Source organism: Providencia vermicola, assembly GCF_010748935.1.
GTDB lineage: Bacteria > Pseudomonadota > Gammaproteobacteria > Enterobacterales > Enterobacteriaceae > Providencia > Providencia zhejiangensis.
This window is the reverse complement of the sequence record NZ_CP048796.1, coordinates 1,449,116-1,503,367: the sequence shown is the minus strand read 5'-3', so window position 1 is coordinate 1,503,367 and position 54,252 is coordinate 1,449,116. Positions and strand designations below refer to the sequence as shown.

At 41.2% G+C, this 54,252-nt stretch carries 71 protein-coding genes and 2 pseudogenes (1 of these 73 running past the window's edge); 27 read left to right on the top strand and 46 right to left on the bottom strand.

Going from position 1 to position 54,252, the window contains the following annotated elements; translation table 11 throughout:
* The 30 genes and pseudogenes from G3341_RS06560 to G3341_RS06415 all read right to left on the bottom strand — a co-directional run.
* Positions 1–104, bottom strand: the beginning of a protein-coding gene (locus tag G3341_RS06560; RefSeq protein WP_163863509.1) for an Ig-like domain-containing protein. Its footprint begins 184 nt before the window's first position; only the first 104 of its 288 coding nucleotides appear in the window; its start codon is at positions 102–104; the stop codon falls past the left edge of the window.
* A gap of 2 nt (positions 105–106) precedes the next feature.
* Entirely contained in the window at positions 107–1,060 is a 954-nt protein-coding gene (locus G3341_RS06555; RefSeq protein WP_163860960.1) for a major capsid protein, read from the bottom strand.
* Positions 1,061–1,073: 13 nt separating this feature from the next.
* The gene (locus G3341_RS06550) at positions 1,074–1,838 is read right to left on the bottom strand and encodes a hypothetical protein (protein WP_163860959.1); all 765 of its coding nucleotides are present in this window, start codon (positions 1,836–1,838) and stop codon (positions 1,074–1,076) included.
* A 111-nt stretch (positions 1,839–1,949) separates the two neighbouring features.
* Positions 1,950–3,071, bottom strand: coding sequence for a phage minor head protein (locus G3341_RS06545; RefSeq protein ID WP_163860958.1), 1,122 nt, complete (start codon positions 3,069–3,071; stop codon positions 1,950–1,952).
* Positions 3,068–4,438 carry a DUF4055 domain-containing protein gene (locus tag G3341_RS06540; RefSeq protein WP_163860957.1) on the bottom strand — a complete coding sequence of 457 codons (1,371 nt, stop codon included), beginning with the start codon at positions 4,436–4,438 and terminating at the stop codon, positions 3,068–3,070. The genes G3341_RS06545 and G3341_RS06540 overlap by 4 nt, the downstream gene beginning before the upstream one ends.
* The gene (locus G3341_RS06535; protein ID WP_163860956.1) at positions 4,438–5,925 is read right to left on the bottom strand and encodes a terminase; all 1,488 of its coding nucleotides are present in this window, start codon (positions 5,923–5,925) and stop codon (positions 4,438–4,440) included. The genes G3341_RS06540 and G3341_RS06535 overlap by 1 nt, the downstream gene beginning before the upstream one ends.
* Positions 5,926–5,927: 2 nt before the next feature.
* On the bottom strand, positions 5,928–6,530 hold the full coding sequence (locus G3341_RS06530) for a hypothetical protein (RefSeq protein WP_163860955.1): 603 nt from the start codon (positions 6,528–6,530) through the stop codon (positions 5,928–5,930).
* 56 nt (positions 6,531–6,586) lie between these two features.
* Positions 6,587–6,790, bottom strand: a pseudogene (locus G3341_RS20855) (DUF2560 family protein); the annotation flags it as partial.
* Positions 6,791–6,899: 109 nt separating this feature from the next.
* On the bottom strand, positions 6,900–7,388 hold the full coding sequence (locus G3341_RS06520; protein ID WP_163860954.1) for a hypothetical protein: 489 nt from the start codon (positions 7,386–7,388) through the stop codon (positions 6,900–6,902).
* A 122-nt stretch (positions 7,389–7,510) separates the two neighbouring features.
* Entirely contained in the window at positions 7,511–7,936 is a 426-nt protein-coding gene (locus G3341_RS06515; RefSeq protein WP_163860953.1) for a hypothetical protein, read from the bottom strand.
* A 690-nt stretch (positions 7,937–8,626) separates the two neighbouring features.
* Positions 8,627–9,076: a lysis protein gene (locus G3341_RS06510; protein WP_163860952.1), complete on the bottom strand. Its 450-nt coding sequence runs from the start codon at positions 9,074–9,076 to the stop codon at positions 8,627–8,629.
* Positions 9,073–9,465, bottom strand: coding sequence for a M15 family metallopeptidase (locus tag G3341_RS06505; RefSeq protein WP_163860951.1), 393 nt, complete (start codon positions 9,463–9,465; stop codon positions 9,073–9,075). Before G3341_RS06505 ends, G3341_RS06510 begins: the two co-directional genes overlap by 4 nt.
* Positions 9,458–9,772 (bottom strand): phage holin family protein, encoded by a 315-nt coding sequence (locus tag G3341_RS06500; protein WP_226619035.1) that lies wholly within the window; start codon positions 9,770–9,772, stop codon positions 9,458–9,460. Before G3341_RS06500 ends, G3341_RS06505 begins: the two co-directional genes overlap by 8 nt.
* Before the next feature lie 335 nt (positions 9,773–10,107).
* Positions 10,108–10,947 (bottom strand): antitermination protein, encoded by an 840-nt coding sequence (locus tag G3341_RS06495; RefSeq protein WP_163860950.1) that lies wholly within the window; start codon positions 10,945–10,947, stop codon positions 10,108–10,110.
* Positions 10,947–11,081, bottom strand: coding sequence for a phage NinH family protein (locus G3341_RS06490; protein ID WP_244316506.1), 135 nt, complete (start codon positions 11,079–11,081; stop codon positions 10,947–10,949). Before G3341_RS06490 ends, G3341_RS06495 begins: the two co-directional genes overlap by 1 nt.
* 43 nt (positions 11,082–11,124) lie before the next feature.
* The gene (locus G3341_RS06485; protein WP_163860949.1) at positions 11,125–11,490 is read right to left on the bottom strand and encodes a RusA family crossover junction endodeoxyribonuclease; all 366 of its coding nucleotides are present in this window, start codon (positions 11,488–11,490) and stop codon (positions 11,125–11,127) included.
* Entirely contained in the window at positions 11,487–11,771 is a 285-nt protein-coding gene (locus G3341_RS06480; protein WP_163860948.1) for a DUF1364 domain-containing protein, read from the bottom strand. The genes G3341_RS06485 and G3341_RS06480 overlap by 4 nt, the downstream gene beginning before the upstream one ends.
* Positions 11,768–11,980: a hypothetical protein gene (locus G3341_RS06475; protein ID WP_163860947.1), complete on the bottom strand. Its 213-nt coding sequence runs from the start codon at positions 11,978–11,980 to the stop codon at positions 11,768–11,770. Before G3341_RS06475 ends, G3341_RS06480 begins: the two co-directional genes overlap by 4 nt.
* Positions 11,977–12,360, bottom strand: coding sequence for a hypothetical protein (locus G3341_RS06470; RefSeq protein WP_163860946.1), 384 nt, complete (start codon positions 12,358–12,360; stop codon positions 11,977–11,979). Before G3341_RS06470 ends, G3341_RS06475 begins: the two co-directional genes overlap by 4 nt.
* 297 nt (positions 12,361–12,657) lie before the next feature.
* Complete coding sequence (locus G3341_RS06465) at positions 12,658–13,101, bottom strand: recombination protein NinB (protein ID WP_163860945.1); 444 nt, start codon at positions 13,099–13,101, stop codon at positions 12,658–12,660.
* 167 nt (positions 13,102–13,268) lie between these two features.
* Positions 13,269–13,589 (bottom strand): phage protein NinX family protein, encoded by a 321-nt coding sequence (locus G3341_RS06460; RefSeq protein WP_163860944.1) that lies wholly within the window; start codon positions 13,587–13,589, stop codon positions 13,269–13,271.
* Positions 13,590–13,591: 2 nt separating this feature from the next.
* Positions 13,592–14,056 carry a DUF2591 family protein gene (locus G3341_RS06455; protein ID WP_163860943.1) on the bottom strand — a complete coding sequence of 155 codons (465 nt, stop codon included), beginning with the start codon at positions 14,054–14,056 and terminating at the stop codon, positions 13,592–13,594.
* A complete protein-coding gene (locus tag G3341_RS06450; protein WP_163860942.1) occupies positions 14,053–14,259 on the bottom strand; it encodes a DUF551 domain-containing protein in 207 nt (68 codons plus the stop codon). The genes G3341_RS06455 and G3341_RS06450 overlap by 4 nt, the downstream gene beginning before the upstream one ends.
* A 177-nt stretch (positions 14,260–14,436) precedes the next feature.
* Positions 14,437–14,643: a hypothetical protein gene (locus G3341_RS06445; RefSeq protein WP_163860941.1), complete on the bottom strand. Its 207-nt coding sequence runs from the start codon at positions 14,641–14,643 to the stop codon at positions 14,437–14,439.
* Positions 14,644–14,658: 15 nt separating this feature from the next.
* A complete protein-coding gene (locus tag G3341_RS06440) occupies positions 14,659–14,907 on the bottom strand; it encodes a hypothetical protein (protein ID WP_163860940.1) in 249 nt (82 codons plus the stop codon).
* 25 nt (positions 14,908–14,932) lie between these two features.
* Positions 14,933–16,819 carry a toprim domain-containing protein gene (locus G3341_RS06435; RefSeq protein WP_163860939.1) on the bottom strand — a complete coding sequence of 629 codons (1,887 nt, stop codon included), beginning with the start codon at positions 16,817–16,819 and terminating at the stop codon, positions 14,933–14,935.
* Positions 16,820–16,933: 114 nt separating this feature from the next.
* Positions 16,934–17,794: a replication protein gene (locus G3341_RS06430; protein WP_163860938.1), complete on the bottom strand. Its 861-nt coding sequence runs from the start codon at positions 17,792–17,794 to the stop codon at positions 16,934–16,936.
* Positions 17,787–17,966: a hypothetical protein gene (locus G3341_RS06425; RefSeq protein WP_163860937.1), complete on the bottom strand. Its 180-nt coding sequence runs from the start codon at positions 17,964–17,966 to the stop codon at positions 17,787–17,789. Before G3341_RS06425 ends, G3341_RS06430 begins: the two co-directional genes overlap by 8 nt.
* Positions 17,967–18,057: 91 nt before the next feature.
* On the bottom strand, positions 18,058–18,438 hold the full coding sequence (locus G3341_RS06420) for a hypothetical protein (RefSeq protein ID WP_163860936.1): 381 nt from the start codon (positions 18,436–18,438) through the stop codon (positions 18,058–18,060).
* Positions 18,439–18,617: 179 nt separating this feature from the next.
* A complete protein-coding gene (locus tag G3341_RS06415; RefSeq protein ID WP_071548404.1) occupies positions 18,618–18,845 on the bottom strand; it encodes a transcriptional regulator in 228 nt (75 codons plus the stop codon).
* Between the two features lie 108 nt (positions 18,846–18,953).
* On the opposite strand from G3341_RS06415, the gene G3341_RS06410 reads away from it, so the two are divergent.
* From G3341_RS06410 to G3341_RS06400, 3 genes are all read left to right on the top strand, one after another.
* A complete protein-coding gene (locus G3341_RS06410; protein ID WP_163860935.1) occupies positions 18,954–19,646 on the top strand; it encodes an XRE family transcriptional regulator in 693 nt (230 codons plus the stop codon).
* 134 nt (positions 19,647–19,780) lie between these two features.
* Positions 19,781–20,041 (top strand): hypothetical protein, encoded by a 261-nt coding sequence (locus tag G3341_RS06405; RefSeq protein ID WP_163860934.1) that lies wholly within the window; start codon positions 19,781–19,783, stop codon positions 20,039–20,041.
* Entirely contained in the window at positions 20,038–20,526 is a 489-nt protein-coding gene (locus G3341_RS06400) for a hypothetical protein (RefSeq protein ID WP_060554528.1), read from the top strand. Before G3341_RS06405 ends, G3341_RS06400 begins: the two co-directional genes overlap by 4 nt.
* A 545-nt stretch (positions 20,527–21,071) precedes the next feature.
* Here G3341_RS06400 and G3341_RS06395 read toward each other — a convergent pair.
* On the bottom strand, positions 21,072–21,518 hold the full coding sequence (locus tag G3341_RS06395) for a hypothetical protein (protein WP_163860933.1): 447 nt from the start codon (positions 21,516–21,518) through the stop codon (positions 21,072–21,074).
* Positions 21,519–21,810: 292 nt separating this feature from the next.
* Between G3341_RS06395 and G3341_RS06390 the strand changes: the two genes are divergently transcribed.
* The 21 genes and pseudogenes from G3341_RS06390 to G3341_RS06300 all read left to right on the top strand — a co-directional run.
* The gene (locus G3341_RS06390; RefSeq protein WP_163860932.1) at positions 21,811–22,011 is read left to right on the top strand and encodes a hypothetical protein; all 201 of its coding nucleotides are present in this window, start codon (positions 21,811–21,813) and stop codon (positions 22,009–22,011) included.
* A 29-nt stretch (positions 22,012–22,040) separates the two neighbouring features.
* Complete coding sequence (locus G3341_RS06385; RefSeq protein WP_163860931.1) at positions 22,041–22,271, top strand: hypothetical protein; 231 nt, start codon at positions 22,041–22,043, stop codon at positions 22,269–22,271.
* Complete coding sequence (locus G3341_RS06380; RefSeq protein ID WP_163860436.1) at positions 22,261–22,491, top strand: hypothetical protein; 231 nt, start codon at positions 22,261–22,263, stop codon at positions 22,489–22,491. The genes G3341_RS06385 and G3341_RS06380 overlap by 11 nt, the downstream gene beginning before the upstream one ends.
* Position 22,492: 1 nt before the next feature.
* Positions 22,493–22,741, top strand: a complete 249-nt coding sequence (locus G3341_RS06375; protein ID WP_163860435.1) for a hypothetical protein — start codon at positions 22,493–22,495, stop codon at positions 22,739–22,741.
* Positions 22,742–22,834: 93 nt separating this feature from the next.
* Positions 22,835–22,999 (top strand): hypothetical protein, encoded by a 165-nt coding sequence (locus G3341_RS20445; RefSeq protein WP_167520914.1) that lies wholly within the window; start codon positions 22,835–22,837, stop codon positions 22,997–22,999.
* Between the two features lie 64 nt (positions 23,000–23,063).
* Positions 23,064–23,213, top strand: coding sequence for a hypothetical protein (locus G3341_RS06370; RefSeq protein ID WP_163860930.1), 150 nt, complete (start codon positions 23,064–23,066; stop codon positions 23,211–23,213).
* A gap of 200 nt (positions 23,214–23,413) precedes the next feature.
* Positions 23,414–23,887 carry a class I SAM-dependent methyltransferase gene (locus G3341_RS06365; protein WP_163860929.1) on the top strand — a complete coding sequence of 158 codons (474 nt, stop codon included), beginning with the start codon at positions 23,414–23,416 and terminating at the stop codon, positions 23,885–23,887.
* Complete coding sequence (locus G3341_RS06360) at positions 23,884–24,090, top strand: hypothetical protein (protein ID WP_163860928.1); 207 nt, start codon at positions 23,884–23,886, stop codon at positions 24,088–24,090. Before G3341_RS06365 ends, G3341_RS06360 begins: the two co-directional genes overlap by 4 nt.
* Positions 24,087–24,971 (top strand): RecT family recombinase, encoded by an 885-nt coding sequence (locus tag G3341_RS06355; protein WP_163860927.1) that lies wholly within the window; start codon positions 24,087–24,089, stop codon positions 24,969–24,971. Before G3341_RS06360 ends, G3341_RS06355 begins: the two co-directional genes overlap by 4 nt.
* The gene (locus G3341_RS06350) at positions 24,968–25,663 is read left to right on the top strand and encodes a lambda exonuclease family protein (protein WP_163860926.1); all 696 of its coding nucleotides are present in this window, start codon (positions 24,968–24,970) and stop codon (positions 25,661–25,663) included. The genes G3341_RS06355 and G3341_RS06350 overlap by 4 nt, the downstream gene beginning before the upstream one ends.
* Positions 25,657–26,112, top strand: coding sequence for a single-stranded DNA-binding protein (gene ssb, locus G3341_RS06345; RefSeq protein WP_163860925.1), 456 nt, complete (start codon positions 25,657–25,659; stop codon positions 26,110–26,112). The genes G3341_RS06350 and ssb overlap by 7 nt, the downstream gene beginning before the upstream one ends.
* 38 nt (positions 26,113–26,150) lie before the next feature.
* Positions 26,151–26,504, top strand: a complete 354-nt coding sequence (locus G3341_RS06340; protein ID WP_163860924.1) for a hypothetical protein — start codon at positions 26,151–26,153, stop codon at positions 26,502–26,504.
* 40 nt (positions 26,505–26,544) lie between these two features.
* Positions 26,545–26,706 (top strand): hypothetical protein, encoded by a 162-nt coding sequence (locus tag G3341_RS20440; RefSeq protein ID WP_167520913.1) that lies wholly within the window; start codon positions 26,545–26,547, stop codon positions 26,704–26,706.
* Positions 26,707–26,826: 120 nt separating this feature from the next.
* Positions 26,827–27,528 carry a hypothetical protein gene (locus G3341_RS06335; protein ID WP_163860923.1) on the top strand — a complete coding sequence of 234 codons (702 nt, stop codon included), beginning with the start codon at positions 26,827–26,829 and terminating at the stop codon, positions 27,526–27,528.
* 206 nt (positions 27,529–27,734) lie between these two features.
* On the top strand, positions 27,735–27,971 hold the full coding sequence (locus G3341_RS06330; RefSeq protein WP_163860922.1) for a hypothetical protein: 237 nt from the start codon (positions 27,735–27,737) through the stop codon (positions 27,969–27,971).
* Positions 27,964–28,287, top strand: a complete 324-nt coding sequence (locus G3341_RS06325) for a phage protein NinX family protein (protein WP_163860921.1) — start codon at positions 27,964–27,966, stop codon at positions 28,285–28,287. The genes G3341_RS06330 and G3341_RS06325 overlap by 8 nt, the downstream gene beginning before the upstream one ends.
* A 2-nt stretch (positions 28,288–28,289) precedes the next feature.
* Positions 28,290–28,541 (top strand): hypothetical protein, encoded by a 252-nt coding sequence (locus G3341_RS06320; RefSeq protein WP_163860920.1) that lies wholly within the window; start codon positions 28,290–28,292, stop codon positions 28,539–28,541.
* Positions 28,542–28,562: 21 nt separating this feature from the next.
* Positions 28,563–28,754 carry a hypothetical protein gene (locus tag G3341_RS06315; protein WP_163860919.1) on the top strand — a complete coding sequence of 64 codons (192 nt, stop codon included), beginning with the start codon at positions 28,563–28,565 and terminating at the stop codon, positions 28,752–28,754.
* A 16-nt stretch (positions 28,755–28,770) separates the two neighbouring features.
* The gene (locus tag G3341_RS06310; RefSeq protein ID WP_163860918.1) at positions 28,771–28,977 is read left to right on the top strand and encodes a DUF4060 family protein; all 207 of its coding nucleotides are present in this window, start codon (positions 28,771–28,773) and stop codon (positions 28,975–28,977) included.
* Between the two features lie 421 nt (positions 28,978–29,398).
* Complete coding sequence (locus G3341_RS06305; RefSeq protein ID WP_163860917.1) at positions 29,399–30,445, top strand: tyrosine-type recombinase/integrase; 1,047 nt, start codon at positions 29,399–29,401, stop codon at positions 30,443–30,445.
* Positions 30,446–30,496: 51 nt separating this feature from the next.
* Positions 30,497–31,102: pseudogene (locus G3341_RS06300) on the top strand (helix-turn-helix transcriptional regulator); the annotation flags it as partial.
* A 274-nt stretch (positions 31,103–31,376) separates the two neighbouring features.
* Here the strand turns inward: G3341_RS06300 and G3341_RS20645 are convergent.
* The 7 genes from G3341_RS20645 to xerD all read right to left on the bottom strand — a co-directional run bounded on the left by G3341_RS20645 (position 31,377) and on the right by xerD (position 41,909).
* On the bottom strand, positions 31,377–34,565 hold the full coding sequence (locus G3341_RS20645; RefSeq protein ID WP_244316484.1) for a hypothetical protein: 3,189 nt from the start codon (positions 34,563–34,565) through the stop codon (positions 31,377–31,379).
* A 26-nt stretch (positions 34,566–34,591) separates the two neighbouring features.
* Positions 34,592–35,128, bottom strand: coding sequence for a hypothetical protein (locus tag G3341_RS06290; RefSeq protein ID WP_154625090.1), 537 nt, complete (start codon positions 35,126–35,128; stop codon positions 34,592–34,594).
* A gap of 629 nt (positions 35,129–35,757) precedes the next feature.
* Positions 35,758–37,275, bottom strand: coding sequence for a lysine--tRNA ligase (lysS, locus tag G3341_RS06285; protein ID WP_154624309.1), 1,518 nt, complete (start codon positions 37,273–37,275; stop codon positions 35,758–35,760).
* Between the two features lie 7 nt (positions 37,276–37,282).
* Positions 37,283–38,384 (bottom strand): peptide chain release factor 2 gene (gene prfB / locus G3341_RS06280; RefSeq protein ID WP_154624310.1). Its coding sequence is split into 2 segments (ribosomal slippage): positions 37,283–38,305 and positions 38,307–38,384, totalling 1,101 coding nucleotides; the frame shifts between segments, so codons are not numbered across the junction.
* 137 nt (positions 38,385–38,521) lie between these two features.
* A complete protein-coding gene (recJ, locus tag G3341_RS06275; protein ID WP_163860916.1) occupies positions 38,522–40,255 on the bottom strand; it encodes a single-stranded-DNA-specific exonuclease RecJ in 1,734 nt (577 codons plus the stop codon).
* A gap of 9 nt (positions 40,256–40,264) precedes the next feature.
* Positions 40,265–40,966, bottom strand: a complete 702-nt coding sequence (gene dsbC, locus G3341_RS06270; RefSeq protein ID WP_154624311.1) for a bifunctional protein-disulfide isomerase/oxidoreductase DsbC — start codon at positions 40,964–40,966, stop codon at positions 40,265–40,267.
* A gap of 19 nt (positions 40,967–40,985) precedes the next feature.
* On the bottom strand, positions 40,986–41,909 hold the full coding sequence (gene xerD, locus G3341_RS06265; RefSeq protein ID WP_154624329.1) for a site-specific tyrosine recombinase XerD: 924 nt from the start codon (positions 41,907–41,909) through the stop codon (positions 40,986–40,988).
* Between the two features lie 84 nt (positions 41,910–41,993).
* Between xerD and fldB the strand changes: the two genes are divergently transcribed.
* Complete coding sequence (gene fldB / locus G3341_RS06260; protein WP_154624312.1) at positions 41,994–42,512, top strand: flavodoxin FldB; 519 nt, start codon at positions 41,994–41,996, stop codon at positions 42,510–42,512.
* Positions 42,513–42,556: 44 nt separating this feature from the next.
* Here fldB and G3341_RS06255 read toward each other — a convergent pair whose 3' ends face one another.
* Positions 42,557–42,967, bottom strand: a complete 411-nt coding sequence (locus G3341_RS06255) for a protein YgfX (protein WP_163860914.1) — start codon at positions 42,965–42,967, stop codon at positions 42,557–42,559.
* Positions 42,948–43,214, bottom strand: a complete 267-nt coding sequence (sdhE, locus tag G3341_RS06250) for an FAD assembly factor SdhE (protein WP_154624313.1) — start codon at positions 43,212–43,214, stop codon at positions 42,948–42,950. Before sdhE ends, G3341_RS06255 begins: the two co-directional genes overlap by 20 nt.
* A gap of 253 nt (positions 43,215–43,467) precedes the next feature.
* Here sdhE and ygfZ point away from each other — a divergent pair, with 253 nt between their 5' ends.
* Positions 43,468–44,457 carry a tRNA-modifying protein YgfZ gene (gene ygfZ, locus G3341_RS06245; RefSeq protein WP_154624314.1) on the top strand — a complete coding sequence of 330 codons (990 nt, stop codon included), beginning with the start codon at positions 43,468–43,470 and terminating at the stop codon, positions 44,455–44,457.
* Between the two features lie 11 nt (positions 44,458–44,468).
* Complete coding sequence (locus G3341_RS06240; protein WP_154624315.1) at positions 44,469–45,089, top strand: HD domain-containing protein; 621 nt, start codon at positions 44,469–44,471, stop codon at positions 45,087–45,089.
* Positions 45,090–45,185: 96 nt separating this feature from the next.
* On the opposite strand, the gene gcvP is transcribed toward G3341_RS06240, so the two are convergent.
* The 6 genes from gcvP to pepP all read right to left on the bottom strand — a co-directional run bounded on the left by gcvP (position 45,186) and on the right by pepP (position 53,979).
* The gene (gene gcvP, locus G3341_RS06235) at positions 45,186–48,062 is read right to left on the bottom strand and encodes an aminomethyl-transferring glycine dehydrogenase (protein WP_163860913.1); all 2,877 of its coding nucleotides are present in this window, start codon (positions 48,060–48,062) and stop codon (positions 45,186–45,188) included.
* 91 nt (positions 48,063–48,153) lie between these two features.
* Positions 48,154–48,546 carry a glycine cleavage system protein GcvH gene (gcvH, locus tag G3341_RS06230; RefSeq protein ID WP_154624331.1) on the bottom strand — a complete coding sequence of 131 codons (393 nt, stop codon included), beginning with the start codon at positions 48,544–48,546 and terminating at the stop codon, positions 48,154–48,156.
* 54 nt (positions 48,547–48,600) lie between these two features.
* Positions 48,601–49,695 carry a glycine cleavage system aminomethyltransferase GcvT gene (gcvT, locus tag G3341_RS06225; RefSeq protein WP_154624317.1) on the bottom strand — a complete coding sequence of 365 codons (1,095 nt, stop codon included), beginning with the start codon at positions 49,693–49,695 and terminating at the stop codon, positions 48,601–48,603.
* A 504-nt stretch (positions 49,696–50,199) separates the two neighbouring features.
* A complete protein-coding gene (ubiI, locus tag G3341_RS06220; protein ID WP_154624318.1) occupies positions 50,200–51,429 on the bottom strand; it encodes an FAD-dependent 2-octaprenylphenol hydroxylase in 1,230 nt (409 codons plus the stop codon).
* Positions 51,430–51,454: 25 nt separating this feature from the next.
* Entirely contained in the window at positions 51,455–52,633 is a 1,179-nt protein-coding gene (gene ubiH / locus G3341_RS06215; RefSeq protein ID WP_154624319.1) for a 2-octaprenyl-6-methoxyphenyl hydroxylase, read from the bottom strand.
* A 29-nt stretch (positions 52,634–52,662) separates the two neighbouring features.
* On the bottom strand, positions 52,663–53,979 hold the full coding sequence (gene pepP / locus G3341_RS06210) for a Xaa-Pro aminopeptidase (protein WP_154624320.1): 1,317 nt from the start codon (positions 53,977–53,979) through the stop codon (positions 52,663–52,665).
* Between the last annotated feature and the right edge of the window lie 273 nt (positions 53,980–54,252).

Below are 54,252 nucleotides of genomic sequence, written 5' to 3'. Positions count from 1 at the left end.
TCGACTGTCGCTCCCTCAACGGGAGAACCGCCTTTGGTATAATTGAGTGATGCTGTGACCGCATCTGTACTGTCAGCGGTATCGGACGTTTTATCCGCTGACAGTGTTACTTTCCCGCTTCAGCGGTCAGCTTGATCATGACGCCAGCGGTTAACTTATCGCTAGTGAAATGCTTCTTCCAGTTACCTGCTGTACCTAATTGAGTTAAGTTAGGGTTTTTACCTTTCGCTTCGTCCCAGCTATAACCAAGAACGCCAACGTTAACCACACCTTCACCACGATAACCAACTTCCAAGTTCTCCTTGTCATTGATTTCATAAGAGCGGAAAGTTGGCTCTTGAGATTCAGTGATAGTTACAGCACCAGGCACTAAACCAAAAATGGCATCCACTGGTGCTGTATCTGTTACCAGTACTGGTTTACCTAATGTGCCCGGCCGACCACCATAGATAACCACACCAGCCTCCTCATACACCTTGTTTTCCATTGCCTGATCAACAATATCGAAGTAGGTTGTGGAGTGCATAACAAACAGATTTACACGGTTAAATTTATCGCCGTATTTGCGTAGGCCCTTAGTAAGAGTTTTCTTGCCATCTGTCGCAATATCCGCAGTCACCACCATTTCTTTGTTATTACCAATCGCAGCACCTAAAGCAGCTAAAGAGTATTTGATATAACCCTCTAGAGAAGCATCTGCCGCGTCAGTTCCCACCAGCTCAGAGAACTCCGATACATCACGGCCACGGCGTTTAAATGCTTCTTCTGTAGTTGCATAAGGACCATATTTCCAAGGTGCTTTTACATCAACAGATTCGCCCGCGCCGATTTTTTTGTTCTCTACGCCCGCTGTGGAGTTTACATCACGATGCTCAATCGAACCGCCGATCTGATAAAATGCACTCTTACGGAAGTCCCCCTCAATAAAAAGGTTATCCAGCACAATTGCGCCGTTTGATGCCTGATTAAATACTGCTAAATTATCTTGACGGCGTTCTAAAAACGCTGTTTGTGCCAAGTCGTTATAAATTACTAAATCGTTATTAGTTGTCGTAGCCATTGCTTATATTTCCTTACTCTTTTGGAAGTTTTAAATATGCGTCACGCCCGTATCGGCGAATATAATCAGCTTTATCACTTGCGGACATTTGAGAACGTTTAAGATGTGCACCACCTTGTTTGTGTTTCCCTGCATCTGTACCTGAAGCAGCGGGGAATAAGTGAGGAGCACCTTCTTTTAGGGATTCAATCCACTCAATAGGTGATAATGGAGTACGACCATCTTTACCCATAATTGGATTGCCATCGTCATCAACGGCTACGGCCTGACCTTCATCGTTGATCTGAAAAATGCCTTTGGCACGTAAAATTAAATCTTCTTGAGCGCTGGTTAATGCACCCGCTTTCCCTGCTGCGGAACGAATTTCATCGCCCAGCACACGTGCGCGGAATTTATTTGCAAAGGCTTCCGCTTTTTCCACGCGGGTATTAGCCTCTTTTAATTGCTTATCAACATCACCCCGCATACGCTCGGTACGCTTATTAATGACTTCATCAATCTTGCCATCGGCAATGAGTTTGGCTTCTTCGTCATTTTCAAAGCGTTTAAGCATCCCTTTCACTGTGTCAGGATCAATACCGTCAAAGCGCTTTAGGTTATCGCCTTGCTCTTTGAGCTTGCCTAGCAACTCACTGTTTTTAGCCTTTAGCCCTGAAACCTGCTGGTCGATAATAGCTTGAACTTCTGGAGTGATTTCTAGTGTGCCACCACCACTGCCGCCTTTATCTTCGCCATCCGCCTGTGAGTAGTATTTGCGTTCGATATTCATAAATAACATGTGATTCCCCTTGGGATTTAATGCGCCTAGCGCGTTGTAATAACTCAGCCCTAAGCTGAATTTAGGTAATAAAAAAGGTCACCGAAGTGACCTTGTTGAATGATTTATTGATTAGCTGTATCTAGCTTCTCTAAATGCCTGCTCGTCTATCTCTCTAAGTCTCTCTAGCGAGATGAACTCACCTTTATCTGTGTAAAACTCAGAGGGACGCATCCCCCCCTCTTTCATTAATCTAAATCGCGTTTCTCCAAATACCTGTCGTTGTCGCCATTCAGGTTGCCTCTGTATCCAATCAAAAAAATTAGTATCTGCTGGAACTTGCCCATTCATTGAGGCCCTTGTTCTTGCGTCCATCTCATCTGAATCAATACCTAGCTCACGCCATGATTTTGTGACCAGTGTTTCAGTAGAACGACAATTGAAATGAATTTTACCCGGACCTTGTAGATAGGGAACTTTGTGCCCAATAGGTTTACCTTCCAGCGTGTACTTCAACCTATCCCTAATAATGCAATCGTGAGATGTTTTATTATCGAGGGTAGATAACCATTGCTTACAATCAAGGATGTCTTTATTGGCATCAGCGAACTGATCTCGCGCAGTCGCTTGTAAATGACTAATGGCCGTTTTAGCTATTGTCGTCGCATTAGCTCGACTTAGTTGCAATACACCATCTTTATAACCTTGGTTTGCATGTCCTCTGATTTTACGACCGATTTCCACCGCACTATCACCATTCAAATAACCATTACGAACAGCGTTATTTATGCGTGTCATGCGATCTGACTCTAACCCATTAGCCCATTCAGAAAGCAATTTCCCTTGAAAAGGGCGAGACATTACAGAAGAAAATAGCATTTCTTCTGTAATGCTCATTAGTGGATATTTGCGTAGGACAACGTCAGGTAATAATGCGTCAAACAGTGATGGATAGTAACCAACCTTATATAATGCGTGCGCTCTCATTTCCTCTGTCAGTAATGAAAAAGCACTATCAACGGCTCGCTTATTAATACTTCTGACGCTGGATAGCAACGACTCCAATCGCCTAGCAGTGAAACTATTAACATCAATGGTGGCATCATCCAACGCCACAATAAGTGAAGCCGTTAATTCAGCATCAAACTCATTGAGCGCCTTTATCATGCGCCGTGCAACACCAGTAGAATAACGACCAGAAAACAGAGAGTGAGCAATCAATTCATCCATTAACCGCTCATTCACTGATTTCATGTTTCACCTACCATTGTCGGCTCTTGATTATTAAGCTCATCCACCACCACATCCACATCATCAGCGGGATTGATAACATCATATTTTTGCAAGCTTCTCACTAAATCAGATTTACGTGTTGCGCCTGATTGCCATGCCGCAACAATTTCGCGGATCATCGCACTATCTGCAATGTGATTAACAAGGTCTTTATTAATTTCAAAAGAAATATCTTTAGTATCTAAACCAAGGTATTCAGCGCACCACATTAGCGCTTTACTGAATGCATCAGAAACGTTAGAGCAACAGATACTCAGAATAGATGTTTGCGCGTTCTGCTCACCGACAGACTGAATAACCGTTTTAACTTTACTGTCAGCGGAAACCAATTGAGCGCCCAGTGCCACCATATAATCACGCTTACTGTCCATTGCCTCTTTTGCTAGCATATTAGGCTGGGCTTGCTCGTAACCAAAGAATCCCTCTTTAGGTAGCATTAAAGGTGAACGAGACCCGACCATAATACCTGTTTTTTCTAAGTGGTCTCTCCACTCTATATCTAACCCGCCTAGATATGGCTGAACTTGCCCACAGAAAAACACGGAATCTTCATAATCAGCAGAATTTCGGTAATGCCCTAGATTGATTTTTGCCAAACCTAACAATGGAGCCTCATCAATGGTGTGGTCATTGTTTTGAGCACCAATAAACGCAAATGGAATCTCATTCCAAGCCCCTTTACCTGCACGCTCTGGAATATATTCAGAATCAATCTGAAACACACCACTCCCGCTTGGCTTGCGATAGACCCGACAAATAAACTTGCCATCTTCTATCACGAGTACGCGGTATTGAATGGCATCTTTAAATCCAAAACCATCCGCCTCTTCGACCGTCTCTCGCAATACCACCAGCGTTAGCATCGTTCTGCCATTAATACGATCAGTGCGCCAGTTAATAATATCTTCAGCTTGATATTGAAATATGTATGGGAGTTTAGAGCCGCTGTTGTAATCAACATATAATCCGTGTCGCCCTACTTCCAATACCGATTCGAGAGAGGATTGGGCTAATTGGTAAATACTTGAACCTGCGCCATCTGCATCATCTTTTAAACAAGACAGCTTTTCAGAAACAGCAACCAATGGATCTTTCTTGAACGCCATTCCTATCATACCGTTACGAGTGTTACCTGTTATTGGGTAAAACACCGCACGGTCTTGATAGTCTTTATTACGCTTTTTCTTACGTTCACTTTCCTTTTCTTCCAACTCAGGAAGATAACTTTTTACTTCCTCGCCACCTCGACATACTGAGCGTACCAACTCCCACTGAGGTGCCGCTGTCTTGTATTCAGGGCGAGTAAAATCTACATTTGCTATGCTCATTAGAAAGTTGTTCCTAAATTAATATCAAAGGCTGGACGTTTAGCATTCCTACGGCGAACCGCAAAATATCTAAATCCATCGGCGTCATGAGATGTATAGTCGTGAAGTGGCTTATCTTTCCAACATCCGAGTTTATCGTTCCACTCTTTACGGTATGCTTCAAGATGAGCGATGCCTTCACCACATTTATACTCATCGAAAACACAACGGGGGAGAATTTCACGCACAGCCTCAATACCTTCATCAATAGAAAGCTTTGGCACTACGTCAAATCGAATTGAGTAAACCTGTCCGTCAATTTCATACCCTTCACGCGCTAATTCTTTCCGTGATTTAGCATCAGAGCCAAATTCCCTATTCTCAATATCGTGTGGTCCATTGTGACTCTCGTAGGTATAACCTTTATCTTTCAGCACTTTCATATAGTGCCTTAGACCTTCACCACTGTTTGAGTAATGGTCGATAACGTGGAACTCCTCGCCCACTTCACGGATGAACCAGATTGACGTTGAGTCACCTACACCAATATCCCAATACGTATGGACGGGTAAATGTGAATTATCAGGTAAGGTGCCAATGCGTTTATTTTCGTACAGGAATCGGAATTGTTTAGCGTAATAAGCACCTTCAACCGATTGCTGAAATGCCTCAGACGGTATTGACGGGTATTCCCGCTTCATATCGTCGCCAAGAGTTTTCTCTTTAGCGTAATACCATGCTTTCTGGCGATCATTTAATTGAACGCCGTGCTTACTGGCTATCTCATCGAAGTAATCGACTAACCGTTGCGGTAATTGCTCGACAGGATCAATGGAGTATTCGGGGTTCTTCCACCACGAGAAGAAAAAGAATTTCCAATCTAAGTTAGAGAGAGTCTTACTCTGAATTTGCGCTTTCTCAGCAGACTGGCAGTAATCATAGAAATAACCTGCTCGACCTTCCGCTGTACTTTCAATCGTCGTGAAACAATCGCTTGATACTGCCTCAAACGCACCAGTAACAATCTCACGAGCCTTTTCTGGATACTTGGCACATATCTTGCCGAACTCAGATACATGTAAATATCGGAGTGTGCCGCCACGAAATGACGTGCTGATATAAAGCGACCCACCTTTACTAAAAACCAATTCACCAGCCGCATCATTGCTCGCTGGATTTGCTGCCTTAATTTCATCAGGTAGTTTTTCATAGGCATACTTTATCTTTTCCCTGAATAGCCGCTTAGCATCATTTAGCGTATGAGCTATCAATGCACATTTAGCCGCCTCAAATAACGCCGCGTCTAATTGGATGATGCAGACCTCAGTCGTGAAGCCAAGTTGCCTAGCCTTTAAGATAATGTTTCGCGTGTGCATCCCTTCAAAGTATTCAAGCTGCTCAGGCGTCATTTTAAATCGAACTGGCTTACCTTCTTTGTTGGTGATCCAGTAAAGATGATTCAATCGCCAGAGCTTATCTCTCAATAATGCAAGATGTTCTGGCTTCATGATTATTCCTTAGATAAGTCGTCCATTAGTTCTGATAGCTGGCTAGCTGTCTTATTCGGTTGTACGTCATCTAGCCCATAAGCTTGACGCTCAAGGCCAACTAGATTTTTAAGCGTTTCGCTTAATGCTTTGACTGACTTAACGCGTTCAGGGAGAGAAATGATTGAGTTGTAAATTTCATTTAGCTTATCGCGCCCGTTATCATCAGGACTAAACATTAGCTCGCCCAATTTACTTAAAGCTGGCACATCAGCACATTCAGCCGATAGTTCATCAAATAAGTTATTGGTTAACTCTCTAGCCCTACGAATATCGCCTCTATGCTCCATACGAACATTGGCAATAACCTCAGCATTAGCCTCAATCAGTTGCCGCTCAGAAATAGCCTTTTCGCTGGAAACCTGCTTGGAAACCTCACGTTTGGAAACCAAGGAATCAGCCTTGGATTTTATTTTAGCGTTAAGGTCTCTTTCCCATCCCTCTACACTCGCTTTCTTCCTTATTGCCGTATGCGATACGCCATGCTGTGAAGCTATTTCTCGTAGTGACATCACGCCAGCTCGGTAAGCCGACTCGATAGCCTCCCAATCTGGTCTTTTAGCCATATATTCATATCCTCATAACAAATTAAAAAACTCACCGTAGTGAGCTTTGTGATTGGTTATTCTGCTACTTCATCGTTGAATAACGTTTTCTTTGTTTCCTGCACTCGCTGATAGACGGAATCGACTTTCGTTAGCGTGTCTACGCTGCCATTATCAAAGTTTCCGTTGTTAACAGACCACAGTTGCACGAATAGCTCATATTCAAGCTGGTCATCTTTGATAAGCTTAATGGCCTTTGATGTAGCTGCGGTGTTATTGCCCGTTAGCTTAGCGGATTTTCTCTTTTGCTGTTAGTTCAGTAGTCATAAATTGCCTTTCTTTAGGTAATAAAAAACCACCCTAAGGCGGCTTGGTGTATCCGTATTTCATTTAAACAATTTCATGTCTTGTGCAAACAAAGTGATATTCGTATCTAATAGAGCCCACGCTATCAAAGATGACCTTTAATTCGTATGTGTGAGCATCTCTTTTTTTAAGTTTCTCACCATTGCACTCATCTATTTCTATTTCCATATCATCCTGAAGTATGCAATGCCTTGATGGATAGCCGCTCTTTGGATCAATTTCTATCGTATGCTTACCGCCATCAAAAGGACCGCCAATAAGAGGAACGATTAAATTTTTATAGTTCGTCACGCTAGCCCATAAAGGAGGATTATGAAGAATTCCAGGTATTTCATCATCAGGATACGCATTAGCGATAGAAATTATCTCTAAATATCTGCGCTCTAGTGGACCTACCCTGAACATCAGATCATCAATCTCTACATGATCATCAATAGATATTGATGTTTCAATTAATTCCTCTAAGGTGCCTTTTATTTCTTTTCCTGTCCATTTGAATTCATTATTTATCACAATAACCTCGTCTAGTTATTCGTCATTGAAACACTGGCAGTGTGGTGACGATACCACTTTTCGAGAGCGACTCTAGCCAGTAGTTATACTTTCGCATTAAAAGGCAGCGAAGTGACATTCCATTACTGATTGCTTAGCCTTTTCTTCAATGCTTTAGCATTTTCCAAAAATACCTTAGCACTGCTTAATTCACTAATAGCATTTTTAATTATTCTACTTTCTTTGTTCGGGTTATTTCCCCTGTAATCCCAATTGGGATCAGTAACCTTTTCAACTCGTTGCTGTGCGAGCTGTAGTCGCCTCTCCGCTGCTTCAATATCGCTTGCAGAAAGCAACCATGTATCATAATAATTCTTAGCTTCTTCCGTATTTTTTAAAAATTCTACAACATCATTTTTTTTAACCGTCACGGAAGGCAAATAATATGGGCACCACTCTTTAGCATCTTTAGGCTTGAAATACCACTCTCGAACCCACCTACCACCAAAACTGTTTAGGTTATGAGTAAAAATAAAGCCGTTCAAACTGTGCTCTCTTTGTAAAGCCATACCGCCCCCCATTATCTAAAAAAATAATTATAAACTATTTCCAAGACTCTGATGAGCGGATCTATATACATAGTATTTAGTTATTCGCAACCATCATCACGTATCACTACGTTAATCAGGTCGCTTCTAGTCTGTTCCTAGCAGTCAAGATAGTTTGGTTCACCTCTTTATCGGTTTAACAAATTATCTAACCTTGTCGGGGTTATGCATTAAAAAGCCCCGCTATTGCGATGTATTTGATGTTTATTTTGGGTTTCTTTTGAATATAATATTTAATCTCAATTTAACTTAATGATCAGGAGGGTTGTGTGTACAAAATAATCTATGAACTAAAGACAAAAGATAATTCAAATACGTATGAATTTACTGTTGACAAGGACAGCATAATCGACGAACAAGAGAAAATTGAGCTAGCTCGAACTGATTCAGCCAAATATCACAAGTCAGGGATGGCATCAATCAAGATCATTAATACAGAGAAGATTAAATAGACGCATGGCGAGATGTTCTCGCCATTTATATAATTAAACTGCTTCTATTAATTCAAATAAGCCTCATCAATATAAAATTATTTATTCGATTTCTTATCAAATTGCCTAATAAACTCTTCTGTATGTAGCTTTATTTTAAAAGCACACATTACGTATTTCTTATTAAGACTAAGGTCATTACATGTAACTAGGTATATCTTCACCGTATACACTCCGCATAGTAATAATCTCTTAAACCAAGATATTGCTTTTCGAGTGTTTCAAGCTGTTTAAGGAGATCGAAATAATCTTGTTCAGCGTCTCTCGCCAAGGAGGGGGATCCGCTAGCATCCACGCTGGAGGTGGAACTGTTTTCGGCGTTTGGACACTCAGCGTTGATGTACACCCGCTTGCGACCAGAGCGAACATCATCGCGAAGCTTATCAATTTCAGCTTTTGCATTTGTGAGTTCCGTTGTGTGTTTGGTGTCGAGTTCGTGAAGTGAGGTGATGCGCTTTTCGTAGTCTGCGGTGATAGCTACTTGCTCGCTGAATTTATCCTTCAGTGTCGAGTAATCACCTTTCAGGTCACCATAACTACCCATTACCCACCAAAGCCAGAAAGCAAGGATAGCGCAAGCACTAGTCAAGACTTTAGTTAGCGTTGTCATGCTGGAATCTCAACATGTGGCGCATCAATGAACTTAGTTTCGATTGGTAGTGATGGGTCGTTCTTCCAGTTGATACCGAAGCGCAATTTAACGCCTAACTCATCAGCGGCTTGCTTAACTGCTTTCAGTAGCGGTTTAAACTCATCAATCTGCCATTTGGTATTCACAGGGATGATGTCTACTGCATGGCCTGTTAAGTGGCGGCTGTGCATAGTTTGTGATTTCTTTTCTGCAACCAGTTGCTTTTGTCGCTCTTGAGTTCGCAGACCTTCAATGACAATAAAATCGACAGATGTTATTTCCAGAGTGCGACGAATAACTTTCACTAAATCAGGATTGACGCCCTTGAGATTGTTTTCGCTTCTCTGGCTGAATTTGAAATTACTCATCACCTAGTTTCCTTTTAAATTTACGCTCAATTGTTTTTACGAACTCCGCACCAGACCAGCCAGCAATGCCAGCTATACCGCCTGCATATTCAGGAGCCCATTGAAAATATGACGCAGCAAGAAAAACGAATGATCCAGCAAATACAGATACCAAAGCCTGAGCAATGAACATCCAGAGGCTAAACTTTTCACCATTGATGATTTTGTATGCATAGCTGGCAATAGAGCCTAGTAGCGTCATGATTACGATTAATAACTCTCTCGCCCAGCTATAACTGAAGGGGTCTTTATAAGGCATTTTCTTCATACCTCCCCCTTAGCTTGGGGCTGATTAAAGTTAATAGATAGCCGCGCACAGCTCTTGTGTTAATTGATAACGAGGGTGATTGATTCTGTGGCGGCGTATACGAAAAAAGGCCGCACTAGGCGACCTCTTGAAATATTGTTCTGTTGGGACTATTGTCCAGCGATATTTTCAACTACCAAATATCTTTTGGTTGTTGGAGTTTATCCAATAAAAAAGCCCCACCGAAGTGAGGCTCTATTTTCTTTCGCTTGGGATAATGAAATGCAAAATTCCCATCATTAGAATCATGATAGTCCACTATCGCCATTTTTTCAATTAACTTTTCTAATTAAATGTCAATTTATAGAAATATTTTCTCTTTTTGTGACAATTGATAGTTGCTTTTCTGCGTTTCCCTGCTCCTTAAAGCACTCCTGAATAAGCATTTCATATAACGGCTTAATGTTTCTACGCCATGACGTTTCTGGTAAATCAAATACTTTTTCGCAGATATCACGCCTTACATCTTCAGCTGGTAATCGTGAATATCCACGCCCTGAGCACTTGCAGCATGTTTTATAAACTGGAATACCTTGTTTCTCGGTTTCCTTTTTGTCCATCACCTCGCCACGCCCATTGCATCTGCACGAATGACTAACCTCACCTTTGCCATTACAGGTTTTACAAACTACGCGCTTAACCTCTCTAGCCTCCCTGTAGTGTACGTGCTCATAAGGCTTTACCTTGACGCCTAGCTTTCTGTTGAAATTAAGTATTTCTTTTGCCGCAAAATGCATGCTTTGCTTAGTTGTGAACACCTCAGCCTCAATGAATCCTCCATCACAATCAGGGCAGGTCTTTTTACTGGCTGCACTTCTCGCATAATCCTGAAATGCATAATTTGCGAGTATTTGCAGAACTGATGCCCTATCATCTTCATCAAGCTTTTGGATAGCGCTGTATTTATACGCCTGAGTTAGTGCATATTGATAGAGACTTTCCACCGCTTCATCTGGCTTATTGATACCGTGTTTCGCCAAAAACAATTCAATCCCCATTCTCGCTTTCGAGGTCGCCAAACCAAGCGAGGCCATTACATCGGTGATTGTTAGGTTATCTGAAGCTGTAGCGGCTGGAGAGTCACTTATCATTGTGCTTTTAGGTGAGAAGTATTTTGGTAAATCTTCGAGTCTCATTATTCCACCTTAACCCTATTTCTAGCTGTCATCAGCCTGCCGTTGACAATAATGTGATTGTGCATATCAAAATCTCTCGCATGACGCCTTACTGTGTACCAGTGGACACCAAGCTCTCTTGATACCGCTTCCATGTTCCCGTAGTGCTTTACTAGGAGCTCAGGTATTGATGTAATTTCAGCTTGCATCATCTATCTCCCATATCGTGATATCTAAGGATCCACCTTTAACCTTTTCACCAAAATCAATACTCATGCTTCGGAACATACTGTCGTCAGCAATAACGCCGCTTTGGGTGAGTGCGTCTAATGGTGCTTTTAAGAGGTTGTCTAGGTCGCGCTTTCTTAGGTCTGGAGGGTTGGCTACTATCTTGATTTTTAGCTTGCCGGATAAATTGAATTGCTGATTTGCTTTGGTGATTTGATTTATAACTGCTTCGGTAAATATCCTGCCTTTCTTGCTCTTTATTTTCCTGCCATTGACTACTGAAAATAACGTGTTATTTGTGGGTGGCCACGGTAATTTAAGATGATATTGTTTCATGACGGTTCAACTAATCCCCCTCTGGTTAGCTCCCTGAGTGTTAAAACTATCGCCCTATCCATTAGTTGACGCCTTTCAATTCGACTTAACTTGTTGCCGTTATCAATTTCATGGTGGCAGTGCTGGCATAACGCCGCCGTGAGGCTATCGTCAACCTTAAGCCCCATCCCCTTGTCTTCGTTTCTATGTGCTACCTGAGTGCCATAGCGACCACACAAGACACAACATTCGATTTGAGCTACGGCTTTGAGCCATTTTTTTGATCGGTAGATACTTGTCATTTCTCTAGCTCCCACTCTGCAAGCGCAATAACCAACATCGGATTACTACTGCTTTCAATCTTCCGCATTGCCTCATACGCTAAGTGCTCTTTAAATTTACGCTTTAATATCCCTGCACACTTACTGACAGTCTCGTTAGACTTATGAAAAGCCCAACATAGTTTTAGTGTTGTTAATGCGCTCATAAACGTTTCCGCTTCGTTTTTCATGCTCTAACCCCAGCTAGTAGTCGATCTAACCGCTTTAAGTACAAGCACCCCATGCCAGCGACGTTAGCTTTTTCGACAACTCTCATTTCGCACTTAAAATCTTGAATTGAATTATCCTTAGCTAAAGTGACCTGTGGTTCATTAAATTTCTCATCGATAATTTCTAGAGCGTTTTTAGACACCTTGTATTCGTTCACGCCACACCTTTTCCCAACGACTGAAATTGCGCCCACTTTATTCATCTTCTTAACAAGTGTGATCACCATCGATTGATTCACACTTGATAAAGCAGCCGCCCTTTTGGTTGTGAAACTGGATAAGTGGGACACTGCACTAATAATTTCAGCTGATCTTATTGCTTCAAATGTTCTTGTGATCATGATTTTTTCACTCTGTTTAGATTGTGACGATTTATTAACTCCCTGCGGCACTCATTTAGATAAATGACTAGCTTATGCACTTCATCTAAACGTTCATCCAGTTGCTTTAGCTTTTCTTCTGGTGTCATTTTCTCGTCCTCGCTGTCCGTATATATCGATTTTCAGTAATAGCCTTCATCGGGTCGAAAGTAATATTACTTGGCGGGCGCTTGGGTTTATCTTTATGCTGAACTATGAATATTGATTTGGATTCGACTGACACTAATAGATTTTTCATCTCTCTTGCTGCTCCTTGAGTTATTCCCTGTGGCCGTAGTAGTTATATTCATAACGAGTTGTACGCAGCTTCACGCCGCTTTCTACCGCCCAAGCTGTCGAGTATTCAATTAAGCTACTCATGCGCTTCTTGCCCATCTGAGACGTGCTCTCGCGAATGTTTAATAGCTCGCCTTCAATGCCACGAATTAGTGGTGATTCTTTCGCTCCCGTAGTAACCATCCAGTGACCAGACACAAATACATTCTTCCACTGCCATAATTTCAGTGGCTCATTGTTGAGTGTCATTTGCTTTGACACATCACCACATAGCGCATGGAACATATCGTTCTGCGGTAGTGTTCGGCTGGATTCTGATATTTTTACTTCTAGGGGGAATTCTTCGTTGATAGGGAGGTTATCTAGCACTGCCTTAAGATTTTTTAGTATCTGTGTATTCCTGAGTAGGAATGTTTGCTTCTGCATTATCCATCCTGTACTTAATGTTATATCTCCATAGGGTCATGCCGCATTGAAGGCAAAAGAAAAATGAGCCGTTATTCCAGCAGTTTTCTTGCTTCTCGAACTTATGACCAGTGAAAAAACATCTAAGCGTTGTGATAGCTGAAATGCTCATGTCTCATCACTCACTGTTAGCTCTCCTGAGTTGACTTTGGGACTTGAACTTTATCTCCAAGCTTTGCATAGACAACTGCTCTGCATATAGCTTCAAGCCTTGTTCTTCCGGTTTGCATGTGCGCTGCTGTATGTGGTGAAGCGCTAGCAGAAAACACATATCCATCCCTTGAGAGAGAAATGTCGTACTTTTCTATCAGACCTACTGCTAACCACCAATCTGACGTAGGCCTATAGGAATTAACCTCATCCTTTTTTACCCACTCGCCCATCTCAGCTTTAGCAACAGCCCAGTCTAGGGCTATGCCCGTTAACTCACTTGTTTTAACTGTTATCACTGTTAGCTCTCCTGTAATGATTTAGGAACTTGAACCTCATCACCAATTGATACAATTACAAATGCTCTCAAAAACGCTTCTTTGATATCTTTCCCTGAAGCGATATTGCAAAAATCGACATCGCTAATTTTTCTCCTTGCAAACGCCCTGTAAACGGGTTCTTTCTTGAGGTGAAATACACACCCCATTGATCTTAAATGCTCATCCATCAACATTCCGCACTGACTCCAGTTGCTAGTCGGTGAGTAGACTTCTGAGCGCCCTTTGAATTCAATGCATAATGTATTATCGAGGCCTAGCGTGATTAACGGTTGTTTACTGCTAATCTCGCACGACTGATAATTTCCAACCCACGCATACTCACCGTTAATATAATCGCAGTGAGTTATTTTCATGCCGGAGGCTTTTGCAGCAGCCCAGTCTAACGCCTTACCTCTTAGCTCTCTCGTTATTACTGTTATCATCATTCACCCTCTGGCATTGGCGGGAGTGGCATCCAGTGCGTTATTTCGTCTGCAATGATTTCTCTGCCGTAACTCCACTCATCAGGGTAAAATTGACCTTCATGGTCAACGTCTGCTATCCAGATATATCCTTTAGAAAAAACCAGTACCGTAGTTTCATCGTTAGGTAATCTCTCGCTCACCTTAACCCAATTAGTTCCCTGCATTAGATGCCTCCCGTTAAACTCTGAAAGTCAAGACGTAGCAACTTTTTCAATACTTTTTCACTGCGATAGTTACTGTTAAATTTGCGGTTATAATCTTTGCATTGCCTAAGATATTTTCTCTTGCGATTTCTAGACTCATTTACATAAGCCCACATCAATGTTTTATAGTCAGTTCCTTTAGTCATAAAAATCAGCCTGTTTACATAAAGTTAATAATCGAATGAATGTCTTACCACGTGGGATTAACTTCTTTTTGTTGATTGCTAGCTCGCAAAAGAATATGTCGTACCCGCTCCAGTTAGCTGCACTGTATGTTCTCTGAGCTAATGTCATCGCTTGATTTTCGTATGCATCATTCAACTCCGTTAACGTTGCTCTTTTCATCACTCAACACCTCGATTAATTGCCGATATCTACACTATGTAATTTGCCACCACAAAACGGACAGAAGTTTAAATGTGTTCGCTTTCCGTTCCCTTCATCGTAATAAACGGCTTCACCAAGGCTATCTCCTGTCCATGTATCGACGGCTGAATATTTAAACATCCCTCTGGTCTTTCCGTGTGGTGATTTTATCTTTACTGCTTTTCGCATGAAGTCACACAGATAGCTTGCGTATTTTGTTTCGTTTGATTCGCATTTTTTCATCTAGAAGTCCTTATGATTTGGTGTGTTAATGCTCGGTGACGTGTTCGCTTTGCCATACTTGGTCATATTCTGAGTTAGGCATGTTAGCGATGTAATTGTATGGTGAGCCGCCTTCCATGATTAAAAACTGGTGCGAACGCTCTTCAAGGTATAACGGGATCTTCCCCTCCCATCCTTCACCGTTTCGTTGCTTCTCCAAGCACAATACGGATGCTGGCTCCACGGTGTGATTCTGTTCTTCTGGCGTTAATTGCTGCCCTGCTTGTAGCTTCTGTAAAGCCCTCTCGCGGCGTTTGTTTCGCCAGATGATAAACAGGTTATCTGTCAGGTCAGTGATTGAACCTGAGCCTTTCACGTCCATTTTGCCAGTGGGTTTATCTTCGCTATCAGACTTGCGGCTATGAGTGACTAAAATGACATGGCTATTGGTTTTATTTTTGAAGTCGCATATTGCATCTAAAAATTCCTTTTGCCCGTTGTAGTCATCATCGTCAATCCCGCATTTCATCAAGCTATCGATAACAAAAAGATTTATTCCATAACGTCGGTTTGCATACTGGAATATCTCCAATAGCTTTTTGGCTTTCGCTGTTCCTGTCAGCGCAAACAACCAAAGGCGATCATCGTAAAATCCAAAGGCTGATTCAATCTCCATGTTTGTAGGTAATTTGTTGCAGGTTGCTTGGCGTGTTAGGCGTTTAAGAAATATCGCTGGTTTAAGCTCGAATGATGCCACGCAAGCCCTAGCGCCTTGTCTCATTGCCTCGCAAAGCATATGGCCTAGAATTTCGCTTTTACCGTGACCGTTCACCCCATTGAGAATGGTTAATTCCGACTCTCTAAAGCTGAATTGGTGATTTAATGTTTCCCACGGGCTTCTGAAAAGATATTGCTCTTTGCCGTAGAATGCTTGGATGGTGTCCTGCATAAACTCACGAGCGCTACATAACTCATCAGGGTCAAAGTAGGTTGCGGTTTCTAGGTACTTAATGATTTCTTCTTGGGTAATTCCAGCCTGTAGGCATTCGTTGATATCTTTTTTCGGCAGTGAAACAAGGCGACAACGATATTCACCAAGTCGATTTGCAATCTCTTTTGCTGCTTCTCGCCCTACTTCGTCAGCATCCAGTGACAGCCAAATCTCGGTAAAACGGTCTAGGTTGTGATACTCAAACTCAATCCATTGTTGTTTAGCTCCTTTTCCCCCTCCGAATGGCACAGATAACGCGGCTAACCCATATTCGTGATAGCTCATGCAATCAATTTCGCCTTCACAAATAATTATTGCTCTTGCGTCTTTCGGTATCTGATCCCAACCGTATAAGCATGGTTCGCAGTCAGCTTCAACTGAAATGGCTTTTTTACCATTTGGTCGTTCGGTGCTAATTCGCTTTACCTGCAATAATTCACCGTCTCGCTTGTACGGGAAGGCAATAGCAGGTAATTCACGGTTAACATCATGAGACCAGACTACAGCGTCACAGACCTTGAATTCTTCAGCTGTTTTTCTGCTGATCCCGCGACCTTCTAGGTAGGTGAAACAATTTTCTGTTTTGCGAATGTTTTTCTTGAGTGATTCGTTTTTGGGTCGGCTAAATTTTTTCTGGCTCTTCGCTGAAAAATGATGGTCATCGTCATGAATGCCAAGATACTGCTTCGCTTCAGTCATGGCTTGATGCAAGCTGCAATCCCTAACCTCAACCCACAAATCGAGCAAGTCACCACCGATCCCCTCCGCGAAATCAGACCAAACTCGCTTGCCTGAAAGGTTTATTTTCAAGCTCTTGCCTGATTCACCATTTACTGAACCAGCTACCCACTCGTTATGCTCTTTTTTGCCGTTAGGCAATAAATACTTCGCCACTCGGTCAACGTCATCCCAAAGGCGATCTGACAGTTCCGTGATTGTCATCAGGCTTCCCTCAAGTTTAATTTCCTGAACCAGTACCGAACGAAATCAGCACTTAGCCATCCGTGGCAATAACCACGAATTAACACTGATTTGATAGTTGATTTCATTTTCGCCTCAGTAGAATACGAGACCGTTTTTTGATACCGTGATGGATGATTGCTGCATTGTTGGTTGTGGTAATTCTGGTTTCTCGTCAGTCCAGCGGCTGCCGTTTAGGTAGGTTGTTGGGTGCATCTTGTCAAAACCGAATTGCTGAATACGTAACCTGCACTGAATATCATCAGCAAGGAACTTGGCAAACTCATCGATTGAACCGCCAGTTTCTTTCCGCCACTCTTTGAATTTCGATTTAAACGCTGTCTTGCATTTGTCCTTCCCAACCTTCCGCATACCTGCAATCCAAAATATCTTTTCGAATGGCTCGATAAAGGGATCTTGTTTTGTAGGCTCAGAATTCGATTTTTCATCCATCGAGCGAACCTCTTCGCTCATAGTGTTTTTATTTTCTTTCTTTTCTTTTGTAATAGTTTCTTTTGTGTGTCCCCGTTTTGGTGACAGTGTTGTCACGCTTTTGGTGACACTTTTTGTCACTGCTTTGGTGACAATGACACCGTTTTGGTGACAATCAGGAATTTCCCACTCAGTTAGATTTTTATTGGGACCTATCGATACGCCAATTTTCACTATAACTTTCATAGCGATAAGCTCATTTTTTGCCTTGTTAACTTTCTGTCTTGGTAGATTAGTTAACTCTGCCAACTGACTGTCTGATATGCGGTCTGCTTTCTTATTAAACCCATAAGTTTTTCTGCAAATAGCATGAGCAACTTTTGCCTGATTCCTTGTTAGGTTTGCGCCAATTAATTCTTCGTAAAGTTCGTTAGCTAATTTTGTGTATCCATTATCAAGATCTGCCACGGTAGGCCTCTCTTGCCGTCGTTGGTTGCTAAAATCTGCATATGCAACATTACTCATGCTGTTTCCCTCCTAATAATTCTTCCCTGTGAGCATTTCTCAGTTTCGCATCGTCAAATGCTTTCCTGAGTTTCTTTATGCCCTGCTCAGTGACCGAGCGGTTAGTCCGATCACGCATGATGTTTTTATGCACAGCATGATAATTAAAGTCATGATTTCGTTTATTTTTCATGATATAATTCTCTTATTCAGTTGCTGTATCAAAAAAGGGAAACCATAAATTTCCCTTGTCACCATTACTGGTTATTGATACAGTATATTTGTTAATTAAACAGACCTAATTGTTCTTCTCTAAAGGCCTCAGTTGTTCCAGCAATTGAGGCTTTTTCATATGCATGAACTTGAAGTTTTAACCTCGATAGTTCAGCCATATTTTCAAGATACAATCTATAATCTGATTCCCTGATAACCTTCTCACCCTCCCTCACAAAGCCAATTACACGACGCGTAGCTAGCATTTCGCATACTCCATCAATGGATTTGATTCTTCTTGAGATAGTCGAGTCTGAGCGTGATGTGGCATGTGCAATTTCTCGCTGATCAACATCACGTAATATTTGAAGTGCGCTACTTACTAAGTGGCGTGTTCTGAATTCAATAGCTCGTTTGTCACGAACTGTTTTGCATGCGTTTCCGTATTTCATCTGTTAAATTCCTTTTGACGTAGTTAGTCCGTTGCTCACGATCCTGTGAGTGTGTTGATAAATATTGTCGAGCTAGTGTCTCTTTCGCTCTCATTCGACTTTTAGCCATCCAATTTGGCAGATCCTCGAGGCCGACAATATACTGTGCCGTTCAGTTGACTCTTTGTTTTTAATCTTTATTACGCTGCCAGTTCAGGCCAGTTCTTTTCCCAGTCATCTGGATATAGGTCTTTTCTGGTTACTTTTGAATTACTGTTAACTTCGATTGCCACACACAAAGCGGCACCTAGTTTTGAGCCCTTTGTTAAAGCTTTTCTGAGGTAACCAATTGAAGTTCCGCATTTTTTAGCGAACTTCTCTTGCTCAGAAACAGAAAGGGAATTTAGGAATATCCGTAATTGTTCCATTTGTTGTCCTTGTTTACCTAAACATGAAATAAATATACCCGTAGGTAAATTAAATATCAATACCTACAGGCAATTTACCAGCAGGTATTTTTGATAGATGATTTACTTATGAACGCAGAAACTGAATTATTTGAAAAAAGACGCCAAAAACTGGCTGAGCTTGTTGCTCGTTATGAGACGCAAGAGGAATTTGCACGCGCCATTGGTAAAGACAAATCCTATGTATCCAGAATGCTCTACCCGCCTAGCAAATCTGGATATAAGCGAATAGGTGACAAGATGGTTTTAGCTATTCAGGATGCTTTAGGGCTGCCTGCTGGGTGGATGGACGGTATTGTTGAATCAGAAATTCCGCAGCCATCCAGATCATATAAGGTTGAAGTTCTTGATGTTGAGGCTAGTGCAGGGGCTGGTGTTGTCGTACTTGATGAGTTTATAGAAACAATAACGGCAATTGAATATTCAGACGAAGAAGCCAAGCGTTTATTTGGTGGTAGACCAGCTCACACAATCAAGATGATCACTGTTCGCGGTGATTCGATGGCAGAGACATTTGAGCCACGGGATCAAATATTTGTTGATATGACCGTGAATCACTTTGATGGTGATGGGATTTATGTATTTATCCTGAATAACCAGCTTTATATAAAACGCCTTCAAATGCAATACAAGCGCCTTGCTGTGATTTCTGATAATCCTAAGTATGAAACTTGGTATCTGGAAGAAAACAATATTGACGGTATGTTTATTCACGCCAAAGTGCTAGTTAGCCAATCAATCAAATACAAATATCACGGTTAGCCAGTGGCCTGACGACACGTTTTAGGGTGTGTAATATTTAAACTTGACTAGATTCTCTTATCAATCTAGTTTAAATTGAATTAGCAGCTTTTTAGTGATAGATTTTTAGCCCCTTTGTTTTATAGGTTCAATATATGGAAGTGCTACCTGAGACTTTAGGGTTACCTTTAGGAGGTCATATGAGAATCAATCAAAAAAGAAAAGATTTTTACAAAAAAGTATTTGAACCAGTTAAAGCTAAAAAGGTATCTCCAACTGAATATCTAGAAATAGTTCAGAATCATACTGATAATATTGAAAGAGTTGAGTATTTAGCGCCGAAGATTGGTGATGACAACTTTGGTTCATTTAAAGTTACTTATAGAATACCAGTACTTTGTGAAGTTAATATATGAGTGCAAATGAATCCCCAAACCTGCCATCAACAGTAGCGGATGAGCCAGATAAAAACCAGCAGCAAACCAAAAAAGATAAGCCAAATCCAATAGCAGCTATCGAGAAGTTTGTTGAGGTTCAATCTAAAGAGATTGAATTAAAATCTAAAGAGATTGATTTTAAAACGCAAGAGCTAGAGATAAGACGACAAGAGATTGAAAGCAATAGAGAGATAGCTCTTAAGTCTATCGATGCTCAAAAGGAAGACAGAGAAACACAAACTCGTTTTTTTAGCGGGCTAGAAACTAAAAAGGTTTACTTTAAATGCTTGGTTGCAGTGTGCGTTGTACTTGTTGTTATAGTTTCAATGTATACTGGTAATGCTCAATATGCGATTGAATTAGCTAAAATAGGTGGTGGGGTGCTAGCTGGATACCTTGCTGGAGTATACAAAGGAAAGTCAGATCAGCTAGAGCGAACCTCAACGCAAAAAAATGAAGATTAACTAATGACATCTTTAGAAGCCCTCCCCGCGAGGGCTTTTTTGTGCCCGAAATTCCCCGCCAGTGTGATTTTTCTCGCAAGATAAATAATTTTTGAAAATAAATTACCTGAAAAATCAATTAGGTAAACTTTTCACGTCAAATTGTTTACCTTTGGGTATTTACTTTTAAATTACCTCTAGGTATATTTTAATCATCGAAGGGCAACCAGAGATAAAAGATAGTCGAACGGCGCGACTTTAAACCCTGCGTCGGGCACTCGGCGGGTTCAGGTACGAACGGCAATGAGATGCACTACAGATTACTTATGAAATAACAATATTTGCATAAGTCATTTGATAGGAGCAGCGCATGAAAACGAAAGTTACCTGTCCGTTGTGTCTAAGGACATTTGACCCACGATTGCCAGTTATGCACATAAGCAGGTATCACAAAGATGCCACTGATACGCAGCTAGCAAAGATTAGAAACGTCCGCAGAAATGCGGCACACGCAAGCCGATTATGAGTGATGGAAGTGTTACAGCGAGATAAAGCCCACGGATGGGCTAGCCACTAAGAACTCTAAGTAACTTAGTTTTCCAATTAAGCTTTTCTAGATATCTATCTTCAACACCCATTGCTATTTGAGCTTTAAGTGTTGCTATCGGAATGAGCGACGACCAAGGAGTTGAATCAGTAGCCTCTAGTTCAAGCATACGATCCATTAAATCAGCGTCATCATATTTGGATTTAATAGTAAATAATTTCTGGTAATCAAATGACTTTCTTTTTGATTCTCCAGACTTTTTACCAAATTGATATGTTGATTGTATGCCTGTCAAAATTACAACCAACACACCAAAAATATAAGGATTGGCCTGTAAAACAATGGCCGAGCCGAAAATGAAAATGAATATTGAGATTAATTTATCCAGCCTGCTTAAAGCGGTTGAATACAATTGCTCAAGGTAATGAGAATAAATAATTCTATCTATAACTTCTTCTCGACTCATATTAATTCCTTATTTTTTACCTCCGTTACTTGGTGTGGATGGCGGTGGAGGTGTTGGTCTAATTGGTTTCGGGTTTAAGTGATTTGGAATCATATCACCCTGCGATGCGTAATTAATTTTAAGCATTTCAAGTCCTTTCTTTGCATTGGGGTGATTGAATTATACACAGATTTCTTGCGTTGGGGAATGTAAGGAACCACCTCGCCTGACGTGGTTAAAAGCAGGCACAGTTAACTAATTACAGTCCATTGTGGTGGCATTTACTAGTTGATTAATAGATAGGAGATAGAGAGTGAAAACATTCAAAAATGTACCTTGGGTTAACTGCTGTACTAAATGTGATGCGGAGCAGGCAACGGTACAGACAGAAAAAGGCAATGAAGACTGGTTTTATGATGGTGACAAAGTTACTTGTGAAAACTGCGGACATACTGGAGTTATTGAAGCAGATGGTGAGTGCGCTTGGTGTATATGGGATGAGGTTAAAGACTAGCATCGTGTTTAGTTAATAACGGAGGGAGTATGACAGATAAGTATTTGTGCTTTTCCTGCAACAAAGAATTAGGCGAACAAGATAAAGCATTCATTTTTGATGTTGATTATAGCGAGAACCCATGCGCTGAAAATTCAGGTCATTGCAGTGAAGAGTGCTTTTATCACTCAACAGGCAGGATTGATGAGTATCAGGAGTTGCTGGATAGAAGAGAGTTTATTAATAATTCTACTATGACAGAGGTAACGCATGACAGATAAAACAGGTGGAGCGGCTTTTCCAGTTCCAGCAACAGAATTGCATGGCACTGATACTGGCATGAGTTTACGTGATTACCTAGCGGCTAAGGCTATGCAGGGTGATTGGGCAAATCAAAGCTCAGAAGTTGGTTACTTTGCAGATTGCAACGACGAACAGCTATTTAACAATGCGAAGATCTACTACCGCATGGCAGATGCAATGTTAAAGGCTAGGGAGTGATATGGGGAAAATGACATTCGTAGTTGAGTATGAGGACGGCAAGGAGCCGCCTATAAGCTTCAGCATGGAAATATTTGGCGGCAAGGTAATAGAAGCTGGCTTTCGTGATTATGACGACGACATGCTAACCGATGAAGAAATTGAAGCGCTGATGGAATGCCTCAACATTAATGAATTAGAAAATACTTCTGCTAGTGTCGATGTGGATATTCTTCTGAAAAAACTAGGAATTACATTAGTCAGGCAGTAGCAATCGCAAAAGCCCTCGGTCAGCAGTAACCCACCACTTAATCATTCATATCGCTATTAATAGTGAGGAATACGCACATAAGGAACATAGGAAATGGCAATATTCAAAGTGACTTGCAAATGGAATGGCGAGCCTTGGTCAAAAGATATTGAAGCAGAAGATGAAGGTGATTGCGCAGAACACATGTACTTATGGGCTGTAATTGGAGCAAAAGCCAATATCACGGAATTAGATATTAAAGAAATACCTCAGCAATAACCCACCGCACCAACACCAGAACCTAAATAACAATCGCTATCAATCGATAAGTGAGGGATTTCTTATGCCAAAAATTAACGAATTAAAACGTCAGGAACTCAGCTATCGACTGAATAGCGAGAGCTTCAAGGATGAAGTTAAAAGAAAAATTAAGTGGGATTGGATAGCTGTTGTTATCGCCCTACTCATTATTTTAACGCTGATATCGAGGTGACTCATGCAAACACTAACGATTGAAGGTAAAGGAATTTACATATCTTCATCGCCAGCAGCGCACCAAGGACAGCGCATATCACTAGAATTTGATTTACACACAGGGATAGAAACCAACGCCACGGAATGGCTGATATTGAGTTTAAATCCGACAAAGGAACTGTTGGAGAAGATACTCAGGGAACGGTATGAGGACGCAGCATGAAACAGATACTAGATATGTGCTGTGGCAGTCGTATGTTTTGGTTTGATAGGCAAGACAACAGAGCAATTTACAGTGATATAAGGGTAGAAAAACACATTCTATGTGATGGCAGGAAGCTAAATATAACACCAGATATTATCGCTGATTTTAAAAAACTACCCTTTCCTGATAACTCATTCCATCAAGTTCTATTCGACCCGCCTCATTTAATTCGTGCTGGCCACAACGGTTGGATGTTTAAAAAGTACGGGCGATTGAATAAAGAATCTTGGAAAGAGGATTTAGCGAAAGGATTTAGTGAGGCATTTCGAGTGCTGCGCCCAAACGGAACATTGGCTTTCAAGTGGAATGAAACTCAAATCCCTACAAAACAAGTATTAGCCCTTACTGACCAGAAGCCAACGATAGTTCAGCGCGTCGGCAAGAACGATAAGACTCACTGGATATTATTCATTAAGGACGCAGCATGAGAATTTCAGAGTATGAAAATTTCGTCACCATTCCAGACCGTGATCACCTAGCAAATCAGGATGATGAGCTAACTAATGAAATGGCTCAGCGGTTTTATGATGCCCTTCCCTCATCGGTCATACGGAAAATGACCACTCAAGAATCGGATGAAGCATGGAATGCTTTTTTTGAAGCTGCAAAAAGCGAAAGGAGGATGTTTTGAGCACATCAATAATAGAGTTTGTAAAACAGCAGGAGAAATTATTTTGCAGTGCAGTTACAGACCAATCAATAACATGGACTAAGGAAAGTCAGTTCGCAATACAAGCATTTCAGCGGAATAACGAACTGGCATCTGTAGCTATGAGTAACCCGTCAAGCGCGCAGAATGCAATTATCAATGTTGCTGCTATTGGAATCACATTAAACCCAGCAAGCAAACTGGCTTATCTAGTGCCAAGGAAAGGCATTGTTTGTTTGGATATCAGTTACATGGGGCTATTGCATTTAGCTCAAGCAACGAAAGCAATTGAATGGGGTCAATGCAAGCTAGTTCATGAAAATGATACTTACGAATCTAACGGATTAGATACCCCTCCAACACACAAATACAACGCATTCGGCGATAGAGGCGCGATTGTTGGTGGCTATTGCACTGTCAAAACTCCAAGCGGTGATTATCTCACGGAAGAAATGAGTTTAGCTGAAATAAAAACTGTGCAAGCTGCGAGCAAATCAGCTAATGGACCATGGAAAACTTGGTGGGATGAAATGGCGCGTAAAACAATAGTTAAGCGCGCTAGTAAATACTGGCCGCGCAGGGAGCGACTAGACCAAGCTATTGACTACGTTAACACCGAAGCTGGAGAAGGAATCGACTTCAAAAATGAACAGTCGCAGGCTCGTGATGTAACACCTGCCAGCGAGCAGCAGATGGACGATATCACCGGATTGATGATGAAAGTTGATGGTGAATGGAGCGATACATTCATGGCATTCATTAGCAAACGATTTAAGCGACAAATATCACATCCGACTGAGATAACCGCTTTTGAGGCTAATGACATTATCGACATGCTAAGGAAAAAGGCAGAAGGAAAATGATTAGCAATGACATCATTCTAAGCAAAACAGGCATCGATTTAACCAAAGTAGAGCAAGGAAGCGAAGAGTGGTTGTCAGTCAGGCTCGGTGTTGTAACCGCCTCTGAGGCATGGAAAGTCATCTCTAAACCAAGGTCTGGCACTAAATGGTCAGACACAAAGAAAACATATTTAAACACCCTTATTGGTGAAGTTTGTACGGGAGTTTACAAGGAAGTATCAGCAAGGACGCTGGAATGGGGTAAAAACTACGAATTAGAAGCAAGGATGACATTCGAGTTTTACACGGGGTTAACGGCAAAGGAAGTGCCAATAATATTCAAAGACGAGCAACTACGGATAGCCTGCTCACCAGACGGTATTTGCAGTGATGGATCAGGATTAGAGCTTAAATGCCCGAATAACACGGACGTATTTATCGACTTAGCATTGAACGGAATCGATGCAATGAAAAAGGAATATGTGGCTCAAGTTCAATATTCCATGTGGGTTACAGGTAAGGATATCTGGCACTTTGCAAATTTTGACCCACGAATGCCAGCAGGAAAAGAAATCGCATATTTCCCTGTTGAACGTGACGAAAACATGATGAAAGAGTTTGACGAATTAGTGCCCGAATTCATTGAAGTAATGGATCAGGGTTTAAATAAATTAGGCATTCAATTTGGCAATCAGTGGGGTAAGCCATGCTAAACGAAGTAAATATTATTGGTCATCTTGGTAATGATCCTGAAATTAGATATCAACCTAGCGGTGACGCCATAGCAACTATGTCTATCGGATGCTCTGAGCGTTGGAGAGATAAAAAAACGGGCGAGCAAAAAGAAAAAACTGAATGGATACGTGTTGTTGTGTTTGGAAAACTAGCCGAGAACGTTGGTGAGTATCTTAAAAAAGGTTCGCTAGTTTTTGTAAAAGGAAAATTCAGAACTAGAAAATGGCAAGACCAGTCAGGACAAGATAGATATTCGACTGAGGTCACTGTTGGAATGGATGGAATCGTGAAGTTTCTAGACAAGAAACCACAGTCACAATCCACACAACAACAAGGTGGATGGGGACAGCCGCAACAACCAAAACAATCACCACAGGCGCAACCACCTGAGCCTCCGATGGACTTTGACGACGACATTCCGTTCTAGTCACCCTTCCCTATGTGATTTAACCAAAGGATATAACCATGCAACCTAAATTAGTTTATTCACCTTTGAGCGTGGATGGGATTCGCTTTAGCCTTTATAGCAATGGCGACATATTTTTAGAAACTAAAATTCACGAAAAAAGAAAGGTTGATACTTTAATTTTCGCTGACTCTGGGAAACCCTGGATGCCAAAACATAAGAACTTTAATAGCTTATGCAAACAAATGGTTCGTGAAGGTGATTTTATCGAAATTGAAAAGGAATTAGAGAAGCACAGGAAATTAAAGTCATCAGTCAAAGCAAGATCATTTGATGTTTACAACGCAGTTATCTCTGGTGATATGCAATTAGCAACGGAAATTTGCCAGAAGATTCAAAAGCAAAACAAATAATCACGGACTCAGTGCAAGGATGCAAACAGGAGATAGATATATGAATAATGAAAATTGTAGTTTTGAAGAATGGCACGATTTATTAATGCAGGTAGCAGCAGACCACGGCGGTAGCGCAGCAGATGCAGACGCATGGCGTGATGATTACGAAGTAGGAAAAACACCACTTGAAGCGTGGGTTGATGAATGGGGTGAGGATTAATCAGGGAAAGGAATGATTTATGCAATGAAAGTAGCGCCACATATGTATTGATTCAGTCTCTTAGGTGTGGATTAGTCACATGGATGTGAGTATGATTCCTGCTTTAAATAAGGAGGGGTTATGAAACGGAATATTGATGATTTCGACGGAATGAAAGATTTTATTATTAGCATTGTTGGTGCTGTCGCTTGGTTTCTAGTAGTAGCAATCATAACAATTGGTTACTTCACTATAGATACAAAAGGTGAAAGCATAATGTTAAGCTACACATCAACAATATTTACTATAATTTCATCTATTAGTATTTTAGTGACTATTCTAACATATCACGGAAGTAAGAAGCATAATGAAACCATAGAAATAAAAAGAAATGAACTTAACGCAAAAAAATCAATTCATTTTATAAAGCAAGAAACTATTTTCTTAAAAAAACTACTCGAAGATAATATATCCGCATTTGAACTTTTAATGAAAATTGAATATGAAAAATTAACCATATTTCAAAACAATAACACCATAGCAATATATATTTTCCTTAAAGAAGATGACCCGTTATATACTACATCGGTGGTAATACATAGATTAAATGGGATATTAAACAATGGATATATCGAAAAGCTATTTGGAATAAAACAGTACGAGCGCCAGATAAATAACATTGAGAGTCTTATCTTATCAATAAGGCAAAATGATATCCATTACGATAGACTACCATCATCAATAACAAATAACATAAAACAAGCAAAATATGAGTTTCAACAAAATATAATGTTTAGTAAATCAATAATAAATAACTTTGATAGTGTTATAAATATAATCTAGCTTCCAACCCTGCACTAGCAGGGTTTTTTATACCTAAAATTCAGAGTAAAAATTAATGCAAATAATCGGATATGTATTACTCATGCTAATACAGGGTTCTGCTGTGCCTGTATCTGAGAAAATATACACACAGCAAGAATGCGAGAGCCGTGCTATGCAGATAATGCAGGTGCGGGATGTTGAGATTAAGTGCGGAGAGGTATGGAATGAAAGTTAAATTATTAAATGATGGCGGTTATAGCGGTCATGAAGGATTCGCTTTTACTAAAAAGTTTCCCATTATCGCTAATCTAATGAGAATAGATGGAGGGATAAGTGATGGCCTTGCATACGTATCTGGCGAGGAGATGATTAACATTGGATGCGTGTGTAACCGTAAAGAAGTTTTTAATTCGCCATTTTCTTTTTATATAGGTTACGAATGCGAGATTATTAATGAATAAATACACCGAACTATCTGACTTCGAGATTAATAAAAAAGTTGCAGAATATATAATTCCTGCTGGTGATTGGTATGTTATTAATAAAAAAACCGGAAATGCTGTTGGGTGCTTTGGGACTGGTAGGTTCGACCCGTGCAATAAATACAATGATGCAATGCCGATTATTATTGGTTTCAAAATAAGCATGTACTTTGTTAATGATAATATCGGATGGGCTGCTCGTGATAGCAATACAGATTACGGCGAACTTGAGTGTACTGATAAAAATTACTGTCGTGCTGCTATGATTTTATTCTTGTTAATGAAGGATATTTAGACATGAAAGAGAAAGGAATTTATCGTAAATTAATGCTTTTAAATGATGGTGGACATAGCGAATTAAAAGATATCAAATTCCCTCTTGAAGTTGATGGTGAACTTGATAGCAAGTTTTTAGCAGTAGTTGATAAGTCTGAGTTTTATTTTGATGACGATGAATTAAACAACAGTCGTGATTATTTTATTTTTGTAATTGGTAGGGAGTGTGAATTAATTGATGATATTCCTGTCGATTGTCATTCAATGCTTTAATTTAGATGAAGGATTCGGAGAATGAATAACATAAACATAGGCGATAAAGTAACTCTTATTGATGATGGTCATTCTGATTACTGTGGATATATTGATGGTGATATTTTGACAGTAATCGAAATAAATACACTTGATTATTTTAAATATGTTTGTGGAGATGGAATAAATCATAACTGCCGATTTAAAGAATCTGAAATAGAAAAATACAATTAAATAGCATAGGTGAATTATGAAATTAATAATTCGCGGCGAAGTCACGCCCACAGAAAGGATTGCTATTAATGCGGCACTGGAAGCCAATAAAAAGAATCACAACCGAACAGGAATAATCGTTAATCACAAAATAAAGATAGGAAAGAATATCTACCCTGTTGAAATAGAAAACTACCGTAAATCATATATGGTAACAATGAGAAATAAAAGGCAGAGAATATGAATGAGCAGATATTAGAAAACGGACGTCGAAAGATGCAAGGGGATGCAGAGACAAATTAAAGCAACTCAAAAAGCTCAGCGATAAACAAAGCACAGCAATACTTAAAGACTACCTACCAAAGTTTCAATTAACACTCAGCGAAAAACACAAGAAATTCCCACCTATTATGTGGTTGACTTGGTACGTCAACTCTATCGATAAGGAGATTAATAGTGGATGACTCATATTACACAGTAGAAGAATATTCGAAGCTATTGAACCTATCAAAAAGCACTATATACAGAAAGCCATCAAAATATTACATGTTTAAAGTTGGCGGATCATGGCGCGCAAACAAGGAAAGCCTGAAAAAGTTTGAACAGGCACAGTTTAACGATAATAATGTCTATCGGCTGGCTGTAGTCGGTAGTGGGAGGAAAACATGCCGATCTACAAAAGAGGTAAGAAATACTGGGTTGACGTTACAGCACCAAGCGGAGAAAGAATTAGAAAACCTGCTGGCACGGAGGATAAAGTCAAAGCCCAAGAGTATCATGACAAGTTAAAACATGACCTATGGCAAATGGAAAAACTGGACAGGATGCCGGATAGGTCGTTTGAGGAAATGATGTTACTGGCTTTAAAAGATGCCGAAGGACAAGCGTCATTTCCTACAAAACTGGCCTACGCTGAATATTTCCAACGTGTATTTAAAGGAAGGAAAATATCTACAATAACCAGTGATGAAATAGCCAACTCTTTGCCCGTTTACAATCCAAAAACAAAGAGAAAGCTATCCAATGCAACACAGAATAGATATCGTTCTTTTATTATGCGTGCTTTTTCACTTGCTCACAAGATGGGATGGTTGCTGAAATCATCCTACATACCAAGGATGAAAGAACCTACTGTCAGGGTTCGATGGTTAGAAAAGTGGGAAGCTGAGCTTCTCCTATCTAACATCAAAATTAAGTGGATGAGGGATTTTGTTTCTATTGCTATTTTAACAGGCATGAGAAAAAGCGAAATATTATCGCTTAAGTGGAAGAGCGTAGATCTAATTAGAAGAGTTGCTCATGTAACTGCTGATAATGCAAAGTCAGGACGCGCTAGACCTGTTCCGCTAAATGATGTGGCCATTGAAATTCTAAATGGAATAGAAAAGGATGGTGATTACGTATTTTCCAATAATGGAAAGCGAAGGAGTTGTCATTATCGAGAGTGTTATGATCAGGCATTGATTGATTCCGGCATAACTGATTTCACTTTTCACGACCTCAGACACACGTGGGCAAGTTGGCACGCACAAAGTGGAACGCCACTCATGGTGTTAAAAGAAATGGGAGGATGGGAAACATTAGAAATGGTTCAGAAATACGCTCACTTTAGCGGTCAACATTTAACCAAATATAGCGAGCACGTCACAATTTCGACACAGCCTAAGAATGAAGCCAGTCAAAAGCCACATCTAACACTTTTAACTGGCTGATGTACAACGATTAATTTTAAACATCCAGAATTCAAAATCACTTCAACTTTAGATTATGAATCTGAGTGTGAGTTTCTTTCAATATCCTTAGAAGATCAATTTTTGCGTGAGTTCATGAATCACTATGGTAGCCAATTAAGTGAAATTGAGCGCTCAGATAATAGTAGCCATGATGTGATTAAATTTACCACATCAGCCATTATTGATGACCTAAAGAATAGTTTTAAAAACCTTATTAAACAACAATGTCCACCATTACTGGAATCATTGCGTATTTCTGAATTTCTTTTGTTACTCTCTTATAGTGAGCAAGGATCACAACTACTTTCAAACCTAAGACAACTCACCAATCGACAGGCTGAACGTTTACAGAATTTTATGGAAAATAATTTTTTAAAGGAATGGAAACTTGCTGAATTTGCAAAAACCTTCGGTATGGGGTTAACAACATTTAAAGAATTATTTAATACTGTTTACTCAACCTCACCACGTTCATGGATTAGTGAGAAAAGAATTATGTATGCACACCAATTGCTCATCAACACTCAAATGAGTATTGTGGAAATATCAATGGAGGCGGGTTTTTCAAGCCAATCTTATTTCACCCAAAGTTATCGTAAACGCTTTGGATTTACACCTAGTAAATCGAGAAGTTAGCCAATTAATTTGAGTAACTAAACGACAAAGAATACATGCCCTGTCAGTGATAGCAGTGCCCATTCACTGTATACTGACAGAAAGGCACATCTTATGGCCATGTAATGAAACACAGCCTTTCTTATCCCACCAACGCTATTAGTTTAGAGGTGGACAGTCTATTAATTAAACCTTTATATCGCATCGATAATTTGTGAATAATATGTCTATCGATAACGTCATAAAAAAGGCCGTATTACTAATATGTAAACGGCCTTTTTTGATCTGTTATACGTTATTTAACGCTAATGATTTTTAAATCGATAATTGACATGGAGTTTGGTGGTATTTGTCCAGGTATACCATCAACCCCATAACCACCTTCCGGTTTGATATAAACCTTAACCATACCCCCTTCACCCGCCTTCTCAATAAATGAGTTCAACGGAACAGGTAACTCATTATAAGGTAATGTGACTGGATTCTTATCCGTATATAACACCGTCACGGTTCCATCGGTAAGCTGTTCACGCATAATAAATGTGATACTTTTCTTCTTCACATTACTAATTGGCTTACCTTTTTGTAGGATCTTATAATACGTAAAGGCATCAAGTTTGCTATATTTCTGCTTGGTGATTTCTTCAATCATTTTTTGATTGCGTTTTTTATTTTCTTCCGCAATCGCATTGAGTTCTTTCTGTGTGAGTTGTTTTACAGATGGACGAACCGCAGCAGCACCTGTAGACGATGGTTTTGCTTTTAGCTTATCGTTCTCTTCTTGAAGCTGCATCACCTTTTTATTCAGCTCCATAATTTGCGATTTCAGTGCTTCATCTGAAGATAAGAATTTTTGTTGCTTTAACTCAGATTGCAACGTTTTCAACTGTTCTTTCGCGGTTGCTAATTCTTTTTGCAATTGAGCACTATCAGACAGCTGCTTTTTCAATTTCTCTAATTCAGCACGCTGAGCTTGATATTTTGTATCAATCGTTTTCAGCTTTTCAGCGTCTAATTTTAATGCACTGATTTGCTTATTAGCTTCTGCTAATCGTTTGTCAATTTCAACTGCCTGTTTATCTTTTGCAGTAACGTCGCTCTCAAGGCGCTGAATTTTTTGTTCACGCTCTTTAACTTGCTTTTCAATTTCTGCTTTTTGGGTTTGCAGTTGCTGCTGAGCGACTTTCAGTTCCGCTTCTAACGTTTTTTTCTGCTCTACTTGCGCTATTTGAGCAGCTAACATAATTTGCGATTTCGCAACCTGTTGTTCATGCTCTTTTAACTTGGCTTGCAACTGCTGATTTTGTTCCGCTAGCTGCTTCGCTGCTGCCTGCTGCTGGGCCAATGCCTCACGGGTCGCTTGGCTGTCAGCTTCCACTTTCTTCGACGCCTGCTCTTGCTGCTTCAATAACGCCACTTGCTGGTTCAGATCAGCGGTCAACGCTTTAACCTGTTGATCTGACGCTTGTGCCATTAACTGTTTTTGCTTCTCAACCTCTTTTTGCAGCTGTGCAACATCCGCATTAGCTTGCTTCAACTGCGCTTGCGCCGTCGCATAATTCTGTTCTTGTTGCGCTAATTTCGCTTGCAGTTGCTGTTGTGTTTTTTCGTTACTTGCAGACTGCTTCGCCAACGCCTCTTGTTCAGCTTTTTGAGATTGTAGCTGTTGTTGTGCAGCTTTTAGTTCTGCCTCTAACTTCTTCTTCTGTTCAGACTGTGCCATCTGTGCAGTCAACGTGGCTTGCAGTTTTGCTGCCTGTTGCTCATGCTCTTTTAACTTGGCTTGCAACTGCTGATTTTGTTCCGCTAGCTGCTTCGCTGCCGCCTGCTGCTGTGCCAATGCCTCACGGGTCGCTTGGCTGTCAGCTTCCGCTTTCTTCGACGCCTGCTCTTGCTGCTTTAATAACGCCACTTGCTGGTTCAGATCAGCGGTCAACGCTTTAACCTGTTGATCTGACGCTTGTGTCATTAACTGTTTTTGCTTCTCAATCTCTTTTTGCAGCTGTGCGACATCCGCATTAGCTTGCTTCAACTGCGCTTGCGCCGTCGCATAATTCTGTTCTTGTTGCGCTAATTTCGCTTGCAGCTGTTGCTGTGTTTTTTCGTTGCTTGCAGACTGCTTCGCTAACGCTTCTTGTTCTGCTTTACCCGCTTTTAATTGTTGTTGCGCTAATTTTAGCTCAGCCTCAAAAGCTTTAGATGTTTCTTGCTGCTTAGCCAATTCGGCTTGAATATCACTATTTTGTTTTTGAGCTAACTGAAGAGCTGCTTCTTTTTGCTTCAGCAGTTCCTTCTGTTTTTCAAGGGAAGCCGTGACAAGTTTAACTTGTTCATCACTGCTTTTATTTAACCTATCGGCTTGTTCTTTTGCATCAGTTTCTAATTTAGCTAATTGCTCGGTTAATTGTTGAACTTGCTTCTGTGCATTTTCAAATTGTGATTGTGCTCGTACGAGTTCTTTATCTTTTTCTACTAACTGCTTTTCAGCGGCTGTTTGCGCTTGAATACTGTTACTTAATTTCTTTTCAAGCGCGTCAATGGCCTGCTGAGCTTGCTGATTATTTAATGTCAGTTGTTCTAAACTATGTTGCTTTTCAGTCAGCGTATTTTTAACCGCGGTGAGTTCATCGGTGAGTAATACAATGGTTTCTTTATCATCCGTTGCATTTAGCTTTTCTCTTAATAAAGCAACCTGATTCTTGTTTTCAGTCAGCTGGTTATTAATGCGCTCTATTTCAAATTGCTTCTCAGCAATTTCATGGCTCAATTCCGCAACACTTTTATTATGTGCGATTAACTTTTCAACTAATTGCCTATCAGTTAAAAGCTGCTTATAAGCAATTAACTGACCAGCACCTTGAGCAGCACCAAACTTAAATAAGTGTGTTGACTGTTGTTGTGCTAATAAGTCAGCGAGCTGTTCTAAATAGTCGGTATTGTCACGTAATACATGGGTTGAGTATTTGGCGGAATAAAGCCCCAACGGATCCAAAACAAGCTGATATTTCGCAAAGTCTTTCGATAAATACTGGGGATGCCATTGCGTTGAATTAAAGAAATAAGGGTAGGAAGACAATAGCAAAGACTGGTGTGCTGAACCAGTTTGTTGTGCTGTTGTGTTTTCAGGTAATGGACATTCAGACAACGGCACCGTTGTTTTTTCTGTTGGTTGTGTAACAACCTTTGTCGTCGTGACTTTTGGCTGAGTTTGTTTCGTTACCGAACCTTGTGCCTTAGGCTGAGTTCGTACAGACGTTTTTCCTTGCCCAACGTTTCTACCCGCCGCAGATTTGGATTTTTCTTTTGGCTCAGGCGCAAGTGGTAAAGATGAAAATGAGTCATAGCCCTGACTTTGAATATTCAGTGGTTTTTCAGGCAATTTTCCTTCCTGCTCTAATTGCAGGTAAGTGTCAAAGTCATCAATGACGTTATTAAAGCTATCCGATTTTGCTAATTGACTAAAAGTAGCCGAAAAAATGGCCAATGATATACAAAGCCTTAGGTTAATTCTCATAATCCACTAATTTTTTCCAATGTTGATTCGGTAGACAAGACTGAGTTATAACGAACTTTGGCACAAAGCACCTTTGTTTTAGCTTCTATTGCCATCTGTAATAATTCGATCGTATCTGGACTCGCTGTTGAGGAGACTTGTTTATAGAGTTGATTTATTTCGCTCACCTCTTTAAACGAACCAACTAAGCGATTGTAATCTGCTGGTGACAGTGTTTTTAAAGCATTAAGCTCTTTAATGCAGGTATTTAAATGTTGAAATGATTCTTGGTCATTTCCAGTGGCATTTAATCCCATCGAACGCTGTTCTGTCGGTTTTTTACTAATAGCCGAGTTTAAAGCAGACTGGGAATCAGCATAGGAATAATCCATATACTGCTGTTTTGTTTCAGAAGAATTAGAAGCAGATGCGGTTGAGGTTATCGCTTCCTTTTTCTCTGTATTATCCGTGTGATAGCCCAAAGAACAGCCAGAGAGCATCGTCGTCCCAACTAAAAGCAGAGATGCAACAATAAATTTATCTTTTAAAAACATATGGTTACCTTACCAGCACTTTTTCTTCGCTATTATAATGAGATCCAAGAAACCTAGTGTAAGCTAAAATTTATCTATTTTCTATAATCCCCAATCTAGAAATAGATTCATCTCATAAATTTTGGTTAATTATTTTAATCTTAGCATTAAATCAGAACTAACCACACTCTTTTTAATGTGACAATAAACTAAAGAACACTTAATTTGAGTTTTATAAATAATCACGACAACAAATTATCATCTTACAAACCGAGTGGTAACTTTTATTTGGTAAATGATCTGTTATCTCAAGCGAGTCGCTATAGGAAATTGATTTTTCGAATAAAGTAAAATATTTCAATTGAGAAATATTTTCTAACAAAAAAATAAATTGACAGCGTTACACGATTGGCATTGGCTTAAATAAATTACACTTAATATGTTATCAATATAATTTATATTGATTATGTGTTTTTACCTACTTGGGAATAATAGATAATCTATATCTATTACCATACAAATATATCACTCAATCAGTTTCACTTAAGTTACGATTTTATCGTGTTAGACGGTCTTCTTTTATGAATTAAATAGTTTGGGATGAGATAAAATTATGCCCAGAAATATCTGGGCATAATGATGGTATCAAATTAAGCTTTCGATGGGCGTAATGCAGGGAATAAAATAACATCACGAATAGTATGGCTGTCGGTAAACAACATCACCATACGGTCAATACCAATGCCTAACCCAGCAGTTGGTGGTAAACCATGTTCTAATGCCGTCACATAGTCTTCATCATAGAACATTGCTTCATCATCGCCTTCATCTTTATGACGAACTTGTTCAGCAAAACGTTCCGCTTGGTCTTCTGCATCATTCAACTCAGAGAAACCATTACCGATTTCACGGCCACCAATAAAGAATTCAAAACGATCCGTAATAAACGGATTGTCATCATTACGACGTGCCAAAGGCGAAACTTCCGCTGGGTATTCAATGATAAACGTTGGCTGGATCAAATGACTTTCAGCAACTTCTTCGAAAATTTCACACTGAACACGTCCTAATCCCCAACTCTTTTCAATCTTAATACCAAGAGATTGTGCAATCGCAACCGCTTTATCCATGTCATCCAAATCGGCAACATTGGTTTCAGGACGATACTTGCAAATGGCTTCTTTCATTGTCAATTTGGCAAATGGTTTGCCAAAATCGAACTCTTGATCACCATATTTCACCACGGTGTTACCAAGTACTTTTTGCGCTAGCGTACGGAATAATTCCTCGGTCAAGTCGATCAAGTCGCGATAGTCCGCATATGCCATATAGAGTTCCATCATAGTGAACTCAGGGTTATGACGTGGTGATAAACCTTCATTACGGAAGTTACGGTTGATTTCAAACACACGCTCGAAGCCACCAACAACCAAACGCTTTAGATATAGCTCAGGCGCAATACGCAAGTACATGTCAATATCAAGTGCATTATGGTGGGTAATAAATGGACGAGCAGAAGCACCACCAGGAATGACCTGCATCATTGGTGTTTCAACTTCCATAAAGCCTTTGCCTACCATAAAATTGCGTAATTCGGCCAAGATTTTAGAACGAACCATGAAGGTATGGCGTGATTCATCATTAGCAATTAGGTCAAGGTAACGTTGACGATAACGAGTTTCCTGATCGGCTAGACCGTGGAACTTGTCTGGTAACGGACGTAATGCTTTGGTTAACAAACGCACTTCGTGGCAGTGAACGGTTAATTCACCTGTTTTGGTTTTAAATAAGCGACCTTTTGCACCTAAAATATCGCCTAAATCCCATTTCTTAAATTGTTCGTTATAAACGCCTTCCGCTAAATCATCGCGAGAAACATAAATTTGAATACGACCACCCACATCTTGCAGTGTCGCAAATGATGCTTTCCCCATAATACGGCGCGTCATCATACGGCCCGCAATGGCAACTTCGATGTTTAAATCTTCGAGTTCTTCTGCGGATTTTTCATCGTACTGTGCGTGGATCTTATCCGACGTGATATCACGACGGAAATCATTTGGGAATGGAACCCCTTTTTCACGTAAAGTGACCAGTTTTTCTCTACGTGTTTTTAATTCGTTATTCAAATCGGGGGCTTGTTCTGCGCCCTGTTGTTGCTGAGACATTTTTTCCTCACAGGCCAGCTTTCAAGCTAGCTTCAATGAATTTATCCAAATCACCATCCAGTACGGCTTGCGTATTTCGCGTTTCCACACCAGTACGTAAATCTTTAATACGTGCATCATCAAGGACATAAGAACGAATTTGGCTTCCCCAACCAATATCCGATTTATTCTCTTCCATCGCTTGTTTGTCAGCATTCTTTTTCTGCATTTCCAGTTCGTACAGCTTCGCTTTCAACTGGCGCATAGCTTGATCTTTGTTTTTATGTTGCGAGCGGTCATTTTGACACTGGGTCACAATATTGGTCGGTATGTGGGTAATACGTACCGCTGATTCTGTTTTGTTGACGTGCTGCCCACCCGCACCAGACGCACGGTACACATCAATGCGTAAATCAGCTGGGTTAATTTCGATATCAATATCGTCATCAACTTCTGGGTAAATAAATGCTGAACTAAATGAAGTATGACGACGCCCACCAGAGTCAAAGGGACTTTTACGAACTAAGCGATGAACACCGGACTCGGTTTTAAGCCATCCGTACGCGTAATCCCCAATGACTTTAATTGTTGCGGATTTTAAACCGGCAACGTCACCGTCTGACTCTTCAATAATTTCTGTTTTGAAACCTTTCGATTCAGCCCAACGGAGATACATACGCATCAGCATACTTGCCCAATCTTGCGCTTCCGTACCACCAGAGCCGGCTTGTAGATCGATATAGCAATCGGCACTGTCATATTCACCAGAGAACATCCGGCGAAACTCAAGTTGTTCTAATTTGCCCTGTAGCTGATTTAACTCTTCACCCGCTTCATTAAAGGTATCTTCATCATCGGCTTCAATTGCCAGTTCAAGTAAACCTTCCACATCTTCAAGGCCTTGAGTCAGCTGATCGATAGTATCGACGATAGCTTCAAGCGATGAGCGCTCTTTACCTAACGCCTGTGCTCTTTCAGGCTCATTCCAAACATCAGGTTGTTCAAGCTCTGCGTTAACTTCTTCTAAGCGTTCTTTCTTGGCATCATAGTCAAAGATACCCCCTAAGAACCGCTGTGCGCTCAGACAAGTCCTGAATCTTACTTTTTACTGGGTTTATTTCAAACGTCATTTTTCAATGTCTTATGTTTGGTCGTTATAAATAGAATGAATTCTTTAGAAACCGTCAATTATAACGAAATTTCCGCAAAGTTTATAGCACCATGAAAATCAATATTGCAATAAACACGCTCGGCTAAGGTAAACGCATTATTCGGGCCAAATATGTTCAATCATTAATTGCATACTCTTTTGCCCTCGAAACTCATTCACATCAAGTTTAAACGCTATCTTAGCGCGTTTGACACTATGGTCAGGCCACCGCCGTACATCGATATTAAACATAATGGCATCGAGCATCGGCCCACCACTGACAGGTTCTAACATCAATTTAAGATGACGCTCACCGACGATTCGTTGTTGTAAAAGTTGAAAGTGCCCATCAAACACAGGCTCGGGGAATGCTTGCCCCCACGGGCCACTCTCACGTAACAACTCTGCTGTTTCTAGCGTGTACTCATTCTGTTTCAATTCACCATCACTCCAGACCACACCGGCTAATTGTTCAGGATGAATGAGCTCCCCCATTAATAACTCAAAATGGTGCTTAAATAATTCAAATTTAGTTTCCTCAAGGCTTAGCCCGGCTGCCATCGCATGTCCACCAAATTTTTGCATAAGTCCAGGCTGTAAGGTATTTAAACGCTCTAATGCATCGCGCATATGCACACCGGGCACTGAGCGTCCAGAACCTTTGAGAGTGCCATCTCCTGCGGGCGCAAAAGCAATGACGGGACGATGGTATTGTTCTTTAATTCTTGAAGCCAAAATACCCACCACACCTTGATGCCATTCGGGGTGATAAATCGCCAGACCATTCGGTAACTGGCTGTCACCATACTCAATTTTATTAAATAAAACAGAGGCCTCTTGCTGCATACCCACTTCAATTTCGCGTCGAGCTTGGTTCAAACCATCCAGTTCGTTAGCCAGTTCTCTCGCATAAGCCATATCATCAGTCAGTAATAATTCAATACTGACTGACATATCATCCAAACGGCCTGCCGCGTTCAATCGAGGGCCTAACGCAAAACCAAAGTCATTGGCGACTAGGCGAGAACATTCTCGCTTTGAGACTTCAATAAGCGCTTTAATGCCCGCACAGCAGCGCCCTGCTCTTACTCGGTTTAATCCTTGATGCACTAAAATACGGTTATTTGTATCAAGAGGCACCACATCGGCAACCGTTCCAAGCGCAACTAAGTCTAAATATTCGGCTAAATTAGGTTCTTTTAGGCCTTGCTTAACAAACCAGCCTTCTTGTCGTAATTTCGCTCGTAATGCTGACATCAGATAAAATGTGACCCCGACTCCCGCTAAGGATTTAGAGGCAAACTGGCAGTTTTCTAAATTAGGATTAATGATCGCATCTGCCTTGGGTAACGTTTCTCCAGGTAAATGGTGGTCGGTAACTATCACTTTAATATCAAGTTGATGGGCAAATTCGACCCCTTCATGTGAGGAGATACCATTATCAACGGTAATGATAAGGTCGGCCCCTCGATGATGGGCTTCCTCCACGACTAAAGGGGTTAATCCATAACCATTTTCAAATCGATTTGGCACAATGTAATTTAGGTTTGCATACCCCATCGCTTTCAAGGCGCGCATCGCGAGTGCGGTACTCGTTGCACCATCAGCATCGAAATCACCAACAATCGTGATAACGCGATGGTTTTCGAGTGCGTCATACAGCAGTGATAGCGCATGATCGATACCTGATAATGCACGGTAATCCAATAAGTTAGCCGCTTTACGTTCTAATTGAGCAATATCGGTAATGCCTCTATGGGCATAAACTCGCTGAAGGATCTCAGGAAAACCGTCCAATGTTTTCATGTCATCCGCGAGTGTTCGCCGTTGTAAAAAAGTTTCTACATTCACGATAGTTAACTATTTTTGTTCGAGTATTTTTAAAAGATCATCAGGGGCTAAATAACCTGAAAGCAGCTGGCCATCAGGTAAAACAATCGCTGGTGTACCTGTCATTTTAAACTGGCTACCGAGTTTCATATGTTTACTGAGATCAATTTTACAGTCATCAATGATCGCCACTTCATCGCCCTTAAATGCTTTAGTTAACGCATTCTGAGGCAATGCGTTACACCAAATTGATGCCATCTGTTTTGCTGACTCATGATTTAAACCTTGTCGAGGATATGCGAGGTAGCGTACTGTCACGCCTTTATCATTGAGTTCACCCACAGACTCATGAAGTTTTTTACAGTAACCACAGGTGATATCGGTAAATACCGTCACGACATACTTCTCTTTCGGTGCCTTAAATACAATCATTTCATCTTTTAATGCATCAGCCTTTTTCAGCAACGGCTGATTCGAAATATTGACTGGCACTTTGCCGCTTAAATCATAAATCGGTCCTTGCACCAGATATTTACCATCATCAGTGACATAAATAATGCCATCTGAGGTATCGATTGTGTTTAACCCCACGATTGGCGATGGCTTAATTGATTCCACAGATATGTTATACCTTGCCAGTTTTTCTTCGATAACCTTATCGTCAGTTGCAGCAGGTATCGATGTGGAAAATGTCGCAATGCAAGCTGCCCATAATAATAATTTACGTTTCATAATTATCCTTTTACGCACACTACCCCCGTGGGTGGTGTTGCTCATGTAACACGCGCAAACGTTCTGTTGCGACATGTGTATAAATTTGTGTAGTAGAGAGATCACTATGTCCTAACAACATTTGCACAACGCGTAAATCTGCGCCGTGATTCAATAAATGGGTCGCAAATGCATGACGTAGAACGTGGGGTGATAATGCTTCAGAATCTATATTCGCAATCACAGCATAATGCTTAATACGGTGCCAAAATGTCTGGCGCGTCATTTGAGTGCCACGTTTACTTGGAAATAGCACATCGCTAGCCTTGCCGTTCAGTAATTCAGGTCTACCTTCTTGAATATATTTTTCCACCCAATAAATAGCTTCTTCTCCCAATGGGATCAACCGTTCTTTATCGCCCTTCCCGACGACGCGAATAACACCTTGCCGCAAACTCATATCAGAGAATGTTAACCCGACCAGCTCAGAAACACGTAACCCACAGGCATACAGGACTTCAAGCATTGCCTTATCACGAAGCTCCAGTGAATCTTCAATTGCTGGGGCATTCAGCAAATCTTCAACTTGTTGTTCGCTTAAATCTTTTGGCAAGCGCTGCGGTATTTTAGGTGCTGCAATCACCGCTGAAGGGTCATCGTTCCGTATTTTTTCACGGCATAAATATTGAAATAACCGACGAATCGCGCTCAGCAAACGCGCTGAACTTGCTGCTTTATAACCACTATCAATACGTTCAGCCAGAAAAGTTTGCAAATCTATCGATTGAACATTTTCTAAATGCAATTGGTTCGCGTCTAACCATTTATCGAGTGATTGCAAATCTAAACGATAAGATGCTAAGGTATTTTCAGCGAGATCCTGTTCCAGCCAAATTGTATCAAGAAACTGCTCAATTAATGGATTAAGTTGTTTTATTTCCACGCTACCTGTGTTCCCCTTCATCATTACCACACAATCGAGTCTGCCCGAATAGCATTCATTCTGTTACAATACCTCTCTACTGCAATGAAAACTAGTTACATTAACATGAAAATAGGTCTCTTTTACGGTTCTAGTACTTGTTATACCGAAATCGTCGCTGAAAAAATACGCGATATCCTCGGCGACGATTTAGTGACATTACATAACGTCAACGACACACCTCCTGAATTAATGGAACAGTATGACACCTTAATTTTGGGGATCCCTACGTGGGATTTTGGTGAAATACAAGAAGACTGGCTAGCCATTTGGGATGCACTTCCCAAACTTGATTTGAACAACAAGATTGTTGCCATGTATGGGATGGGCGACCAAATTGACTATAGTGAATGGTTTCTCGATGCACTCGGTATGCTTTACCACCAGCTAAAACCAACAGGGGTTAAATTTATCGGTTTCTGGCCACTCGATGGTTATGAATTCGAAAGTCCTAAACCATTGACTGAAGATGGAACACAATTTGTTGGTTTAGCGTTAGATGACGTTAACCAATTTGAAGAAACCGATGAGCGTATTGCCAAATGGTGTATGCAAATTTTAACCGAGCTGGAACAATTATTATAACTATCTAATAGTTATATTTTCTATTACTGCAATATTATCTAAGATTAAATATCTGGATATTGCAGTAATAGTTGATTTAAATTACGCCAGCTTTCTTCAGATAACGCATCCTTTGCTATCCATAAGCGGATTTTCTGTTGCTTACCTTGTAGTGCACTTAGCGTCAATAATATACCAACACGACTACACCACGGCTGCTTAATAATATTCCACTCGTTTTTTTTCCATTGCACCTTGTTGCCATTCACGAGCACTGCGGTGCCTTTAATTTTACTGATACTTTTTTGGCTTTTAGCCCAACTTGCAATCACAATGGCAAGTAAAGGTAACCAGACCATGGAATTACCTGGCGCCCACGGTGCTACCAATAAAATAAAACCTACCAGCCCGTGTGCACAGGTTGAAAAAAGTTGTGTCTTCCATGAAATGGAAAGATTAGATTTCCACAGGACCACGATTTTTATTTCTTTCCTGAATCAATTTAACCATACCAAACAACTCTTCATCATCTGGACGCCCGTGATTCATTAACCAGTTAAATAGGTCTGGATCAGCGCACTCAAGTAAACGGACGAAAGTCTGTTTGTCCTTATCGGAAAGGCTATCATACTCATACTCAAAGAATGGCATGATGGAAATATCCAATTCACGCATACCACGGCGGCAAGCCCAATGAATTCTTGCTTTGTTCTCTATATCCATTCCGTTACGACCTTACTTTGTTACATTTAACTGATAAGATTGATTATTTTCAACACTCTAACAGATAATCGATTAGGAAAACATGACCTATAGTACAATGTCGCTAATTTCCATGCCTCATGGCGCTTTTATCTAAGAATGATAATTAAAAATATTGAATAATTGATGGTGCATCATAATAACTACTTGCAATGTTATCCAGCTCTTTTACCATTAACCACCTTCTGATCAGAAAGAAAAAACAGGTGAAATCATGACTACTGAAGTTGCTCACTCTCAACAATTCCCCCTCGATTCTCAGTCTTTACCACTTATATTGATTTCACTGGAAAACTGGGGGCTGATTCACTCACATGGCCTTGATGCTGAAAAATACCTTCAAGGGCAAGTGACTGCCGACGTGGCCGCATTGACACCCTCTCAACATACCTTAACCGCCCATTGTGACCCAAAAGGTAAAATGTGGAGTAATTTACGTCTATTCCACCATCTTGATGGCTTTTCTTATATCGTAAGAAACAGCCTCATCGAGAGCCAGTTAGCGGAACTGAAAAAATACGCGGTTTTCTCAAAAGTGACCTTTGAACAAAAAAATGATTTGAAGCTACTTGGTATTGCCGGAGAAGGCGCTAAAGAGGCACTCGCTCGTGTGTTCAGTACCCTCCCCGATGCTGAAAATCAAGTTGTCGTTGATGGAGACTCTACGATCCTTCACTTTGCACTCCCCAAAGAGCGTTTTCTCGTTATTACTGGCAATGATTCTGCCGAGAAAATATCGAATGCACTCAATGCTCCTATGGTAGGCGATGACCAATGGCTTTCTTTAGACATTGAAGCGGGGTATGCAATTATCGATCAAGCAAATAGCGCGCAACACCTGCCACAAGCTACCAACCTACAAGCACTGCCTTTCGGAATTAGCTTTAAAAAAGGGTGTTATACCGGACAAGAAATGGTCGCTCGTGCGAAATTCCGCGGTGCAAACAAACGCGCGATGTATTGGCTAAAAGGCAACTCAACCTCCGTACCTGCGATTGGTGAAGGCGTTGAATGGCAACTTGGTGACAAGTGGCGTCGTACAGGCACAGTGCTTGCCGCAGTCAAATTAGCAAATGGTGACGTCAACATTCAGGTCATTATGAATAATGACATGGAAGCAGACAGTGTCTTTCGTGTTATTGGCGATGAAAACAGTCACCTGACTATCCAGCCACTCCCATACTCTTTGGAAGAAGAACAATAATTGAGGTTTTTATGTCATCAGTAACAGGTAATAAGCCAGTAGACGTGTTAAATTTTGGCGATTTTACCGAAGTGATCCAATTCTTAATGGAATTGGATAAGCTAAAAAGTGTTTATCGCAAAAACAAGTTGCTCAACAATGAAAGACAAGAAAACACAGCGGAACATAGTTGGCAATTCGCGATGGCAGCGATGAGCTTTGCCCCTTATGTGAAAGGGGTGAATGTTGATCATGCCATCAAATTAGCCTTGGTTCATGATGTGGTTGAAATCGATGCTGGTGATGTACTGGTGTATGATGTTGCCGCACGAGAAGCAATCCGCGAACAAGAGGTAAAAGCGGCTGTTCGTATTTTCGGCCTGCTTCCCTCTCCGCAAAATGAACAATTTTTAGCCTTGTGGAATGAATATGATGCGGCTGAAACGTTAGATGCTAAGTTTGCCAACGTCATTGATAGAACCATTCCAATGCTTTTAAATTTACATAATCAAGGGCAGAGCTGGGTTGAAAATAATATTCGTCTTGAGCAAGTTATCGCTCGAAATGAGTTTATTGAAGAGGTTTTCCCTGAGTTTTGGGAGCAGTTGTTACCACAATTAAAAATTGCTCAACAAAAAGGCTGGTTATTGTAAGCCTCTCTTAAAATAACAAGACCCCCAATCATTGATTATTCAACGATTGGGGGTCACTTCTAATAGACTACTTGCTTGTTACTGCCAGCAGACTGACTAAATATAATCTTCAATCGGCACACACGAACAATGCAGATGACGATCGCCATACACATCATCCAAACGTTTCACGGCAGGCCAATATTTGTTAGCTTTGGTTGCTGAAGTCGGGAACACCGCCAACTCTCGACTATAAGCATGTTCCCATTGCTCAACAAGCTCTGTTTGAACATGTGGAGCGTTCACCAAAGGGTTATCCTCTAGGGTCCACTCACCATTAGCGACTTTGTCAATCTCATTACGAATCGATAACATTGCTTCGATAAAACGGTCAATCTCAACAAGGCTTTCAGACTCCGTTGGCTCAATCATCAAGGTTCCCGCAACAGGGAATGACATCGTTGGCGCATGGAATCCATAATCGATCAGACGTTTTGCGATGTCTAATTCACTGATCCCTGTATCCTTCTTAATCGGGCGCAAATCAACGATACATTCATGCGCAACATAACCATCGCGACCGGTATACAGGATGTCATAGCGACCTTGTAAGCGTTTAGCTATATAGTTTGCATTTAAAATAGCGACTTGACTCGCTCTTCTCAAACCGTAGGAGCCCATCATGCGGATGTACATCCAGCTGATAGGTAGGATAGAAGCACTGCCAAATGGTGCTGCTGAAACGGCGCCTTGTTCCGTAACCATCTCGTGCTCAACCACGGAATGCCCCGGTACAAATGGTGCTAAATGTTTTTTCACACCAATGGGTCCCATGCCCGGTCCACCACCACCATGAGGAATACAGAACGTTTTGTGTAAATTCAGGTGGGAAACATCGGCACCAATATAGCCCGGTGTTGTCAGACCAACTTGAGCGTTCATGTTGGCACCATCAAGGTACACTTGCCCACCAAACTGATGAACGATTTCACAAACCTCTTTAATACTCTCTTCGTATACCCCATGCGTTGACGGATAGGTCACCATCACACAAGAAAGATCAGCACGATGTTTTTCCGCTTGTTGACGTAAATCTGTCAGGTCAATATTGCCTTCGTCGTCACACCGCACCACCACGACTTCCATACCCGCCATATGTGCCGATGCAGGGTTGGTACCATGCGCTGAGGCAGGGATCAAACAAATGTGACGATGACCTTCATTTCGACTTTCATGATAGCGTCGGATAGCCAATAGCCCCGCATACTCACCTTGTGCGCCGGAGTTAGGCTGCATACAAACCGCATCATAACCTGTCAACTGAACAAGCCAATGCGATAGCTGTTCGATCATTTGGTGGTAACCTTGCGCTTGTTCTGGCGGGCAGAAAGGATGCATTTCACCAAATTCAGGCCAAGTGATGGGTAACATCTCAGCCGCCGCATTCAGTTTCATGGTGCAAGAACCTAATGGGATCATCGCCTGATTCAGCGCTAAATCTTTACGCTCTAAGCTATGCATATAGCGCATCATTTCCGTTTCACTGTGATAGCGATTGAAATTTGGATGTGACAAAATCACATCATTTCGTTGCATTGCAGGGCTAATCGCACTCTCAGCAGATGCAACCTGCTTATCCAGTTTTTCGAAATCTAACTTTTGCTCACTACCCGTGATAATAGTGAATAACTCATTCAAATCTTGTCGCGTGGTTGTTTCATTAAAGGTAACACCTACAGCGCCATGAATATCACTACGCAAGTTAACTTTCGCTTTTTCTGCACGTGCGAGAACAGCTGCTTTATCTGCAACTTCGATAGATAAGGTATCAAACCAGCTGTGATGGCGTAACGTAACCCCCGCATCCTCTAACGCTTTAGCAAAAATAGACGTAAAACGATGAATACGTTCTGCAATCAATTTTAACCCTTGTGGGCCATGGTACACCGCATACATAGCCGCAATGTTTGCTAACAGAACTTGAGAGGTACAAATATTTGAGTTCGCCTTCTCACGACGAATATGCTGTTCACGAGTTTGCATCGCCATACGTAATGCCGTGTTACCCGCCGCATCACGAGATACCCCAATAATACGACCGGGCATGGCACGTTTATATTCATCACGACAAGCAAAGAACGCTGCATGTGGGCCACCATAGCCCATAGGCACACCAAAACGTTGCGCCGAGCCAAATACGATATCAGCCCCCTGTTTTCCAGGAGCCGTTAGCACCACCAGAGCCATCATTTCAGCCGCGACACAGCTAATAATCTTACGCGCTTTTAATTTAGCCAACAGCTCGCTGTAATCATGCACCTCACCTGTCGACCCAACTTGCTGTAATAAAGCGCCAAAAACACCCTCGTGCTCAAGCACTTTTTCTGCTTTATCAACAATCACTTCAAAACCAAATGTGTTCGCTCGAGTACGGACTACATCCAATGTTTGAGGGTGAATATCATCTGCGACAAAAAAACGTTCAGCTTCTTTCAGTTTACTGATCCGTTTTGCCATTGCCATTGCTTCTGCGGCCGCTGTCGCTTCATCTAAGAGGGAAGCGGACGCTAGCTCTAAGCCAGTTAGATCAATGGTTAATTGTTGGAAGTTTAACAAGGATTCTAAACGACCTTGAGAAACTTCAGGTTGATAAGGGGTATACGCTGTATACCAACCCGGATTTTCCAGTAAGTTACGTAAAATCACAGGCGGTAAAATGGCTGGGGCATACCCCATGCCAATATAATTTTTATAACGTTTATTCAGGCTTGCAATCGCTTTCAACTCGGCAAGTGCTTCTTGTTCCGTCGCACCACTGCCTACTCTGGGCGGTTCAGCTAATAAAATCGCTTTCGGGACAATATCGTCCGTTAATGCATCAAGGGATGTGGCCCCCACAGTGTCCAACATGGTTTTTACTTGTTGTTCTGAAGGACCGATGTGGCGTTGAATAAATTCCGAACGGTTTTCTAATTGACTCAGAGACATCGTCATATCTATGTTCCCATTCCTAATATCTGCAACAACAGGGTTGGTATAAAAGCAAAACGCCCCGTAATACAGTCATTACGGGGCGTTAGTTGTGTTATTCGTCTTCTTCGAGTAACGCAGAATAAGCATCTGCATCTAACAAATCAGCTAATTCTGACTCATCAGAGATTTTTATACGGAAGATCCAACCTTCTTGGTAAGGCTGTTCATTGACTAACTCTGGAGAGTCACCAAGAGCTTCGTTAACTTCAATGATTTCTCCACTTAGTGGAACATAAATATCCGATGCCGCCTTAACAGATTCTACAACCGCACATTCACTACCAATATCCACCGAGCTTCCCACTTCAGGTAGATCGACAAACACCATATCACCTAATAATTCTTGTGCATGCTCAGTAATACCTACGGTGTATACACCATCACCTTCATGACGGACCCACTCATGTTCACGGGTATATTTCAGCTCAGCAGGAACATTACTCATCATCAACCTCACTCTTATTTACAAATTTTTTAGATAGATAGGATTTAACTCGTCTTAAACAAGCGCCTTTCCTTCCCGAACAAATCCCGGTTTTACCACCTCAACTGGCATTTCTCGGTTACGTATTTCAACAATAGCTTTATCTTGTATTTCTTTTGGTACACGCGCCAAAGCAATACTAAAACCGAGCGTTGGCGAAAAAGAGCCGCTAGTAATGACGCCCTCTTGTAATTTGCCTAGATCGTCAGTAAAACGTACCGTTTGACCCGCCCGTAATATGCCTTTTTCACGCATTACGATACCAACTAGTTTTTCTGTGCCTTGTTCTTTCAACTTCTCTAATGCTTCACGCCCAATAAACTGGCGCTCTTCAGGTTTCCAAGCAATCGTCCACCCCATATTGGCGGCCAGCGGTGAAATGCTTTCATCCATATCTTGGCCATATAAGTTCATACCGGCCTCAAGACGTAGCGTATCACGAGCCCCTAATCCTGCTGGATGCACACCGGCTTTAACTAGCTGACGCCAAAAATCAATCACTTGCTCTTTCGGTAAAGCGATTTCATACCCTTTTTCGCCCGTATAACCGGTTGTCGCAATGAACAAATCATCAACTTGAATACCATAGAAAGGTTTCATGTCAGCAAGTTGTGCACATTGCGCTTGAGTCAGCAGAGAGTGAACTTTTTGTTGTGCTGTAGGGCCTTGAACGGCTAATAGCGCAAGATCATCACGAACGTGAATAGAAACGGCATATGATTTAACATGCTCTTCAATCCATGCAATATCTTTATCACGGGTTGCAGAGTTGACGACAAGACGATAAAAGTCATCATCAAGATAATAAACGATCAGGTCATCAATCACGCCACCAGAGGCATTTAGCATGCCGGTATAGAGTGCTTTTCCCTTATCAGTCAGCTTGGCAATGTCATTTGCCAAAAGATAGCGAAGGAAATCACGGCAACCTTCACCATGTAAATCAACAATAGTCATGTGGGAGACATCAAACATCCCAGCCTCGGTTCTCACTAAATTATGTTCATTGATTTGTGAACCGTAGTGCAGTGGCATCATCCAACCATGAAAGTCCACCATTTTCGCACCGCAAGCAATATGTTCATCATATAGCGGGGTCTGCTTTGCCATGAATACCCTCTTTACATTTGAATAAGATAGGGTGAGCGTTACTCTTTTTTATGCAGAGAAAAGACCTATGACTCCACAACCAATAACGCTACGCAAACGATAACATCTTATTAAAAACTACCACTGTTTTTAGTAAGAAACCATTAAAAAAAATAGGGCTACCGATACTCTGTATTACTGATTACAAGGGATATAATCCAGCTAAATTTGTTAAAAAATTGAGAATGATCACTCAATACCACCATATTTGGTGTAAAAGAGTAGACTTAATCAACGTGTGTTCACAGAAGTTAGCGAAAAATCAATCTTAGCACTCAGTCATAAAATTAGTAAAACTAATCCGAAAACTGATTGTAATTAGAATTTCTCAGTCATTGACAATTAAATTAATGATGACATTAAAAACCGTAAGGCAGGATGAGCCATCACATAAAGATGGGTATTTTTAACCTATCAGGAAGGAAAGATTGGTGGAAAATATGGCCACCAATCTATAGAAAGGGATTATTCCGCGGAATCAATTTGAATTTTTTGTAGCCACTCAGGCATATCAAATAAGCCCATAGCATGGTTAAGAAGTTGGGGTTTAACACCAGGTAAACTATCCGCGAGCACTAAGCCTAAATCGCGGAATAATTTTTTAGCGGGGTTATTGCCATCAAACAATTCACGGAACCCTTGCATGCCCGCTAACATCAACGCTGCACTATGCTTACGATGACGTTCGAAAGTACGCAAATAAAAATATTGTCCAAAATCTTTGCCTTCACGATGTAATCGTTTGATTTCACCGAGTAACATCGCCACATCCATAAAGCCTAAGTTAACGCCCTGTCCAGCCAGTGGGTGGATGGTGTGTGCGGCATCCCCGAGAAGCGCTAAACGTTGCGCGGCAAATTGACGTGCATACCGTCCTGTTAGCGGAATAGTCAATCTATCGCTTTCTAAATGACACAACCCTAAGCGGGTATCAAACGCCACGGCCAATTCTTTTTCAAAACTGGCTTTATCAAGCTGCTGACGTCTAGCCGCTTCTGTTGCAGGTTGAGACCACACAATAGAACAGAGATGAGGGTCAGTTAAAGGAAGGAATGCAAGTATCCCTTTCCCATCAAAAGCTTGACGTGCTATGGCCTCATGAGGTTGTTCCGTACGAATAGTCGCCACTAACGCCGTGTGCTCATAATCCCAAAACGTCAATGGAATATCTGCATGCCCACGCAACCAAGAGTTCGCACCATCGGCTCCAACAATCAACCTTGCTGTAAGCATTGAGTCATCAGAGAGTGTAATAAACACATCATTTTCCCCCCAAACCACCTTTTGAATCGTTGCGGGGGCGAATAAAGTGATATCTCGGGATGACGAGGCCTTTTGCCAGAGCGCATCTCGGATAACATGATTTTCAATAATATGCCCTAAATGGGAAAGATTTTGCTCTTTAGCAGAAAACTGGATACGGCCAAAACTATCGTTATCCCAGACCTCCATACCTTTGTAGGCCGATGCTCTCATCGATTTAATCGTTGACCAAACAGCTAAATAGCTTAATAACTTTTCACTTGCTGCGTTAATAGCAGAAACCCTAAGGGTGTATGGTTCATTCTCAGAAAACGGCTGTTTTGCTGGCTGAGGTTCAATAACAGCAACACGTAATCCTGTTCCTTCTAAACCACAAGCCAATGCTAACCCAACCATACCACCACCGGCGATAACCACATCAAACGATTGCATATTTTTATTCCTCTTAGTTTTGTGGTTATTGTTCCGCGACCCAGCCAAGTGTTTGACGAGCTAAAACATCACGTACTGACGGTAACATTTCCATTGCCATTAAACCTAAATTACGTCCAACCACTAACGGTAAACAACGATTTGCAAACACGCGCACTAAACCATCAGTCATTGTCACGGTTCGTTCTCTATCAATAGCTCGCGCTTGCTGATAGGTATTCAAAAGTGCATAAGCACCGATATCCTGCCCTTGTTGATGGGCGGCCACCACCGACTCAGCCAACTGCATGACATCACGGATCCCCAGATTAAAACCTTGACCTGCGATAGGGTGTAATGTTTGAGCCGCATTTCCCACCAAAACGGTGCGATGACTAATCGGATTTAACGCTTTTCGAAGTGATAACGGATAACAAAAACGGGTACCAACCTGAATGATTTTACCCAGACGCCATCCAAAAGCTTGTTGCAGCTTAGACATGAAGGTTTCATCATCCCACGTTTTGATAAGTTCCGCTTGCGCTTGTTGATGACACCATACTAAGGAGCTGCGTCCATGCGACATGGGTAATAACGCGAGTGGGCCAAATTCAGTAAAACGCTCAAACGCTTGCCCTTGTGGGTCAATTGATGTTTTAACATTCGCAATAATCGCCACTTGACCATAGTCATCCTGCTGCCACTGTACATGGCATGCTTGACCGACGGCTGAATGACTCCCATCCGCGGCCACTAAAAGAGCCCCTGAAAGGGTTTCACCGCTATCTAAGGTTACTGTAACGCTATCGTTGTGCCGTTGAATGTTTTCAACTTTTGCGGGGCAATACAACGAAACGCCCGCTGCTTTATGCAATAAATCAAATAACCGTGCACCGGCGTCATGTAACTCAATCACACTCCCTAATTCTGGAATATGGTAATCCTGTGCATGGATATTAACGAAACCAGCATGGCCTCTATCGGAAACATGAACATGAGTTATTGGTGTGACACAGTCAACGAATGAATCCCAAATACCAATTTTAGATAACCGCTGACATGTTCCATGAGCAAGTGCAATCGCCCTAGCATCAAACCCTGGGTGCTTTCCTTCTGGTAAGGCGGCCTCTACCAGCGAAACTGATAACCGTCCTTGGCTTAATGAAGAAATAGCCAGAGCCAAGGTTGCCCCTGCCATTCCACCACCAACAATAATCACGTTCATGTTGTATTTATTACCTTATTACAGCTTATTTAAGCATTGTTAGCTGCGGCCATTAATGCTTCTATTTCATCAGGGTCCTTCACCACTAAATCGGTCAAGTTTTCATTACCCGTTTCGGTAATCACAATGTCGTCTTCAATACGAATACCAATACCGCGATATTCTGGTGGTACATCTGCTTCAGGCGCAATATACAGTCCAGGTTCAACCGTCAATACCATTCCAGGTTCTAGAATGCGATCACGGTCAACGCCATAGAATCCAACATCATGAACATCTAACCCCAGCCAGTGGCTTAAACCATGCATAAAGAATGGGAAGTGTGCTTTGTTTTCGATCAATTGATCGACATCGCCATGTAAAATACCCAGCTCCACTAAGCCTTCCACTTTAATTCGAATGATTTTTTGTGTCACTTCATGAATGCTGGTACCAGGGCGATACAATTCTAAAGCGGTATTTAATGCTTTAAGAACGATATTGTAAATCGCTCGTTGTGGTTCAGTAAACTTACCATTTACAGGGAATGTACGGGTGATATCGCCTGCATAGCCATCAAACTCGGCCCCCGCATCAATTAACACCATTTCCCCATCTTTCATTTCACATTCATTTTCGGTGTAATGCAAAATACACGCATTTTCGCCACTACCAACAATCGAATTATACGATGGAAAACGTGCACCATGACGCGTAAATTCATACTCCAGCTCGCCACAGAGTTGATATTCATACATGCCCGGCCGACACGTTTTCATTGCACGAATGTGCGCTAATGCGGATATCTCACCAGCCTTACGCATCACGGCAATTTCAGCTTCTGATTTAAATAGACGCATTTCATGTACCAAAGGACGCCAATCAATGATTGTCTGTGGAGCTCGTAAGTTACGACGTCCCCCTTTGCGTAAAATATCGAGCGCGCCGAAAACTAACTTATCGGCATATTCAAATTCGCCTTGTGCATGATAAATGACATCAAGACCATTTAATAATTGATACAGTTGCTCTTCAATTTCATCAAAAGGCAGTGCTTTACTGATCCCTAATTTTTCCGGCGCAGCCTCTTGCCCTAACCGACGACCAAACCAAATTTCTGCGGTCAGGTCGCGAACACGGTTAAAGAGAACGGTGTGGCTGTGTTTTTCATCACTTTTAATTAACAGTAAAACGGCTTCAGGCTCACTAAACCCCGTCAAATAAAGAAAATCACTGTGCTGGCGATACGGGTATTCACAATCCGCGTTGCGTTGAGCGACGGGCGCTGAAAAAATAATAGCGGCACTTGCTGGCTCCATCTGAGCCAATAATGCGTTACGACGAGAAATAAATTCCTGTTTATTCATACCGTTTCTGCCTTATTATCTAGACTGTTGAGTTGAACGTTATACCTTTCTATTTTAAGCATATAGACTCGCCATTCTTCAAGTTGCCTCAGTACTGACACCATACAACGCTTTGAATGACGATGACTTCGCAAACATCCTAAGCTTCTTTCGAGTGTCACCTAGCAACAAGAAATTAGAGTACAACGGCAAGCGCTTAATCTGTATCTGTTTTGCCTTGTAAAGCGCGATTTAGCTCAAATAAGCAAATAGACTTAACAAAGCCAGACAGTA

Excerpts from the sequence above, each read along its gene's own strand:
- G3341_RS06555 (WP_163860960.1), bottom strand. The coding sequence starts at position 1,060 with ATGGCTACGACAACTAATAACGATTTAGTAATTTATAACGACTTGGCA.
- G3341_RS06550 (WP_163860959.1), bottom strand. The coding sequence starts at position 1,838 with ATGTTATTTATGAATATCGAACGCAAATACTACTCACAGGCGGATGGC.
- G3341_RS06545 (WP_163860958.1), bottom strand. The coding sequence starts at position 3,071 with ATGAAATCAGTGAATGAGCGGTTAATGGATGAATTGATTGCTCACTCT.
- G3341_RS06540 (WP_163860957.1), bottom strand. The coding sequence starts at position 4,438 with ATGAGCATAGCAAATGTAGATTTTACTCGCCCTGAATACAAGACAGCG.
- G3341_RS06535 (WP_163860956.1), bottom strand. The coding sequence starts at position 5,925 with ATGAAGCCAGAACATCTTGCATTATTGAGAGATAAGCTCTGGCGATTG.
- G3341_RS06530 (WP_163860955.1), bottom strand. The coding sequence starts at position 6,530 with ATGGCTAAAAGACCAGATTGGGAGGCTATCGAGTCGGCTTACCGAGCT.
- G3341_RS06515 (WP_163860953.1), bottom strand. The coding sequence starts at position 7,936 with ATGGCTTTACAAAGAGAGCACAGTTTGAACGGCTTTATTTTTACTCAT.
- G3341_RS06510 (WP_163860952.1), bottom strand. The coding sequence starts at position 9,076 with ATGACAACGCTAACTAAAGTCTTGACTAGTGCTTGCGCTATCCTTGCT.
- G3341_RS06505 (WP_163860951.1), bottom strand. The coding sequence starts at position 9,465 with ATGAGTAATTTCAAATTCAGCCAGAGAAGCGAAAACAATCTCAAGGGC.
- G3341_RS06500 (WP_226619035.1), bottom strand. The coding sequence starts at position 9,772 with ATGAAGAAAATGCCTTATAAAGACCCCTTCAGTTATAGCTGGGCGAGA.
- G3341_RS06495 (WP_163860950.1), bottom strand. The coding sequence starts at position 10,947 with ATGAGACTCGAAGATTTACCAAAATACTTCTCACCTAAAAGCACAATG.
- G3341_RS06490 (WP_244316506.1), bottom strand. The coding sequence starts at position 11,081 with ATGGAAGCGGTATCAAGAGAGCTTGGTGTCCACTGGTACACAGTAAGG.
- G3341_RS06485 (WP_163860949.1), bottom strand. The coding sequence starts at position 11,490 with ATGAAACAATATCATCTTAAATTACCGTGGCCACCCACAAATAACACG.
- G3341_RS06480 (WP_163860948.1), bottom strand. The coding sequence starts at position 11,771 with ATGACAAGTATCTACCGATCAAAAAAATGGCTCAAAGCCGTAGCTCAA.
- G3341_RS06475 (WP_163860947.1), bottom strand. The coding sequence starts at position 11,980 with ATGAAAAACGAAGCGGAAACGTTTATGAGCGCATTAACAACACTAAAA.
- G3341_RS06470 (WP_163860946.1), bottom strand. The coding sequence starts at position 12,360 with ATGATCACAAGAACATTTGAAGCAATAAGATCAGCTGAAATTATTAGT.
- G3341_RS06465 (WP_163860945.1), bottom strand. The coding sequence starts at position 13,101 with ATGCAGAAGCAAACATTCCTACTCAGGAATACACAGATACTAAAAAAT.
- G3341_RS06455 (WP_163860943.1), bottom strand. The coding sequence starts at position 14,056 with ATGATGATAACAGTAATAACGAGAGAGCTAAGAGGTAAGGCGTTAGAC.
- G3341_RS06450 (WP_163860942.1), bottom strand. The coding sequence starts at position 14,259 with ATGCAGGGAACTAATTGGGTTAAGGTGAGCGAGAGATTACCTAACGAT.
- G3341_RS06445 (WP_163860941.1), bottom strand. The coding sequence starts at position 14,643 with ATGAAAAGAGCAACGTTAACGGAGTTGAATGATGCATACGAAAATCAA.
- G3341_RS06440 (WP_163860940.1), bottom strand. The coding sequence starts at position 14,907 with ATGAAAAAATGCGAATCAAACGAAACAAAATACGCAAGCTATCTGTGT.
- G3341_RS06435 (WP_163860939.1), bottom strand. The coding sequence starts at position 16,819 with ATGACAATCACGGAACTGTCAGATCGCCTTTGGGATGACGTTGACCGA.
- G3341_RS06430 (WP_163860938.1), bottom strand. The coding sequence starts at position 17,794 with ATGAGTAATGTTGCATATGCAGATTTTAGCAACCAACGACGGCAAGAG.
- G3341_RS06425 (WP_163860937.1), bottom strand. The coding sequence starts at position 17,966 with ATGAAAAATAAACGAAATCATGACTTTAATTATCATGCTGTGCATAAA.
- G3341_RS06420 (WP_163860936.1), bottom strand. The coding sequence starts at position 18,438 with ATGAAATACGGAAACGCATGCAAAACAGTTCGTGACAAACGAGCTATT.
- G3341_RS06415 (WP_071548404.1), bottom strand. The coding sequence starts at position 18,845 with ATGGAACAATTACGGATATTCCTAAATTCCCTTTCTGTTTCTGAGCAA.
- G3341_RS06410 (WP_163860935.1), top strand. The coding sequence starts at position 18,954 with ATGAACGCAGAAACTGAATTATTTGAAAAAAGACGCCAAAAACTGGCT.
- G3341_RS06405 (WP_163860934.1), top strand. The coding sequence starts at position 19,781 with ATGGAAGTGCTACCTGAGACTTTAGGGTTACCTTTAGGAGGTCATATG.
- G3341_RS06400 (WP_060554528.1), top strand. The coding sequence starts at position 20,038 with ATGAGTGCAAATGAATCCCCAAACCTGCCATCAACAGTAGCGGATGAG.
- G3341_RS06395 (WP_163860933.1), bottom strand. The coding sequence starts at position 21,518 with ATGAGTCGAGAAGAAGTTATAGATAGAATTATTTATTCTCATTACCTT.
- G3341_RS06385 (WP_163860931.1), top strand. The coding sequence starts at position 22,041 with ATGACAGATAAGTATTTGTGCTTTTCCTGCAACAAAGAATTAGGCGAA.
- G3341_RS06380 (WP_163860436.1), top strand. The coding sequence starts at position 22,261 with ATGACAGATAAAACAGGTGGAGCGGCTTTTCCAGTTCCAGCAACAGAA.
- G3341_RS06375 (WP_163860435.1), top strand. The coding sequence starts at position 22,493 with ATGGGGAAAATGACATTCGTAGTTGAGTATGAGGACGGCAAGGAGCCG.
- G3341_RS20445 (WP_167520914.1), top strand. The coding sequence starts at position 22,835 with ATGGCAATATTCAAAGTGACTTGCAAATGGAATGGCGAGCCTTGGTCA.
- G3341_RS06370 (WP_163860930.1), top strand. The coding sequence starts at position 23,064 with ATGCCAAAAATTAACGAATTAAAACGTCAGGAACTCAGCTATCGACTG.
- G3341_RS06365 (WP_163860929.1), top strand. The coding sequence starts at position 23,414 with ATGAAACAGATACTAGATATGTGCTGTGGCAGTCGTATGTTTTGGTTT.
- G3341_RS06360 (WP_163860928.1), top strand. The coding sequence starts at position 23,884 with ATGAGAATTTCAGAGTATGAAAATTTCGTCACCATTCCAGACCGTGAT.
- G3341_RS06350 (WP_163860926.1), top strand. The coding sequence starts at position 24,968 with ATGATTAGCAATGACATCATTCTAAGCAAAACAGGCATCGATTTAACC.
- ssb (WP_163860925.1), top strand. The coding sequence starts at position 25,657 with ATGCTAAACGAAGTAAATATTATTGGTCATCTTGGTAATGATCCTGAA.
- G3341_RS06340 (WP_163860924.1), top strand. The coding sequence starts at position 26,151 with ATGCAACCTAAATTAGTTTATTCACCTTTGAGCGTGGATGGGATTCGC.
- G3341_RS20440 (WP_167520913.1), top strand. The coding sequence starts at position 26,545 with ATGAATAATGAAAATTGTAGTTTTGAAGAATGGCACGATTTATTAATG.
- G3341_RS06335 (WP_163860923.1), top strand. The coding sequence starts at position 26,827 with ATGAAACGGAATATTGATGATTTCGACGGAATGAAAGATTTTATTATT.
- G3341_RS06330 (WP_163860922.1), top strand. The coding sequence starts at position 27,735 with ATGAAAGTTAAATTATTAAATGATGGCGGTTATAGCGGTCATGAAGGA.
- G3341_RS06325 (WP_163860921.1), top strand. The coding sequence starts at position 27,964 with ATGAATAAATACACCGAACTATCTGACTTCGAGATTAATAAAAAAGTT.
- G3341_RS06320 (WP_163860920.1), top strand. The coding sequence starts at position 28,290 with ATGAAAGAGAAAGGAATTTATCGTAAATTAATGCTTTTAAATGATGGT.
- G3341_RS06315 (WP_163860919.1), top strand. The coding sequence starts at position 28,563 with ATGAATAACATAAACATAGGCGATAAAGTAACTCTTATTGATGATGGT.
- G3341_RS06310 (WP_163860918.1), top strand. The coding sequence starts at position 28,771 with ATGAAATTAATAATTCGCGGCGAAGTCACGCCCACAGAAAGGATTGCT.
- G3341_RS06305 (WP_163860917.1), top strand. The coding sequence starts at position 29,399 with ATGCCGATCTACAAAAGAGGTAAGAAATACTGGGTTGACGTTACAGCA.
- G3341_RS06290 (WP_154625090.1), bottom strand. The coding sequence starts at position 35,128 with ATGTTTTTAAAAGATAAATTTATTGTTGCATCTCTGCTTTTAGTTGGG.
- lysS (WP_154624309.1), bottom strand. The coding sequence starts at position 37,275 with ATGTCTCAGCAACAACAGGGCGCAGAACAAGCCCCCGATTTGAATAAC.
- dsbC (WP_154624311.1), bottom strand. The coding sequence starts at position 40,966 with ATGAAACGTAAATTATTATTATGGGCAGCTTGCATTGCGACATTTTCC.
- xerD (WP_154624329.1), bottom strand. The coding sequence starts at position 41,909 with ATGAAGGGGAACACAGGTAGCGTGGAAATAAAACAACTTAATCCATTA.
- fldB (WP_154624312.1), top strand. The coding sequence starts at position 41,994 with ATGAAAATAGGTCTCTTTTACGGTTCTAGTACTTGTTATACCGAAATC.
- sdhE (WP_154624313.1), bottom strand. The coding sequence starts at position 43,214 with ATGGATATAGAGAACAAAGCAAGAATTCATTGGGCTTGCCGCCGTGGT.
- ygfZ (WP_154624314.1), top strand. The coding sequence starts at position 43,468 with ATGACTACTGAAGTTGCTCACTCTCAACAATTCCCCCTCGATTCTCAG.
- G3341_RS06240 (WP_154624315.1), top strand. The coding sequence starts at position 44,469 with ATGTCATCAGTAACAGGTAATAAGCCAGTAGACGTGTTAAATTTTGGC.
- gcvP (WP_163860913.1), bottom strand. The coding sequence starts at position 48,062 with ATGACGATGTCTCTGAGTCAATTAGAAAACCGTTCGGAATTTATTCAA.
- gcvH (WP_154624331.1), bottom strand. The coding sequence starts at position 48,546 with ATGAGTAATGTTCCTGCTGAGCTGAAATATACCCGTGAACATGAGTGG.
- gcvT (WP_154624317.1), bottom strand. The coding sequence starts at position 49,695 with ATGGCAAAGCAGACCCCGCTATATGATGAACATATTGCTTGCGGTGCG.
- ubiI (WP_154624318.1), bottom strand. The coding sequence starts at position 51,429 with ATGCAATCGTTTGATGTGGTTATCGCCGGTGGTGGTATGGTTGGGTTA.
- ubiH (WP_154624319.1), bottom strand. The coding sequence starts at position 52,633 with ATGAACGTGATTATTGTTGGTGGTGGAATGGCAGGGGCAACCTTGGCT.
- pepP (WP_154624320.1), bottom strand. The coding sequence starts at position 53,979 with ATGAATAAACAGGAATTTATTTCTCGTCGTAACGCATTATTGGCTCAG.